The sequence below is a fragment of the Kitasatospora sp. NPDC050463 genome (assembly GCF_040655255.1).
Classification (GTDB): domain Bacteria; phylum Actinomycetota; class Actinomycetes; order Streptomycetales; family Streptomycetaceae; genus Kitasatospora.
In genome coordinates this window covers 1-44,205 of sequence record NZ_JBFAJO010000071.1, presented here as the reverse complement: position 1 = coordinate 44,205, position 44,205 = coordinate 1, and the positions used below count along the sequence as shown (strand labels likewise).

Sequence of the window (44,205 nt, the reverse complement as noted above, 5' to 3'; positions counted from 1 at the left end):
GAAGATCACGCAGATCTACGAGGGGACCAACCAGGTCCAGCGCATCGTGATGGCCCGCAACCTGCCGTAGCGGGTACCGGCGGGGTACCCCGGCATCCCGGCGCACGTCCCGGCCGAGGCGTTCGGCCGGGACGTCTGCCTGTTGTGAAAACTCCATAAAGACCGTGCGGTCGAATCGGTTGCGTTGCGCACCTGAACGACCGTCAATGCCCTGGCAATGTGGCAGATGAGTCCACGACGCCCCGCACTCGCCCGTGCGGGGAGTTGTGTCTCTCTCACAATCTCCACAACAAGCAGGGGGTTCGGCCGATGAGTCATGACAACGACCGCGTGGTGGTCACCGGGCTCGGCGCGACGACGCCGCTCGGCGGGGACGTCGCCTCGACCTGGGCCGGGATGCTGGCCGGGCGGTCAGGCATCCGGGCGATCGAGGACGAGTGGGCGGCCGGGCTGCCGGTGCGGATCGCCGGGCGGCTGAAGGTCGAGCCCTCCGAGGTGCTGGACCGGGTGCAGGCCCGGCGGATGGACCGCTGCGAGCAGGTGGCGCTGATCGCCGCCCGGCAGGCCTGGGCCGACGCGGGCAGGCCCGAGGTGGATCCGGAGCGGTTGGCCGTGGTGATCGGCACCGGTACCGGCGGGGCACTCACCATGCTCGGGCAGGACGACGTCCTGGAGGCGTCCGGGGTGCGGAAGGTCTCCCCACACACCGTGCCGATGCTGATGGCCAACGGCCCGGCGGCCTGGGTGAGCATCGAACTTGGCGCGCGGGCCGGTGCGCACACCCCGGTGAGTGCGTGCGCGTCCGGGGCGGAGGCGATCGCGATGGGCCTGGACCTCATCCGGCTCGGCCGGGCGGACGTGGTGGTCGCGGGCGGCGCCGAGGCCTGCATCTGCCCGCTTCCGCTGGCCGGGTTCGCCCAGGCCAGGGCTCACTCCACCCGCAACGACGAGCCCGAGCTGGCCTCCCGTCCGTTCGACGTCGGCCGGGACGGCTTCGTGATCGGGGAGGGCTCGGTGGTGGTCGTCCTGGAGCGGGCCGCCTTCGCCGCGGCCCGGGCGGCCCGGGCGCACGCCACGCTCGCCGGGGCGGCGGTCACCTCGGACGCGCACCACATCACCGCGGCCGCGGCCGAGGGCCAGGTCCGCGCGATGCGCCGGGCGGTGGCCGAGGCGGGCCTGGTCCCGGGCGACATCTCCCACGTCCACGCCCACGCCACCTCGACCCCGTCGGGCGATCTGGTCGAGGCCGAGTCGGTGGCCGAGGCGATCGGGCTCCACCCGGCCGTCACCGCGACCAAGTCGATGACCGGCCACCTCTTCGGCGCGGCCGGCGCGATCGGCGCCCTGGCCGCCGTGCTCGCCCTGCGTGACGGCGTCATCCCGGCCACCCGCAACCTCGACACCCTGGACCCGGCCGTGAAGCTGGACGTGGTGACCGGTGCCCCGCGCCGGGGTGCGCTGACCGCCGCACTCACCAACTCCTTCGGCTTCGGCGGGCACAACGCGACGCTGGTCTTCACCCCGGCACCGTGAGCCCCGGCACCGTGAGGGCCGGCGTCCTGAGCCCGGCACCGTGAGCCCCGGCGCCCGGCCGGGGAAAACCGTGCGACCGGCTCGGCCGCCGCTGGCTAGGGTCAGCGGCATGTCTACGTCATCACCGGCCCTGAGGCTGGAACCGGTCACCCCCCACACCGTCGACGCCGCACTCGCGCTGAAGGTGCGGCCGGACCAGGACCGGCTGGTCTCCCCGGTGGTCAAGTCGCTGGCCGAGGCGTACGTCCACGGCGAGCAGGCCTGGCCCCGGCTGGTCTTCGACGGTGACCGGCTGGTCGGGTTCGTGATGGCGTTCTTCGACTTCACGTTCTACCCCGACCGGCCGGGTGACCTGCCGCGCTCCGGCCTCTGGCGCCTCAACATCGCCGCCGACGCCCAGGGCGGCGGCTACGGGCGCTTCGCGGTCGAGCAGGTCTGCGCCGAGATCCGCCGCCGTGGCGGGCGCCGGGTGACGGTCACCTACGTACCGGGCGACGACGGGCCGGCCGGCTTCTACGCCCGGCTCGGGTTCCGCCCCACCGGCGAGTTCAGCGGCGACCAGGAGGTGGCGGAGCTCGAACTGCCGCAGGCCTGACCCCCGGGGTGGGCGAACGGAGCAGGAAGTCGGCCCGGCCGACCTCCTGCTCCTGCGCTGTGCGGGGCCTCAGCCGAGCAGCAGGTACTTGGTGGACGGGACGCCCTGCGTGTAGCTGCAGTCCGTGTTCCGGGTGCTCGTGCTGTACGTGAAGCCGGAAGGCACGGTGCAGGCCCAGAGGCCGTTGGCCGGCTTGCGGAGGTGGAAGGTCGTGGCCTGGACGCCGGGCTGCAGACTGCACGCGCTCGTGTAGGTGATGCGGTCGTAGGTGAACGCGGGGGTGCCCATGCAGGCGGTGAGGCCGTCGACGGGCGTCCGCAGATGGTAGGCGTTGGCCGACACGCCGGGCTGCTGGCTGCAGGCGCTGCCCCAGGTGATGGCGTCGTGGACGAAGCCGGGTGCGCCGGTGCACGCCGTCAGCCCGTCGAGGGGGGTCCGTAGGTGGAACTGCGGCGCGTCCCAACTGCCGGAGCTACAGGTCCGGTTCATGGACACCTGGTCGTAGACGTACCCGGCGGGGACGGTGCAGGCCCAGGCGCCGTCCAGCCCGTCGAGGGTGGCGGTGCTGGTGGTCGTGGCACCGGCGCCGGTCGCGGTGACGCCGCCGGACAGCAGCAGCGCCACCGCCGCGAGGGCGGTCAGGAGCAGGCGGGCGCGGCCGGAGCGGGCGGGGCGGGCGGTGCGTGCGGTGGACATGGGACTCCCCGGAGGTGGTCGGTGACATGGGATCGCACGGTGGTGCGGGCGTACGTGCGCACCCGCTGCCGCCGCCGGTTCTAGCACGGGCCTCCGGGCCGCCACCCGGCATGGCGCCGCGGTCGGTCGCGGCGACGACCGCCGTCCACTCCCGCCCGTGCCGAACCTCCGCCCCGTCTCAGCCGATCAGCGCTGCCGCCTGCTGCCGCGCCTGGCGCAGCCACTGCGCGCGGACGGCGTCGGCGGAGTCCGTCACCGTACGGAAGACGATCCGCCGTACGTCCGTCACCCCGACGTACGGCAGCACGCAGGCGGCCCAGATCCGTTCCAGCGGATCGCCGAACTCGTCCCGCTCGCGCTCCTCCGGGGTGTCGGAGGTGTTCAGCACCAGCGCCCGCCCCGCGCGGAGCAGGCCGGCCGGCTCGCCGTCCGCCGTCCCGAGCTTGTACGCCACGCCGGGCACGAGCACCCGCTGCACCCACCCGGTCAGGACGGCCGGCGGCATGCCCCACCAGTTCGGGTGGACCAGGACGAGCGCGTCCAGCGTGGCCACCTCCGCCCGGTGCAGCGCCAGTTGGGCATCGTCCGTGCCGGCGGTGGCGGCGACGGTGCCGGTCTCCTCGGCGGTCAGCGCGGGCGGGAACCCCTCCGCGCAGAGATCGTGCGCGAGCACCTCGCAGCCGCGTCCGCGCAGTTCGTCCACGACGGCCTCGAACAGCGCGTGGTTGAAGCTGCCCGGCCGCGGGTGCGCCAGATAGACGCCGATCCGCCTGGTGTCCGTCGGTCCGCTCATGTCCCGTTCCCCCCTCGTCTGTTGCTTCGGGGCGATGCTAGGCCCGCCGGCCCGCCTGAGGCAGGCACCGGCCCGGCTTCCCGCCCGACCCCCCGGCCCGTCTCCCCGCCACCGGCCCGCCTGCCCCCGGCCCGTTCGCCCACGCCCGTTCGCCCGCGCCGGCCGAGGCCGAACACCGCGGGCCCGCACGGACCCGAGCACGCCGCACACGGGCTGTCGCACCCCGTCACCGCAGATGGGGCCGTCGCGCGTGAGGGGGGGCGGCATGCCATGATCGCTGTATGGGTTCCAACGTTTATTTCGACATTGCCATCAACGACGAGCCGGCCGGCCGTATCGTCTTCAAGCTGTTCGACGACATCGTTCCGAAGACCGCCAAGAACTTCCGTGAGCTGGCCACGGGCGAGCACGGCTTCGGTTACAAGGGTTCTTCGTTCCACCGCGTCATCCCGGGCTTCATGCTGCAGGGCGGCGACTTCACCCGCGGTGACGGCACCGGCGGCAAGAGCATTTACGGCGAGAAGTTCGCGGACGAGAACTTCACGCTGAAGCACACCAAGCCGGGCCAGCTTTCGATGGCCAACGCGGGCAAGAACACCAACGGCTCGCAGTTCTTCATCACCACGATCGTGACCGACTGGCTGGACGGCAAGCACGTCGTCTTCGGCGAGGTCGTCGAGAACCTCGACCTCGTGTCGAAGATCGAGTCCTACGGCTCGCAGAGCGGCCGCACCTCGGCGAAGATCACCATCACCGACTCGGGCGTCGTGGCCTGAGCCCGATCCCCTGACGGTCCGAGGAGCAGGAAGTCGGCCCGGCCGGCTTCCTGCGCCCCAGGCCCCGACCGTGCGTCGCCCGGCCGGTCGCACGTCCCGCGCCCTACGTCCAACGGCCGATGGCCCGGCGACCGCCGACACGCTGGAATGGGCGGCGTGGATCACCCTCCGGCCCTCGACGGCCTCACCGACACCCAGGTGGACGCCTACCTGGCCCGGATCGGCGTGCTGCGCCCCGACCGGCCCTCCCCGGTCGCCCTGGCCGAGCTGCACCGCGCGCACCTGGGCACCGTGCCGTTCGAGACGCTGGGCATCGGGCTCGGGGAGCCCGTCCTCCTCGACACCCCCGCGCTGTTCGAGAAGCTCGTCACCCGCCGCCGCGGCGGCTTCTGCTACGAACTCAACGGCCTCTTCGCCGAGCTGCTGCGCGCGCTCGGCCACCGGGTGGAGCTGCTCGGCGCCCGGGTCTTCGACGGCGACCGGACCGGCCCGCCGTTCGACCACCTCGCACTGCGGGTGGACCTGGACGAGCCGTGGCTGGCCGATGTCGGCTTCGGCCGGTTCAGCCACCTCCCGCTGCGGCTGGACGAGCGCGGCCCGCAGCGCGACCCCGGTGGCGAGTTCACCCTGGTGCCGCACGGCGGCGACGAGCTCGACGTGCTGATGGACGGCCGGCCGGAGTACCGGCTCGGCCTGCGCCCCCACCGGCTGGCCGACTTCGTGCCGACCTGCTGGTGGCAGACCACCTCGCCCGACTCGCACTTCACCCGATCGTCGACCTGCTCGCGGCTCACCGGGGACGGTGGCCGGATCACCCTCGGCGGTGGCCGGCTGATCCGCACCGGCCCCGACGGCACGCGCACCGAGGAGCTCCTCGACGAGGCCGATGCCCTGGTCGCCTACCGCGAGCTCTTCGGCATCACCCTCGACCGGCTGCCCCCGGTCCGCGCCGCCTGAGCGGCGCGGGACTCAGGCGTTCCCCGGCGCGGGCACGTAGGAGCGGGCGGCGGCCGGCACCCAGGAGTCCTCCCGCAGCCCCACCTTGCGGGCCGGGGCGCCGGCCCAGATCTCACCGGGCCCGGTGGACCGGGTGAGGACGGCGTTGGCTCCCACGACGGTGCCGGCGCCGACGGTCAGCACGCCCTCCTTGCAGACCACCTTGGCGCCCGCGCAGAGCACCGCGCCGTCCTCCACCACCACCCGCCGCATGGCGCTGCGCTCCTGCGGCACCCACGGGTCGGCCCGCCCGATCGTCACGCCGTTGTAGAGCGTCACGTCCGCGCCGAGTGTCGTGCAGGGGTGCAGCACGGTGCCGAAGCCGCGGTGGAACACCGTCAGCCCCGGCCCGACCTCGGCCGCCGCGGGGACCTCCATCCCGTACAGCGCGAGCGCCTCCTGGACCAGGCGGCCCAGGAGGCGGTGACGGCGGCGGTAGATCAGCGCGGTGACGAGAGACATCCACCCATTGTGTCGAGTATGTTACGCGGCGTCACGCAGTGGCGGGGGTGTCACTTCAGGTCCGGTACGGCGGTGTCGTTCTTGAAGGCGTCGAAGACCTGCTTGGCCTTGGCGGTGTCCCACTTGACCGCCGATTCGCCGGTGTTGGTCCTGAAGTCCGGGTTGGCGATCGGGACGGTGATGCTCTTGCCGCCGCCGCCGTTGACGTCCTTCATGGCGAGGAAGAGCGAGCCGAGGTCGGTCAGGCCGGCGTCCTCGTCGACGATCAGCGTGCCGAGGCCGGAGTCCACCAGCGGGTAGAAGGTGAACGGGTTCAGCACGGTGGCGGGGGAGGCGGCCTGCTTGGCCAGGGCGCCGAGGAACTTCTGCTGGTTGCGCATCCGGCCGAGGTCCTGGTCGGCCATCTGGTGGCGCTGGCGGACGAAGGCGAGGGCCTGGGTGCCGGTCAGGGTCTGGCAGCCGGCCTTGAGGTCGAGTCCGGAGTCCTTGTCCTTGACGTCCTGGTCGATGCACATGTCCACGCCGCCGACCGAGTCGACGATGCCGACGAAGCCGGCGAAGCCGATCTCGGCGTAGTGGTCGATGCGCAGGCCGGTGTTGAGCTCGACGGTCTGCGCGAGCAGCTTGCCGCCACCCGACGCGAAGGCCGAGTTGATCTTCGAGGTGGTCGCCTTGACCGTCTTCCCGTTCTCGCCGGCGTGCTCCGGGATCGGCACCCAGGAGTCGCGCGGGATGCTCATCAGGGTGTTCCCGCCGTCCCCGACGTGCAGGATCATCATCGAGTCGCTGCGCTTGCCGCCCGCGTGACCGGTGTGCAGGTCCTCCTCCTGGGAGTCGGACAGGCCGTTGCGGCTGTCCGAGCCGACGATCAGCCAGTTGGTGCCCTTCCCGGCGGCGGGGCGGCCGGGGTAGTCGGCGAGCACGTTCTCGTGGTTCAGCTTGGAGTCGGCCCAGAACCAGGTGGAGACGGCGGTGGCCAGCATGACGATCAGGAGGCCGAACACCGACCACTTGATGATCCGGCGCCGGGGCCAGCGCGAGGGCCGGGCGGAGGGCGGCCGACTGTCGCCCGGGGCTATCGGCCCGCCGGGTCCGCCGGGTCCGCCGGGCGCCCCCGGGCCCTGCGCGGGCACGCCGGGACGGCTGCCCGGCTGCCCGTACGGCTGGGGCTGCCCGGGCGGCTGCGGCTGCCCGTAGCCCTCGGCCGGGCCGTACCCGGGCGGCTGGGCCCGGTCCCGGGCCGGCGGCTGCGCCTGGCCGTACTCCTGCGGCTGGCGAGGCGCCGGGGCCCCGGGGCCGCGGGGGTTCAACGAAGCCGGCAGCGGCGGCTCGGCCGCCGCGCCACCACCGCCGCGCCCGTATGCGCCGCCGCCGTTGCCGCCGCCGCCCGGGCGGCCCTCCTGCCACGTGTTCATGTGGGAGAGGATGCCCGACGCCGGGTGCGGTGACTCCCTCCGGGGCCCCCGCCGGGGCCCTTGTAGCAGTTTTGATGCACGTGGCGGAACGTTCCGCGGCAAGTTCTCGTGCCGGTCCACGGGCGGGCGCACGGAGGGTCGCGAAGCGGTCGCGGACGGCACCGGGGCGGGCACCGCCCCGCTCCGCCCGGCCGGCGCCCGTCTCACCATCCGTCTCACCCTGTGTTCGCCGACCGGAACGATCCTTGACCGGTTCGAACAGTGCGTGTTTGCATGACTGCCATGGATCAGCGATGGACCCTCACGCGTCGGCGGCACGTCGACCTTCAGCGTGTGTCCTGTTCGCTCTGTCGTGGCTGACGCGCGCCCGTCGAACCCTCTCCTCTCCGCGCACCCTTCCCCAGCGTTTCCCGCCGCCGCCCGCGCGGCGTGCCCTCCGCTGCCGTAGCGCCGTCCCGCTTCCTGCCCCGAGGTGAACCCATGGCCACCGTCCTGTCCGTTTCCGGCTCCCCGTCCGCGACCTCCCGCACCACCCGCCTGCTGCGCCACGTCGACGCGCAGCTCGAGTCCCGCGGTCACCACGTCGTCCCGTTCGAGGTGCGCAGCCTGCCCGCGCACGCCCTGCTCTCGGCGGACTTCTCCCACCCGGAGATCGTCGCGGCGCTGGAGCTGTTCGCCCGGGCGGACGGCGTCGTGATCGGCACCCCGGTCTACAAGGCGGCCTACTCGGGGCTGCTGAAGACCCTGCTGGACGTGCTGCCGCAGTACGCGCTGACCGGCAAGGCCGTCCTGCCGCTGGCCACCGGCGGCTCCACCGCGCACGTGCTCGCGGTCGACTACGCGCTGCGCCCGGTGCTCAGCTCGATGGGCGCCGGCCACATCACCCAGGGCTGGTTCGTGCTCGACCGCCACATCACCGTCCGGGAGGACGGCGCGACCGTGATCGAGCGCGAGACGGACGTGTTGCTGACGCCCGTGGTCGAGGCCTTCGCGACGGCGCTGGAGCGGCTCGCGACGCCGGCCCTCACCGGCTGACGGTCCGTCAGGAGCCGTCCCGTACGGGCCGACCCTGAGGAGGGCGGCGGCGACCCCTAGGGGGAGGGGCGCCGCGCCCCGTACAACTACGGTTGGGCTGCTTCATACCGGCGGATGACGAGCGGTTCGCTCGCCGCTCCTAACGTGGATCACATCCCCGCTCGTGCGGATCAGGACCGAGGTTCCGGCGAACCCGGGTCCTGGGCGCACCTGGTGGGTGGGGCTGACTCCCGGTCGAGGACTATCTCCTGCACCCTTTCGCGGGCCAGGTGGGGGCGACGAGGCTGGAGTCAACGGGTGGGCCCACTTCTGAGGAGAATCCAGTGACGACGGCAGCAGCAGCCGTGTACGACCCCCAGCTTCCCGGCGCCGCCGCCGCGGTGGCCGCCTCGGCGCGTCAGGTGACCAAGGCCTACGGCACGGGCGAGACCAGGGTCACCGCGCTCGACGCGGTGGACGTCGACATCCAGCGGGGCCGGTTCACCGCGATCATGGGCCCGTCCGGTTCCGGCAAGTCGACCCTGATGCACTGCCTGGCCGGCCTGGACACCGTCACCGAGGGGCGGATCTGGATCGGTGACACCGAGATCACCGGCCTGAAGGACAAGCAGCTCACCAGGCTGCGCCGGGACAAGATCGGCTTCATCTTCCAGGCGTTCAACCTGCTCCCGACGCTGAACGCGCTGGAGAACATCACGCTCCCGATGGACATCGCCGGCCGCAAGCCGGACACCGCCTGGCTGGACCAGGTCGTCGAGACCGTCGGCCTGGCGGGCCGCCTCAAGCACCGGCCGACGCAGCTCTCCGGTGGTCAGCAGCAGCGCGTCGCGGTGGCCCGGGCGCTGGCCGCCCGTCCCGAGATCATCTTCGGTGACGAGCCCACCGGGAACCTCGACTCCAGGGCCGGCGCCGAGGTGCTGACCTTCCTGCGCCGCTCGGTGGACGAACTGGGCCAGACCATCGTCATGGTCACCCACGACCCGGTCGCCGCCGGCTACGCGGACCGCGTGCTCTTCCTCGCCGACGGCGTCATCGTCGACGAGATGCACGCCCCGACCGCCGACTCCGTCCTCGAACGCATGCGCCGTTTCGACGGCAAGCGCACCAGCTGAGCGGGGACCGGGACATGCTGCTCAAGACCTCACTGAGGACCGTCTTCGCCCACAAGGGGCGGATGGTGCTCTCGCTTCTCGCGATCGTCCTCTCGGTCGCGTTCGTCTCCGGCACGCTGGTGTTCTCCAACACCGCCACCAGCACCTTCGACCGCCTCTTCGCCTCCACCGCCTCCGACATCTCCGTCCAGCCCGCCAAGAACGACGTCGAGGGCGACGACGGCGCGCCCCTGGGCAAGGTGTCGACCCTCCCGGTCGAGACCGTGCAGAAGATCGCCGCCACGCCGGGCGTGAAGACCGCGGTCGGCCAGGTGTTCACCCAGGACGCCATCCTGGTGGACCCGGTCACCAACAAGGCGATCGGCCCGACCAGCGGCGCGCCCACCCTGACGGGCAACTGGACGGACACCCCGCGCAACTCGGTGGAGATCACCTCGGGGCACACCCCGCAGGGCGGCGACCAGGTCGTGCTCGACGCGGACACCGCCAAGAAGGCCGGTCTCGGCCTGGGCGGCAAGCTCCGGGTGATAGCCGGCAGTGGCAAGTACGACTTCACCATCGCCGGCATCGCGACCTTCAAGACCACCAACCCGGGTGCGGCCCTCGCCTTCGTGGACACCCCCACCGCCCAGCGGGTGCTGCTCGGCGCCACCGCTTACACCTCGGTTGAGGCCTTCGGCGACGGCAGCCGTTCCGACGAGCAGCTGAAGGCCGACGCGCTCGGCGCGCTGGGCGCCGGCTACCAGGTGAAGACCGCGGCGCAGCAGAAGGAGGAGAACAACAAGGACGTCGGCTCCTTCCTCGGCTTCATGAAGAACGCGATGCTCGGCTTCGCCCTGATCTCCGCCCTGGTCGGCGGCTTCCTGATCATCAACACCTTCTCCATGCTGGTCGCCCAGCGCACCCGGGAGATCGGGCTGCTGCGCGCCCTCGGCGGCAGCCGCAAGCAGGTGAACCGCTCGGTGCTGATCGAGGCGCTGATCCTCGCCGTGCTCGGCTCGACCGTCGGGCTCGGCGCGGGCCTGGGCCTGGCGGCCGGCCTGATCCAGCTGATGAAGGCCGTCGGCATGAACCTCAGTGCCGCGGACCTCCAGATCACCGCGGACGTGCCGATCGCCGGCTACGGCCTCGGCATCGTGGTGACGCTGGTGGCGGCCTGGTTCCCGGCCCGCCGGGCCGCCCGGATCGCCCCGATGGCGGCCCTGCGCGACCACGGCACCCCGGCCGAAGGCCACTCCAACGTCGTGCGGACGGTGATCGGTCTGGCGCTGACCGCCGGCGGCGGCGGCCTGCTGGTCCTGGCCGCCGGGGCGGAGAAGGCGGCCACTGGCGGGCAGTACCTGGGCCTGGGGGTGCTGCTCACCCTGATCGGCTTCGTCGTCCTCGGTCCGCTGCTGGCCACCAGCGTGGTCCGGGTGCTCGGCGCGGTGCTGCCGGCCCTGTTCGGCCCGTCGGGCCGGCTCGCCCAGCGCAACGCGATGCGCAACCCGCGTCGGACGGGTGCCACGGCCGGCGCCCTGATGATCGGCCTGGCGCTCGTGATCGGGGCCTCGGTCTTCACCTCCTCGGTGATCAAGTCCACCAACGAGCAGATCGACAAGTCGGTCGGCGCGGACTACATCGTCTCCGGTGGCCGTACCGGTCTCACCGCCGAGATGGTGAAGGCGGCCGAGAACACGCCGGGCATCGAGCACGTCACCCGCCAGCAGTTCGTGCCGGCCGTCTTCACCACCCCGGACGGCAAGGCGACCACGGAGGGCGTCTCGGCGGTCTCGCCGACCTTCACCGCCGACTTCAGGCTGCCGGTCAAGTCCGGCAGCGCGGATTCGCTCGGCCAGGGCGCGATCGTGGTCGGGGAGACCTTCGCCCAGGAGCACAACCTCAGGATCGGCGACCGGATCGGCGTCGACTACGGCAAGGGCCGCACCCAGACCCTGCCGGTCGGTGTGATCATGACCAAGGGCAACTCGCTCTTCGACGGCAACTACTTCATCGGCCTGGACACCCTCGGCAAGGCCGTCCCGGTCGCCGACCAGGGCAATGACGCGGTCGTCTTCGGCAAGGCCAGGGCCGGCTCGGACGTCGCCGCGACGCTCACCGCGCTGGAGGCCTCCTTCAAGGAGTACCCGCAGGTCAACGTGCGGGACCAGGCCGGCTACAAGGACCTCGTCCAGGAGCAGGTCAACTCCCTGCTCTACATCATCTACGGCATGCTCGGCCTCGCGATCGTGGTCGCGGTGCTCGGCGTCGTCAACACCCTGGCGCTCTCGGTGGTGGAGCGGACCCGCGAGATCGGCCTGCTGCGGGCGATCGGGCTCTCCCGCCGCCAGCTGCGCCGGATGATCCGGCTGGAGTCCGTGGTGATCGCCCTGTTCGGCGCGATCCTCGGCACCGGTCTCGGCCTGGCCTGGGGCATCACCGGTCAGCAGGTTCTCAGGGACCAGGGCCTGGCCACGCTGGCCGTCCCGACCGGCACGATCGTCGCCACGCTGATCGCCTCGGTGGTCATCGGCCTGGTCGCGGCGCTCGTCCCGGCCTTCCGGGCCGGTCGGATGAACGTCCTCGCGGCGATCGCGACGGACTGACCCCCGGATCGGGGGACCGGGGGACGGCGGGGGCCGGGTGCGCGACAGCGCCCCGGCCCCCGCCGCATGTCCTCCCCGCCCTGGACGGGGGGCTTACGGGCAGATGATGTCCGACGCCTTGTCGGCCGCCACCGGGGCCGAAGGAGCCGCCGGGGCGGGGGCCGTCGTCGCGGCGGGTGCCGGCGGCGGGGGCAGGGGCGGGGCGGCGGCCGCGGACGGGCTCGGACCGGGCGAGGCCGGGTAGTCCGCGCCCGCGTACAGCTGGAGGGTGGGCCCCAGCCCGGGGACGGCGGCCGACTCGGCGCCCGGCAGCGCGGCGGCGAGCGTCCGGGCCGACTCGGCCCAGCGCGGGTCGTAGCGGATCACCGTCCGGCCGGCCGCCGTCCCCGTCGGGGCGTTGGACGGCGAGCCGGTGGTCGAGAAGCCCGCCCGCCGCAGGTCGCCGTCGACCCGGGCGCCGAGCCCGGGGACCCCGGCCGCGTTGAACACCTGGACGTGCACCTGCTCGGGCGCGACGGTGGCCCCGACCGCCGACGCCACGGCGGTCGGTGCGGCGGACGTGGCGACGGCGGACGCGGCGACGGGGGAGGCGGTCGCGGAGGCCGTGGCCCCGCCCGGGTAGGCCCCGGCGTCCGGCGCGCCGCCCGGGCCCGTCTGCGCCGCGCCGCCCGGGCCCGTCTGCGCCGCGCCGCCCGGGCCCGTCTGCGCCGCGCCGCCCAGGCCGGTCTGCGCCGCTCCGCCCAGCGGCCGCCCCGCCCGCACCGCGTCGAACAGGGCCTTCGCCCCCGCCTGGTCCCAGAGCACGGTCGAACCCCACCCGGGCACCTGGTGGTCCACATTCGCCAGCGGCACGGTCGCGAAGTCCGCCCGGCCGGCGGAGAGTTCCCTCAGCCTGGTCGCCAGGGTGATCAGATCGTCCGCGGTGAGGTCCTTGTCCGCCTTCACCGAGCCGAGCAGGCTGTCCGTGAGCCTGGCCAGCCGGACGGGGTTGAGCAGGGTCCCGCTGTCGGCCACCTGGTGCAGCAGCTGGGCGACGACCTTCTGCTGGCGGTGCATCCGCCCCAGGTCGGAGCTGCCGTCGACGTGCCGGGCGCGGACGTACTTGAGCGCGCCGGCGCCGTCCAGGGTGCTGGTGCCGGCCGGCAGGTCGAGGCCGGAGTACTCGTCCTTGAGCGGCTTGGCGGTGCAGACCCGCACTCCGCCGACGGCGTCCACGGCGGAGACGAACCCGGCGAAGTTCACCTGGAGGTAGTGGTCGATCCGCAGCCCGGTGTTCTGCTCCACGGTGGCGACGGTGAGTTGCGGCCCGCCCATCCCGAACGCGGCGTTGACCTTGCCCCGGCCGGCCGGGACCTCCTTGCGGGTGACCTGGTCCCGGTGGGCGGGGATGTCCACGTACGAGTCACGCGGGATGCTGATCACGCTGGCCCGGGAGCCGTCCCCGGCGACCTGGACGATCATCATGGTGTCGGTGCAGTGGCAGGCCTCGCCCCCGGCGTGCAGCAGGTTCTTGAGGGTCTTCTCCGGGATGCCGTCCCGTTCGTCGGTGCCGACCACCAGGAAGGTGGTGGAGCTGTCGTCGCCGGGCCGGGCGACGTCGCCGCTGAAGGCGTCCACCCGGTCGATCGAGCCGAGGCCGTGCAGGACCGCCCAGCCGCCGCCGGAGGTGGCGAGGACGCCGAAGGCGATGCCGGCGGCCAGTCGGCGGGGCCAGCGGCGGCGCCGTCCGGGCAGGGCGGAGAGGGGGGAGACGGGCATCTCTCGGATGGTAGGGGTGGCCCGCTCCGGGGTGGGTGAGGGCGCGCCGGGGGCGGGGAGTACGGTGGGCCCGATCGGCGAAACGTTCCTTCAGCGCCGGGTCCGTGGAGTCGCCCAGACCGGGGCAAGACGGAGACCCGCCCGCACCGGTACGGTTGGCCCCGATGAACACCAAGGCTGCTGAGGAGCTGCCGGCGGTCTCCGTGATCATGCCGGTGCTCAACGAGGAACGACACCTGCGCACGGCCGTCCGGCACATCCTGGAACAGGACTACGCCGGGCCGATGGAGGTGGTGATCGCCCTCGGTCCGTCCTCCGACCGGACCGCGCAGATCGCCGCCGAGCTGACCGCCGAGGACGCACGGGTCAGGACGGTGGAGAACCCCACCGGTCGCACCCCCGCCGGGCTGAACGCCGCGATCCGCGGCTCCAGCCATCCGATAGTGGTCCGCGTCGACGGCCACGGACTGCTGACCCCCGGCTACATCACCACGGCGGTCCGGCTGCTCGGCGAGATGGAGGCCGCCAACGTCGGCGGCATCATGCACGCCGAGGGCGAGACCGAGTGGGAGAACGCGGTCGCCGCCGCGATGACCTCCAAGATCGGCGTCGGCAACGCCGCCTTCCACACGGGCGGCCTGGCCGGCGCGGCGGACACCGTCTACCTCGGGGTGTTCCGGCGCGAGGTGCTGGAGCGGCTCGGCGGCTACAACGAGGAGTTCGTCCGCGCCCAGGACTGGGAGCTCAACTACCGCATCCGGCAGGACGGCGGGCTGGTCTGGTTCACCCCGCAGCTGCGCGTCACCTACCGGCCCCGGCCCAACGTGCGGGCGCTGGCCAAGCAGTACAAGGACTACGGCCGCTGGCGCCGGGTCGTCACCCGCTATCACAAGGGCTCGGTCAACCTCCGCTACCTCGCCCCGCCGGCCGCCTTCCTGGGGGTGACGCTCGGCCTGGTGCTCGGCGCCGCCGTCCATCCGGCCTTCCTCGCGGTGCCCGGCGCCTACCTGCTCGGCATCGTCGGCGGCGCACTGGTCGAGGGCCGCGGCCTCTCGGCGAAGGCCAGGGCGATGCTGCCGGTGGCCTTCGCGACCATGCACCTCAGCTGGGGCTTCGGCTTCCTCACCTCGCCGCGTTCGCTGGCCCGCCGGGTGATCGCCAGCCGGGCGCCCTCGGCCGCCGACGTGGTCACCGAGGCCCGCTGACCCGATCCGGCCAATCCCCCCGACCCGCCCTCACCGCCCCCGCCCCGCCGCTATCGTCGGGCGCCATGGGGACAGTTGAGGGCGGGTTCGTCGTCGGTGCCCGCGTCGAGCCGAGCGCGGACGTGGACGGGCGGGCGGTGCTCGGCGCCGGGACGACCGTCTGGCACCTCGCCCAGGTGCGCGAGGACGCGGTGATCGGCGCCGACTGCGTCATCGGACGCGGCTCCTACGTCGGTCCGGGCGTGCGGATCGGGAACCGCGTCAAACTGCAGAACCACGCGCTGGTGTACGAGCCCGCGGTGGTCGAGGACGGGGTGTTCGTCGGCCCGGCGGCCGTGCTCACCAACGACCTCTACCCGCGCTCCGTCGACGTCGACGGCCGGCTGAAGCGCGGTGACGACTGGCACGCCCGTGGGGTGACCCTCCGGGAGGGCTGCTCGATCGGCGGCCGCGCGGTCCTGGTCGCCGGGGTGACGGTCGGCCGCTGGGCGCTGGTCGCGGCCGGCGCCGTGGTGCACCGGGACGTCCCGGACTTCGCCCTGGTGGTCGGTGTGCCGGCCCGCCGGATCAAGTGGGTCGGACGGGCCGGTGAACCGCTGGAGCCGGAGGGCGGGGACCGGTGGCGCTGCCCGCGCACCGGCGAGCGGTACCGCGAGACGGACGGCCTGCTCGCCCCGCTCTGAGGTTCACTTCGCGCAGACGTCGGTGTCGTCCGCCTGGACGCGCTGGAGGTCCTTGGGCGCCTCGGTCGGCGCGGCGGCGGCGCTCGCGCTCGCGGCGGCCAGCACGTCCTTGCCGAGCACCACGGCCAGGCCGTCCCTGCCGCCCGCCTTCGGGTCCTCCTTGACCGCGTCGGCCGGCAGTCCGAGGGAGGCGGCCAGCGCGGCCGCCTCGGCGGCCTTCCCGGCCGGGTAGGACACCGAACTGATGGGCGTGGCGGCCGCGTTGGGGGCGGTCGTGGCTTTGGTGAAGCCCTTCGCCCGGAGCTTGTCGACGGCCTGCTGGGCCTGCCCGGGTGTTCCGCTGCCGTTGCGCACCGCCACCCGGACGTCCTTGGCGTCCACCGGCGGGGTGGTGGCCGTCGGGGAGGGAGCGGCCGGCGTCGCTTCGGCGGCGGCGGCGTCGGGCGCGGCGGTCCCGGTCAACGAGCGGTCGTCGGCGACCAGCGAGAACACCTGGGCGGCGTCCGGCTGCTTGAGAACCAGCCGGTTCTCGTCCTTCGGGTCGTCCAGCACCGGCACGGTGGTGAAGGTGATGTTCTTGGTGTCGACCTTGCTGATGTCCAGCGCCAGGTCCTTCAGCTTGTCGACGCTGCCGATCCCGTCGTCCACGGTGAGCGCCTTGGTGGCGGCGTCGGCGAGCTTCCACAGTTTGGTGGGGCTGGTCAGGGTGTCGCTGCTCTTGATCGAGCGGATCATCGAGCTGATGAACTGCTGCTGCAGCGGGATCCGGGTGAGGTCCCCGCCGAGGCCGACGGCGTGCCGGGTGCGGACGAAGGCCAGGGCCTCGTCGCCCTGGACGACGTGCCGGCCCTTGGTCATCCTGAGGTGCGAGTCCGGGTCGTTGATGTCCTTGCCCGCGCACACCTCGACCCCGCCGACGGCGGTGGAGAGCGACTTCACGGCGTCGAAGTCGACCATCACGAAGTGGTCGACCCGGATTCCCGTCATCTTCTCGACGGTCTTCCAGGTGCAGCCCGGATCGCGGCCCTCCTGCCCGAGGCTCTCGTTGAACATGGTCCGCGCCGAGCCGGGGATCTTTTTGCCGCCGGTGATCTCGCACTCGGGGATCGGCACCATCAGATCGCGCGGAATGCTGATCACGGTCGCATTGCTGCGGTCCTTGGCGACGTGGAACAGCAGCGTGGTGTCCGCGTGCCCGGTGCTGCCCTCGTCGCCGTACTCGCGGCCCAGGCCCTCGCGGCTGTCGGTGCCGATGACCAGGATGTTGAGCGCGTCGCCGGCCGCCTTGGGCCGCTCCGCCTCGCTGCCCAGCTGCACCTTGACGGCGGTGAGGTTGTTGTTGAAGTGCTGGTACGCGTAGTACGCCCCGCCGCAGCCGGCCGCCAGTACCAGCGCGCCGACACCGGCCGTCCACTTCAGCGCCCGCCGGCGGGGGCGTTCGGCGGCGGCCTGGCGGCGCCGGGCGGCCCGGCCGGCGGTGGGGCCGGGTGCCCGGCGGCGCTGGACCGGAATGCCCGCGGCCCGGTCCTGCCCGCCGTCCGGGCCGGGCATCCTGCCGAGGCCCCCGGCCGGGGGGAACTGCTGGTCGGCGGGGTCGACCTCCTGCCGGTCCTGCTGCACGGGGCTTCCCTCCCTCCGACCGTCCACGGGTGACGCGTCTGCGCGCCGACCCGGACACACTAGACGAGTCGCGTGCGGGAATTGTTCCTGATGTGATCTCCGCCATGGTCGGGAAGAGCAATTCGCCAGGTGCGTCGCGGTTCCGGGAATTCCCCGGGAAAGCCTTTGAAGACCATGATCTGTACACAAAAGGGTGACCCCGTACGGCGGTCAACGGATCGTGCAGGCATCCACGTCCGCGGTGCGTCCCTCGAAGGAGGGCGGCGCGGTCGCGCCGGGTGACGCGCCGGCGGCCCGGTCCGATCCGGTCGTCGCCGCGCCCGACGGCCCCGGGCTCGCGCCCGCCACCGCGGCGGGATCGGGGGAGCCCGGCGGGCGGACGGTGATCGACCGGTCGTCACGCAATGCCGCGAACAGCTGGGTGGTCTGCGGTTGCACGAACTCGTCCCGGTCCGAGTCGAAGCGGTACGGCCGGCGCGGCGCCGTCAGGAACACCACGTTCGCGGACGGGATGCCGCGCAGGTCCTGGGTCAGGTCGTAGAGCGCGCCCAGCGAGGAGAGGCCGCCGTCGGCCCTGACCGAGGAGGTCGCCGCGTCCAGGACCGGCCAGAGCCGGGCCGGGTTCAGAAGGACGCCCTGGGACTCCACCTTGCGGATCAGGGCGGACAGGAACTGCTGCTGACGGCCCATCCGCTGGGTGTCGCTGCCGTCGCCGAGGGTCTCCCGGGCCCGGACGTAGCCGAGCGCCTGCTCGCCGTGCAGGGTCTGTCGGCCGGCCGGCAGGTCCAGCTTGGCGTCCTTGTCGTGGATCGCCTGCGGGACGCACACCTCGACCCCGCCCACGGCGTCCACCATCGCCTTGAAGCCGCTGAAGTCGAGGATCACGTAGTGGTCCACCCGGATGCCGCTCAGCTGTTCGACGGTCCGGATCGAGCAGGCCGGACCGCCGGTCTCGAAGGCCGAGTTGAACTGGGCCAGCCCCGGCTTGCTCCGGGTGCCGTCCGGCTTCTCGCAGGCCGGCACGGTGACCATGACGTCGCGGGGGATGGAGACCGCGGTCGCGCGCTTCCGGTCCGCCGCCAGGTGCAGCAGGATCGTGGTGTCCGAGCGCTGCCCGCCGGCCTCGCCGTACGAGGCGTTGGCGCCGGTGCGGTCGTCGCTGCCGATCAGCAGGATGTTCTCGGCGCCCCTGGCCCCGGCGGTGCGGCTGGGCCGTTCGGCCTCCAGCCGGGCCAGCAACTGGTCGGTGGTCGAGTCGGTCCGGATGTTGCCGTCCAGCTTGCGGTAGGCGATCCAGAGCAGGGCGCCGCAGGCGACCAACAGGAAGGCGAGGGCGCCGGCGGTGATCATCAGCCACCGCCGGCGCCTGCGCCGGGGCTTGGTCGGGGAGTCCGGAATCGCGTGGGCGTCCCCGGACGGGGGGTTCTCGGTCGGGGGGTGCTCGGTGTCGTCCTCGGCCATGGCAGGGATACCTACCCGCCCGGCCGGACCCGGAGGTTACCCGAGGCGCAGTGTCACCCGTTCGGACTCGGTCCGCTTCTCCCACTGCTCGGCGCTCAGACCCTGCGAGTTGCGGCAGAGCACCACCGAGGCGCCAGCCGCGAGCGGGGCCAGCAGGCCGGCCTCCAGGCCCGCCCAGTCCTCGTACGAGTGGGTGGAGAGCACCCGGTCGCCGGCCGTGATGCCGAGCCGGGCCGCGCCCTCCCGGGCCAGCTGGACGGTCTGGTCGCCGGTCAGCTTCAGCGGCAGGCCGTCGATGCCGGTCTCCAGCGCGGGCGTGTCCGGGGTGACGGGGGAGTACGGCGCGAAGCGGTCGCCCTGGCCCGGCACCTCGGCGGCGTAGTCGAGGAAGCCGTCCGGGCGCTGCGGGAAACGGCCGCCGAGCGGGCGCAGGGCGAGGGCCACCCGCTCGCCCTCGCAGGCCTGGGCGGCCTCCAGGCCGTCCGGACCGCTGACCACCAGGTCGGCGGCGGCCGGGTCGCCGCCCGGCACCGCCGTCACCCCGACCGACCAGCAGGCCAGCAGCCAGACGGCGCTCTGCCAGTGGGCGGGCAGCAGGAGGGCGGCGCGGTCACCCGGACCGGCGTTCAGCTCGTCCTGGAGCAGGTTGGCGGTCTTGGCGACCCAGTTGTCGAAGGTCCGGGCGGAGAGCTCCACCCGTTCGCCGGTGGCGTCGTCGTAGAAGGTGACCAGCGGAGCCGCGGGGTCGACTGAGGGAGTGCCACCTCGCAGGAATGCGTGCAGCAGCTCGACGGGGGTTCGGGCATCGGCAGCGAAAAGCGCAGTCATGGTGCGCCCCAGCCTACGGCCTTCGGGTGGCCGACCGGGAGGGGTGGCGGACCCCGCGCGGGGCGGCACGGCCCACGCGGCGTTTTGCGGTGAACATCCCTTTATGGGTATCTCTTTGCCGGTCGCCGCACTCGCCGGCTGCACCGCCGTCCTGCTCCTCCAGCCGGTCACCGCCGCAGCCGTGACCGATCCCGCCCCGCAGCGCCGGACGTCGGCCGGCGGCGGCTCGGTCACCTCGCTGCCGCTGACGGCCGGCCGCGCCCCGGCGCCTCGCCCCACCGAGCCGTTCGAACTGCTCGGGGTCGGCTGGGACGGCCCCGCCCGCTCGCTCGCGGGCGGCTCCGTCCGGGTCCGTACGAGGGACGCCGTCACCCACGTCTGGAGCGGCTGGCACGAGTTGGAGGCGGACGGCGAGGACGGACCGGACACCGCCGCCGGCGGGGCGACGGCGCCGCTCTGGACCGGGCCGAGCGACGGCGTGGCGGTGCGGGTCACCCCCGGTCCCGCCGGGTTGCCGGCCGGCCTGCGGCTCGAACTGGTCGACCCCGGGCGCGGCGCCACCCCGGCCTCCGGCCGGACGCTGCCCGCCGAGCCGCCGGACGGGCACCGGGCCCCCCGGCCCGCCATCGTCACCCGGGCCGGCTGGGGCGCCGACGAGTCCCTCCGGGACCCGGAGGTCGAGTACACCGGCCCGGTCCGCGCGGTCTTCGTCCACCACACCGCCACCGCCACCGAGTACGCCTGCGCCGACGCACCCCGGGTGATCCGGGCGATCTACCAGTACCACGTGCAGGGCAACGGCTGGCGGGACATCGGCTACAACTTCCTGGTCGACCGCTGCGGCACCGTCTACGAGGGCCGGGCCGGCGGCGCCGAGCTCCCGGTGCACGGCGCGCACACCCTGGGCTTCAACACCGACTCGGCGGGTGTCGCGGCGCTCGGCACCTTCGTCACCGACGCCCCGCCGCCGCCCGTGCCGGACGGGCTGGCCCGGCTCGCCGCCTGGAAGCTCGGCCTGGCCGGCCAGGACGCCGCCGGCCGCACCCAGCTGGTCTCCTCCTCCGACGGCAGTCTTTTCCCCAAGGGCACCACCGCCACCTTCGACGCCGTCTCCGGCCACCGCGACGCCTTCAGCACCGAGTGCCCCGGTGCCACGCTCTACCCGCTGCTCCCGGCCGTCCGCACCCAGGCCGCCCTGCTCCAGGGCGGCGCCCGGTGGCCGGTCCCCGGGTGGTGAGTCCCGGATTTCTGGTCTAGACCGGTCCGGGTCCCTGGGGGACCAGCGCCCGCAGCTCGGCGGTCAGCGCCCGCGCGAGGTCCGGCCGCAGGTCGTACCGGGCCGGGGTGTTCTGCAGCAGGGCGATCCGCCAGCCCGCGCCCGCGTTGACGGCGATCACCGTCTGTAGGGCGTTGAGCTCCGGATCGAGGTCCTCGGCGTCGTCCGGCACCAGGCCCGCCACGGCGTCCAGCTCGGCCACCCCCGGGCCGAGCGCCCGGACCCGCCGAACCCTGGCGACGTACTCCGGGGTGGCGTGGTGAGTGAAGATCCGCCCCAGTTCGGCGGCGATCACCGACCGCCCGGCGTACCTGGTCCCGTCGAATCCGATCATCTCCCCGTCCTCGGCGAACGGCCCGGCGCACGCCGCACCGTCCCGCAGGTTCCAGCCGTCCAGTGCCCGGTGGTAGAGCGCCCGCACCGCGCCCTCGTCCGAGGAGGACAGCTCCGGCTGCCGCGTATCGTTCATACCCCCATGGTCGGCGAAGGCGGTGGAGCCGGACAGCGGAGGAGGCGCACGACGGTGACGGACGAGGCTGGGGGCGCGCAGGAGCGCCGCTGGCGCCCGGGCTACCCGCTCGACGTGCCCCGCACCCTGCTGCCCCTGCGGCGCGGCCCGGCCGACCCGGCCTACCGGACCACCGGCGACGGCGGGGTCTGGCGGGCCTCCCGCACCCCGGCCGGCGTCGGCACGCTGCGGGTGCTGGCCCGACCGGCCGACGGCGAGGTCGAGGCACGCGCCTGGGGGCCCGGGGCGGGCTGGCTGCTGGAGCGGCTGCCCGCGCTGCTCGGCGCCGGCGACGACCCGGCCGGCCTGGTGCTGCCGCCCGGCCCGCTGCGGGAGGCCCAGCGGCAGGCGGCCGGCGTCCGGCTCACCCGGACCGGGCTGGTGCTGGAGTCGCTGGTGCCCGCGATCCTGGAGCAGAAGGTCACCACCGACGAGGCGTACCGGGCCTGGCGGATCCTGCTGCGCGACTTCGGCACCCCGGCACCCGGCCCGGCCGAGGGCATGCGGGTGGCGCCGTCGGCCCGTGAGTGGGCGCTGCTCCCCGGCTGGGAGTGGCACCGCGCGGGCGTGGACCCGAAGCGCTCCGCCACCGTGGTGCGTGCCGTCCGGCTGGCCGCCCGGCTGGAGGAGGCCTCGGCGATGGACCACGCCGACGCGTTCGCCCGCCTCACCGCCGTCCCCGGCATCGGGGTCTGGACGGCCGCCGAGACCCTTCAGCGCAGCAACGGCGACCCGGACGCGGTCTCGGTCGGCGACTACCACCTCCCCAACCTGGTCGGCTGGGCCCTGGCCGGCCGCCCCCGCAGCGACGACGCGCAGATGCTGGACCTCCTGGAGCCCTACCGCCCGCACCGGTACCGGCTCTGCCGCCTGCTGCTGGCGGCCGGCGCCCGGGCCCCGCGCTACGGCCCCCGCCTGACCCCCAACGACCACCGGGGGCGGTGAGGAAGGGTGCCGACGGTGTACACGTCGAGGTGGACGCCCGTCGGCGACCGTCGTGACCTGTGCCGCCGGTAGACCCCTACCGCACCTCGACGAAGGCGGCCGCGCTGCGGGCCGGGCGTTCGCGAGGCGGTTCGGCCGGGCGGCCGACCGCGACGGCGCCCATCGGGTCCCAGCCGGCCGGCAGGTCCAGTGCCGCGCGGACGGTGTCGCGGCAGAACATCGTGGAGGAGACCCAGGCCGTGCCGTAGCCCTCGCCGGCCAGGGTGACCAGCAGGTTCTGTACGGCGGCGCCGATGGCGACGGTGAACATCTCGCGCTCGGCGGCGGCGCGGCGCGCGTCCGGGTAGTCGTGCGAGCCGTCCGTCACCAGGCACGGGACGACCAGGTAGGGCGCGTCGCGCAGGACGTCGCCGCGGGCGGTCCGCCGGGCGATCCGCGCGTCGTCCCAGCCGTCGAGCTCGCGCAGGTCGCGCTGCCAGGCGGCGAGCATCGCGTCCAGCAGCCGGGTGCGGACCTCGGCCGACTCCAGCAGGACGAACCGCCAGGGGGTGGTGTGGTGCGGGGCGGGCGCGGTGACGGCGGCGTCGACGGCGCGGCGGACGGCGCCCGGGTCGACCGGTTCGGGGGTGAACGCGCGGATGGTGCGCCGCAGGGTGACGGCCTGTCGGAGCGCCTCGGAGGTGCCCAGCCGGAACATGTCGTCGGCGGAGGCGCGCACCAGCGGCCGGGCGCCCTCGCCGTCCTCGGCGGTGACCAGGTGGCCGAGGCCGCGGACCACGGCGACCGGGGTGCCGGTGGCCTTGCCCTTGACCAGGTCGGCGGCGGCGGCGAGTTCGTCGGCGGTGGCGGTGACGGTCATCGCCAGCTCGTTGCCGTGGCTGTCCGTGCGACCGCGGTGGTCCTCCAGCGCGGGCAGTCCGGCGGCGCCGATCGCGACGTCGGTGAGGCCGTTGCGCCAGGGCCGGCCGAAGGTGTCGGTGAGGACGACGGCCAGCCGGAGCCCGGTGAGCTGCTGGAGGCGGACCCGCAGCGCGCGGGCGGAGGCGTCCGGGTCCTCGGGCAGCAGCAGCACGGTGCCGGGGGCGGTGTTGGAGGCGTCCACCCCGGCGGCGGCCATCACCAGGCCGTTGCGGTTCTCGACGATCCGGACCGGGCCGCGCCGGGCGACCACCCGGACGGTCTCGGCGTCGATCGCGGCCTCGCGGTCGGTGGCCCGCAGCACCCGCCCCTCCGCCTTGCTGACGATCTTCGAGGTGACGACCAGGACGTCGCCGTCCCGGTAGGTCGCGGCCTTGGCGATCAGCGCGGCGAGGTCGGAGTCGGCGTCGATCTCCGGCAGGCCCGTGACGGGCAGGATCTGCAGGGTCACGCCCGCACCCGCTCGGCGAGCTCCAGTGCGGCCCGGGCCATCTCGGCGGTGGCGGCGACGTCCGTCATCAGCAGCGGTACGGCCCGGCAGGCGATGCCGCCGGCCTCGACCGCGGCGACCGAGGCCTCGTCGGCGGTGTCCACCAGCCAGCCGTCGAGGAGGTCGGCGCCGTAGTTCAGGGCGACCGCCTCCGCGGTCGCCTCGACGCCGACGGCGGCCAGCACCTTGTCGGCCATGCCGCGCACCGGCGCCCCGCCGATGATCGGGGAGAGCCCGACCACCGGCGCCTGGGCGGCTGCCACCGCGGCCCGGATGCCGGGCACGGCGAGGATGGTGCCGATCGAGACCACCGGGTTGGACGGCGGGAACAGGATGACGTCGGCGGCCGCGAGGGCCTCCAGCACGCCGGGCGCGGGCTTGGCGGTGTCCGCACCGACCGGGACGATCGCCTCGGCGTCGACGGCGGCGTGCAGCCGGACCCAGTACTCCTGGAAGTGGATCGCCCGGGTGCCGTCCCCGTCCGTGATCCGCACGTGCGTCTCGACCCGGTCGTCACTCATCGGCAGCAGCCGTACGCCCGGCTGCCAGCGCACGCAGAGCGCCTCGGTGACCTGGCTGAGGGTGTACCCCGCGATGAGCATCTGGCTGCGGACGAGGTGGGTGGCGAAGTCGCGGTCGCCGAGCCCGAACCACTCGGGCCCGACGCCGTACTCCTTCATCTCGGCCTTGATCGACCAGGTCTCGTCGGTCCGGCCCCAGCCCTGCTCCTCGTGGATGCCGCCGCCGAGGGTGTACATCACCGTGTCGAGGTCGGGGCAGACCTTCAGGCCGTAGAGGTGGATGTCGTCACCGGTGTTGCCGATGACGGTGATCTCGTCCTGCGGGCCGAGGGCCTCCTTGAGTCCGCGCAGGAAGCGCGCTCCGCCGATTCCGCCTGCCAGTGCCACGATGCGCATGCGCCCATCCTGCCACGGCCCGACTGGCCGTCAGCCCGCTTCGCCGGGCCCGCCGCCGCCTGTCGTCAGTGGGCCTCGGCCTGCTCCTGCGGGTGCTGCTCGGGGACGGTGGTGCTGCCGTACTGGTTCATCTCGGTCAGGCCCGGCGTGTACAGGTGGATGGAGACGGCGGGTTCCAGCGCGCCGTTGACCACCTCGTGCAGGTAGCCGGAGGAGAACACCCGCTGCCGGCCCGGGCGCAGCGTGCGGGCGCTCTCACCGGTCTGCGTGAGGGAGCGCTCGATCAGTTCGCCCTCGACGACGGTCATCACCCCGGAGGAGACGCCGTGGTCGTGGAAGCCGCTGCTCTGGCCGGGCAGCCAGCTGAGCAGCCAGACCTCGTAGCCGGGGCCGGTCTCCAGTCGCGCGTACCAGCGGGTGAGCGCGTCGTAGCGGACCAGCGGCTCCCAGCGGGCCCGGTCGGCGGCGATCTCGCGGACCAGCCGGGCGTGGCCTGCGACGGTGGTGGGGTGGCCAGGCAGGTCGGTGCGGGCCAGGTGCGGGAAGGCCAGCGGGTCGCCGGCGATGGAGACGTCGCTCAGGCCGTCGGCCCAGCGGCGGGCGGGGTGGGCGGGTGCCGGGGGAGGGGCGGTGGGCGTCAGGCCACGGCGGGCGAGCTTGTTGCGGTCGCGGTTCCGCTTGCGGATGCGGTTCATGCGCACGGGAGTCGTCCTCGGAGTACGGCTGGTTCGACAGGGATCAGCCGGATCCGGGATGTCCTGGGGCGGGAATCGCGGGCGGCCTCTGTGCTTCCTGGGCGGCGCGCGGTGGGACTGCGGGCGCCTAGATACAGGAACAGAGGCGACAACAAGAGTTCACGGCACGGCGGAGCGTGGAACCGCTCCGGGGGCTGGTGAACTCTGACATGAGGGAAAGGAGACCGCATCCGGCGGTGCGGTGTCAACTCCAGAGCCGGGGCATTCGGGCGGGATAGGCCATGAACTACCCGATGGGGTGATAAATCACCCTCTATGTTTCGATGGGAAGATCGCCGGGAAGGCAGGCCGATGACCGACCTGTGACGATGACTGCGCGTCACACGGTGGCTGGTTGCGAAGGGTTCGACGGGATCCGGACTATTAGTCCGATGTGTCCGAATATGTACACTATTCGTAACGGCTTGGTGCCGGGGAGTGAATCCTGGCCCCAATACCAGAGCTCGGCTTGACTGGGCCAGAGTGACGCAACTGTAATTTCACTCGTGTCGTCAGCCGCACGAGGCCACGGCAACCACGGGGACGCCAAATAGGGGCAGAGGAGGCGCGCCACATGAGCGAGCTCTTTGAGCTGTTGATCGGTGACGGCATCGAGGAGGAGGAAGAAGAACTCGGTTGGCAGGAGCGCGCGCTGTGCGCCCAGACCGACCCCGAGTCCTTCTTCCCCGAGAAGGGCGGCTCCACCCGCGAGGCCAAGAAGGTCTGCCTCGCCTGCGAGGTCCGCTCCGAGTGCCTGGAGTACGCCCTCGCCAACGACGAGCGGTTCGGCATCTGGGGCGGTCTCTCCGAGCGCGAGCGCCGTCGACTCAAGAAGAGCGCGGTCTGACCGGGTCGGCCCCTGACCCTGCTGACCGTTCGACAATCGCACAGCTCGACGGGCGCCTCACCGCGATGGTGGGGCGCTTCCGTGTTCCCGGGCCCTTGCGCCGCCCGGTGCGCACGGCCTCTCCACGGCCCGCGGACGGCGGCGCCACCTGGAGCCGTTAGTGTGGTGCGCCATCCGGTTGCCGTTCACCGGCTGTGTCCACCGAGAACTGGGGCCCGCGCACTCGATGACCGTCTACAGCCACCAGAGCGGCTTCACCGCTGCCAGGCCGCCCGCCTATCCGCGCCACCTGGTCACCGCCGTGATCGTCTCGCACGACGGGGCCCGCTGGCTGCCGCAGGCCCTCGCCGGCCTGCTCGGCCAGGACCGCCAGGTCCAGCGGGTGCTCGCCGTCGACACCGGCTCGACCGACAGCTCCCCGCAGCTGCTCGCCGACACCCTCGCCGACTGGCTCCCCGAGAGCGGCCCGATCGTCCTCGGCCGCCGGACCGGCTTCGGCACCGCCGTCGGCGAGGCGGTCTTCAACAGCCCGCAGCTGCGCCCCGAGGACCTCCCCTACCGGCTCGACCCGTCCGGCTACGACCCGGTCACCGGCGGCTGGGACGACTTCGGCGACCCGCTCGGCCACGAGGACGACCTCGGTCGCGACGGCCCCCGCGAGACCCAGCCGGTCGAGTGGATCTGGCTGCTGCACGACGACTGCGAGCCGCAGACCGACGCGCTGCGCCGCCTGCTCCAGGTCGCCGACTCGACCCCCAGCGCCGCCGTCGTCGGCCCCAAGCTGCGCAGCTGGTACGACCGTCGCCAGCTGCTGGAGGTGGGCGTCAGCATCGCCCGCTCCGGCCGCCGCTGGACCGGCCTCGACCGCCGCGAGCAGGACCAGGGCCAGCACGACCAGGTCCGCCCGGTGCTGGCCGTCTCCACCGCCGGCATGCTGGTCCGCCGCGACGTCTTCGAGGAGCTCGGCGGCTTCGACCGGGCGCTGCCGCTGATGCGCGACGACACCGACTTCTGCTGGCGGGTCAACGCCGCCGGCCACCGCGTCGTGGTCGCACCCGACGCCGTGCTGCGGCACGCCGAGGCGGCCAGCCGCGAGCGCCGCGCGATCGACTGCGGCCCCTCCCACCCGCACCGGCTGGACAAGGCCGGCGCCGTCTACACCCTGCTCGCCAACTCCAAGGGCGTGCTCTTCCCGTACGTCCTGCTGCGGCTGGTGCTCGGCACCCTGCTGCGGGTGGTCACCAACCTGCTCGGCAAGGACCCGAAGCAGGCCTTCGACGAACTCGCCGGCCTCGGCCACGAGCTGGTCCGGCTGCCCCGGCTGCTGGCCGCCCGCAAACGCCGGGCCCGCCGGCGCGCCGCCGACGCCCTGGACGACCGCACGCTCTTCCCGGCGCCCGGAGCGACCGCCCGGCTCGCCGTCGAAGGCGTGATCGGCTCGCTCGGCATAGGGGGCGGCGACGACTCCGGGGCCGGCCGGCACGGCTCGGTCGAGGCCGGCCCGGGCGACGAGGACTCCGAGGACCTGGTCGTCGAGCAGTTCGCGCTGATCAAGAAGCTGGCCCGGCGCCCCGCGCCGGTCCTGTTCGCCGCCCTGCTGGTCTTCGCCCTGGCCGCCTGTCGCAGCCTGTTCGGCGCCGGCGACCTCTTCGGCGGCGCCCTGCTGCCCGCCGCCGACGGCGCCGGCGGCCTCTGGTCGATGTACGCGGACGCCTGGCACCCCGTCGGCACCGGCTCCACCGCGGCCGCGCCGCCCTACCTCGCCGTGCTGTCGGTGTTCTCCTGGGCGCTGTTCGACCACGCCGACCTCGCGGTCACCCTGCTGGTCGTCCTCGCGGTGCCGCTCGCCGCCGTCAGCGCCTACCTGGTCTCCCGGCCGCTGCTCGACTCCAAGCTGGTCCGCGCCTGGGCCAGCGCCACCTACGCCCTGCTGCCCGCGGCCACCGGCGCGCTCGCCCAGGGCCGGATCGGCACCGCCGTCCTGGCGGTCCTGCTGCCGCCGCTGGCCCGCGCGGCCGCGATCTCCGCCGGCCTCGGCATCCGCGCCGAGAGCGCCGCCAAGGGCGCCCGACCGGGTTGGCGCCCGGTCTGGATGACGGTTCTGCTGCTCACCCTCGCCACCGCCTTCGTGCCGCTGGCGTGGGCACTGGCGGTACCGCTCTGCCTGGCCGTGCTCGCCGCGGCCGTGGTGCGCGGCGGGGCGTTCGGCTCCGGCGGCGCCGCGCTGCGCCTGCTCGGGCTGCGCGTGCTGGTGATCCTCGCCGCCCCCGTGCTGGTGCTCGCGCCCTGGTCGCTGCAGGTGCTCTCGCACCCCCAGCGGCTGCTGCTGGAGGCCGGCCTGCCCGGCCTGCACGGTGGCGGCGCGAGCGGGTTCGGACTGCTCCTGGTCAACCCGGGCGGCGCCGGAGTGCCGCCGGTCTGGCTGTCGGCGGGCGTGGTGCTCGCCGCGCTGGCCGCCCTGCTGCGCGCCGACCGCCGCCGCGCGGTGCTCGCCGCCTGGGGCGCCGCCGGCGCCGGCCTGGTCTTCGCGGTCGTGGTCGCGGGCATCTCGGTGACCCCCGCCTCCGGCGGCCCGGCCGTTCCCGCGTGGGCCGGCCCGGCCTCCCTGCTCGCCGGCATCGCCCTGCTGGCCGCCGCCGCGATCGGCGCCGACGGCGCCAACGCCCGCGTCGCCGGCATCGCCTTCGGCTGGCGCCAGCCGGTCGCCGCCCTGGTGGTGGCCGCCGCGGTGCTCGCCCCGCTGGGCACCGGCGTCTGGTGGGCCGTCACCGGCGCCGACGGCCCGCTGCACCGGGCCCCGGCCGCCCAGGTGCCCGCCTTCATCGCCGAGGAGGCCGGTACCACCGACCGCGCCCGCACCCTGGTCGTCACCGGCGACCCGAAGGGCGGATCGGTCCGCTACACCCTCGTGCGCGGCGCCGGTCTGACGCTCGGGCAGGCCGAGTCCACCGTCGACCCGGCCACCGGCACCACCGACGGCCTGAACCGGGTGGTCGGCAGCCTGCTGGCCGGCTCCGGCGCCGACCAGGCCGCGGCCCTGTCCGGCTACGGCATCGCCTACGTACTGGTCGATCGGCCGCTGATCGGCGTCTTCAAGGACGTCCTGGACACCACCCCCGGCCTGGTCAAGGCCAACCAGGACGGCGGCGCCGCGCTCTGGCAGGTCAACGGCACCCCGGCGACCCGCGCCCTGATCACCGCCCCCGGCACCACCCCGGTGGTGGTCCCGGCCGGTGAGCGCGACATCGACACCACCGTCGCGGCCGGCTCCGAGGGCCGGGTGCTGCGTCTCGCCGAGGCCGCCGCCCCCGAGTGGAAGGCCACCCTGGACGGCGCCGCGCTGGAGGCCACCACCGTCGACGGCTGGGCGCAGGGCTTCAAGCTCCCGGCCGGCGCAGGCAAGCTGGTGGTCACCCGGGAGGGCAGTCCGCTGCACACCGGGTGGATCTGGGCCCAGCTGCTGCTCGGCCTGACCGTCCTGGTGCTGGCCCTGCCCGGCCGCCGCAGCCACAAGGACGACGACCTGCCCGAGGAGGTGGTCGCCGCCGCCGCGCTGGCCGCCGCCGCCCAGGCGCAGGCGCCCGCCCCCGGCAGCCGCCGGGCCCGCCGGATGGCCGAACGCGGCGAGGGCGGCGAGGGCGGTGACGGGGACGGCGGCGGCGGCGTGTACGAGGGCCGCCCGGGCGCGGTCCCGCAGCAGCCCGTCGGCGAGCAGCCGGTCGAGGCGGTCCGGGCGGCCGCGGCCGTCCAGGAGGCCGAGCCGTACGCCGACCCGTACCAGACCTACCAGCAGGCCGACCCGTACAGCTACGGCTCCTACCCGGCCCAGCAGCCGGTCGCCGCGCCGTACGGCGGCCAGGAGTACGGCTCCGACGGGTACCAGCCGCCGGCCTACCCGCAGGGCGGCCAGCCGGGCTACGAGCAGTACCAGCAGGACCAGCAGTACGGCTACGACCCCTACCAACAGGACGGGCAGCAGCCGTGGGTGCCGGGGCAGCCGCAGGGCGAGCCCCAGTACGACCCGAACGATCCCAACAACCCCAACGGGCCGAGCCGGTACCCGCACCACCACGGATCGGGGAGCTGACCCGCGATGAAGAAGCCCGCTTTCTCGAAGAAGCCCGAGGTCCGGCCCGGCGCCGGTGCGCCGGACGAGACCGCGTCCGGCCCGACCGGCCCCACGGGGTCGTCCGGAGGGACGAAGACGACCCAGTCGCTGCTGGCCGCGGCCGCGGTGCTCGCCGTGGTGTTCGGGGTCGCCGAGCTGCGCCCGCCGGCCGCCCCGGCCGGCGCGGACCAGGGCGGCGCGGCGGCCTCGGCGCAGGTCGAGCGGACCGCCGCGGTCTGCCCGCAGCCGCTGCAGGGCCTGACCGGCTCGACCACCGTCACCGCCTACACCCCGCCCGGCACCGGTGCTGACGCCGCCGGCGGGGCCGGCTGGGTGGCCGACGCCGCGGCGCCCGCCACCGCGCCGGCCGCGGCCCCGGCAGCGCCCGCACCGCCGGCCCCGGCACCCGCCGCCTCCGGCGCGCCCGCCGCGGACAAGGGCGGCGCGCCCTCCGACGCCCGGCTGAACCTGACCAAGCCCGGCACCCCCGTGGTCGCCCCCGCCGCCAACGGGGACACCGCCCCCGGCACCGGGGCCGTCGCCACCGGTGCCCTCGCGCCCGGCTTCACCGTCACCCAGACCACCACCGTCACCGAACAGCGCGGTCAGGGCCTCTCCGGCCTCACCTGCACCCCGGCCGGTACCAGCTTCTGGTTCGCCGGCGCCGGCACCGCGGGCGACCGCGCCGACTACGTCAGCCTGGTCAACACCGAAGCCACCGCCGCCGTGGTCGACATCAAGCTGTACGGCGACAAGGGCCTGATCGAGAACGACGCCGCCAACGGCATCACCGTCGCTCCCGGCAGTTCGCAGTCCGTCCTGCTGCCCACCATCAGCAAGGGCCCGGTCGCCGACCTCGCCGTGCACGTCGTCGCCCGTACCGGCCGGGTGGGTGCCGCCGTGCACGCCGCCGACGGCGCCAAGGGCGCCGACTGGGTGCCCGCCTCGGCCGACCCGGCACCCACCCAGGTGCTCCCCGGTCTGCCCGCCGACACCGCGGCCGCCCACCTGGTGGTCTGGGCCCCGCCGGAGGACGACGCCGACCTCAAGATCGAGCTCTCCGGCAAGAACGGCTGGTTCACCCCGGCGGGCAACGAGTCCATCCACGTCAAGGCCGGTCTGGTGGCCGCCGTCGACCTCGGCAAGGTCACCCGCGACGAGGTGGCCGGCCTGCGGCTCTCGCCCAGCGACGACAAGCACCCCACCCCGGTGGTGGTCGGCCTGCGGGTCGACCGCGTCGGCCCGAACGGCAAGTCCGACGCGGCATGGCTGGCGGGTGCCGCCCCGGTCGGTGCCCGCGCCACCGTGGCCGACAACCGCGGCGGCGGCCCGTCCACGCTCTTCCTCACCTCCACCGGTGAGGCCGCCACGGTCAGGGTCACCGCCTCGGCCGGCAGCGGCGGCGGAACCCCGGCCACCAAGGACGTCCAGCTGCCGGCCGGCGGCACGGTCGCGTTCCCGGCCCCCGAGCCCACCGGGCTGAACGGAAGCTTCGCGCTGACCGTGGAGACCGTCTCGGGCGGCCCGGTGGTGGCCGCCCGGATGCTGGCGATCACGAGCAAGGACGTGCCGATGTTCACCGTCCAGGCGCTGCGCGACGACCGCAGCAGCGTCAAGGTCCCGCGGGCCGCCCAGGACCCGGAGGTCGTGCTCCGCTGACGCCGTGCCGGAGGGGCGGTACCCGGGTACCGCCCCTCCGGCGTCGCGTCATTCCTCGTCGTAGCGCGGATCGATGGCGTCCGGGGACAGCCCCAGCAGCTCCGCCACCTGCTCGATCAGGATCTCGTGCACCAGGGCCGCGCGGTCCTCCCGCGACTTCGCCCGGATCTCCACCGGCCGGCGGTACACGACGATCTGGCTCTTGCGCCCCTGCCGGCCCGGCGACACCTGCCCCAGCGGCACCCCGCCGTCCGCGTCCGGGCCCTGCGCCTCGTGCAGCGGGACCTCCTGGACGGCGAACTCCACTTCGATCAACTGCGGCCAACGCCGTTCAAGACGCTCCACCGACTCGCGCACGTAGTCGTCGAACAACTCGGAGCGGGTGAGCGAGATCGGCACCTGCGGAGGCGCCAGCGGGCCGCGCAGACCCCTGCCGTGCCGGTCGCGGTGGCGCGGGCGGCGCGAAGGTCCCGTCGATGACTGCGGTGCAGAGCTGTCCATATCACTGCCGAGGGTAGTCCTTGGACGGTCGGAAGTGGACCACCCCGTCGGCGAATCGCCCGGGGCGGCGGGTGCACGCACGAGCGGGCGGGTCGGCGCGGGGGGCGCGTCGCGCGGAGCGCCCGCCGAGCGTGGCGAGGGGGCGTTCGAGGCGCGCGGACCGCGACACGGCACGCCCTGCGGACAGGCGGTCTTCGCTCCCCGGCGAGGAGTGCGGTACCGTCCACCCTCGTGAGCTCTGTACGTCGTTGTTCGCGGACCGCGTGCGGCCGACCGGCCGTCGCGACGCTGACGTACGTCTACGCGGACTCCACCGCCGTCCTCGGCCCGCTCGCGACCTACGCCGAGCCGCACTGCTACGACCTGTGCGCCGAGCACGCCGAGCGCCTCACCGCCCCGCGCGGCTGGGAGGTCGTCCGACTCGCCGCCGAGGCCGGCCCGCTGCGCCGCAGCAGTGACGACCTCGAAGCGCTCGCCAACGCCGTCCGCGAGGCCGCCCGCCCGCAGACCCCCCGTCAGGGCCGCGGCCCCGAGGGCGAGTCCACCGAGGCGGGCCGCCGCGGCCATCTGCGCGTGCTGCGCTCGCCCGACAACTGACGGTCGGTCCCGCCCGCACCGCGCTCGGAGCGTTCGTCCGACCCCGGTACGCTGCCCGTCTACCGCCTGCCCAACGGCGCGGTGCCCCGACATATCGTGACCCGGGGGTGGCCAGCCGCCCCCGGAAGCACATCGATCAGACAGAGACCAGGGTGGAGCCGCAGTGCGCGACCTCAAGCAGCTCGTGAAGGCGTACGACGTTCGAGGCGTCGTCCCGGACCAGTGGGACGAGAGCCTCGCGCGCGCCTTCGGCGCCGCGTTCGTGCAGGTCACCGGAGCGTCCGCGATCGTGATCGGCCACGACATGCGGCCGTCCTCCCCGTCGCTGAGCCGGGCCTTCGCCGAGGGCGCCGCGGCGTACGGCGCCGACGTGGTCGAGATCGGCCTCTGCTCGACCGACCAGCTGTACTACGCCAGTGGCCGGCTCGACCTGCCCGGCGCGATGTTCACCGCCAGCCACAACCCGGCGCAGTACAACGGCATCAAGCTCTGCCGCGCCGGCGCCGCCCCGGTCGGCCAGGACACCGGCCTCGCGGACATCCGCGAGCTGGTCGAGTCCTGGACCGGCGAGGACGACACCGTCACCGTGCCCGTGCGGGAGGTCGAGCCCGGCTCGCTGTCCGCCCAGGACACCCTGCGCGGCTACGCCGACCACCTGCTCGGCCTGGTCGACCTGACCGCGATCCGCCCGCTCAAGGTCGCCGTCGACGCCGGCAACGGGATGGGCGGCCACACCGTGCCGACCGTCTTCGACGGCCTGCCGATCGAGCTCGTCCCGATGTACTTCGAGCTGGACGGCACCTTCCCCAACCACGAGGCAAACCCGCTCGACCCGAAGAACATCGTCGACCTGCAGGCCAAGGTCCGCGAGGTCGGCGCCGACCTCGGCCTCGCCTTCGACGGCGACGCCGACCGCTGCTTCGTCGTCGACGAGCGCGGCGAGCCGGTCTCGCCGTCCGCCATCACCGCCCTGGTCGCGGCCCGCGAGATCGCCCGGGCCAGGGCCGCCGGCGAGGACGAGCCGACCGTCATCCACAACCTGATCACCTCCTGGACCGTCCCCGAGGTGGTCCGGGAGCTCGGCGGCAAGCCGGTCCGCACCCGGGTCGGCCACTCCTTCATCAAGCAGGAGATGGCCGTCACCGACGCGATCTTCGGCGGCGAGCACTCCGCGCACTACTACTTCCGCGACTTCTGGCGCGCCGACACCGGCATGCTGGCCGCGCTGCACGTGCTGGCCGCCCTCGGCGGGCAGGACGGCACGCTCTCCGCGCTCACCGCCGAGTACGACCGCTACGCCGCCTCCGGCGAGATCAACAGCACCGTCGCCGACCAGGCCGACCGCTCCGCCGCCGTCCGCGCCGCGTACGCCGGCCTGGAGGGCACCACCGTGGACGAGCTGGACGGCCTCACCGTGGCCGGGCCCGACTGGTGGTTCAACCTGCGGGCCTCCAACACCGAGCCGCTGCTGCGCCTCAACGTCGAGGCCAAGGACCCGGCGCGGATGGCGGAGCTGCGCGACGGCGTGCTCGCCATCGTCCGCGGCTGACCCGCCCGGAGGTACGCCCCCCGCGGGCGCCCCGAGGCACGCGCCTGACGCACGCCGCCTGTGCCCCGGCCGGTAGGGTTTCCTCCTGGCCGGGGCACCGCCGTGCCACCCCCGAGATCTGGAGCCCGACACCCCATGAAGCTCGAATCCTTCCTGCTGGAGATCCTGGTCTGCCCGCAGTGCCGGGCCGCGCTCACCGAAGGCGGCAGCGAGGAGCACCCCGAGCTGCTCTGCACCGGTGAGGGCTGCGGCCTCGCCTACCCCGTCCGCGACGGTATTCCGGTCCTGCTGGTGGACGAGGCCCGCCGCCCGGCCTGATCCTTGGGGCCAAGACCCGCACGGGCGCGGACCCGCACCCGCCCTCGCAGCCCGCAGCGCCCAGCCAGCAGCCGGAGGCCCGCCGCATGCTCGACGACACCCTGCTCGACGACCCGGCCGCCCTCCAGCGCGCCGACCACGACCGTGCCCTGCTGGCCCTGGCCGGCGCCGGCGCCCGGGTCCGCACCGCGCTGCGGCTCGCCGACGCGGCCGGCCTCGACCGGCTGCGCCCCGACGGCCGCCCGCGCGCCGTCCTGGTGGCCGGCCACGGCAGCGCGCTGACGGCGGGCGAGATCCTCGCCGCCCTGGCCGGCACCGCCAGCCTGATCGCGGTGCTGCCGCCCACCGACGCGGTGCCCGTGCCGCGCACCGACCGGGCCGTCGCGCCGCCGGTCTTCACCGCCGGGCTGGCCTGGCAGCTGCCCGGCTGGGCCGGCCCGCTCGACCTGTTGGTGATCAGCTCCGCGGACGGCGGCGAGCAGGGCCTGATCGCCCTCGCCGAACAGGCCTACGCGCGCGGCTGCGCCATCGTCGTCACCGCCCCCGCCGGCAGCCGGCTGGCCGAGGCCGCCCTCCAGGTGCGCGCGCTGCCGCTGCCGTACGTGCCGTCGAACCTGCCCGACGACGGCACGCCCCCGGCCGGGCCGGCCGCCGAGCCGGACCTCCCGGCCGAGGACCCGGCCGCGCTCTGGGCCCACCTCGCCCCGCTGCTCGCACTGGCCCAGAAGCTCGGGGTCACCCAGCTGCCGTACGACGCGCCGGTCACCACCGCCGACCTGCTGGACGCGGCCGCCGTGCGCTGCCGGCCGGACGCCGCCGCCTACACCAACCCCGCCAAGAGCCTGGCCGCCCGGCTGGCCGGCACCGTGCCGCTGCTCTGGGCCGAGGGACCGGTGGCGGGGGCGGCCGCGGCCCGGTTCACCGCCCAGCTCGCCGAGCGGGCCGGCCGGCCGGCGCCGGCCGGGCTGCTGCCGCACGTCCTGACCGCGCACCGCGGCATGTTCGCCGGTCAGCTCGGCGCGGGCGCCGACCCCGACGACTTCTTCCGCGACCGGGTCGACGAGCCGGACCCGCTGCACCTCCAGGTGCTGGTGCTGCGGCACCTCCCGGGCGGCGCCGCCGCCGGCGAGGACGACCCGGGGCCGGTCGAGGTGCAGGCCGACGACGAGCGCCCGCGCGGCTACCCGGCCACCCGGGCGCACCGGCTGGCGGCCGCCCACGACGTCCGGCTCACCGAGTACGCCAGCACCCGGTCCGACCCGCTGCACGCCCTGGCCGACCTGATCGCGCTGACCGACTTCGCCGCCGTCTACCTGGGGCTCGCCGCGCAGTCCTGAGTCGCGGCGCGGCGGCCCGGTACCGTATGCGCTCGACGGCACTCGACCGAGGCAGAACTCGACAGAGCAGAGCGCGGGCTGCGTGAACGGCCCCCGGCGGAGGGATCCATCCGAGCATGAGCACCGAAGGCGGTACCAAGGCCCTGGTCGCGGCGCTGGCCGCGAACCTGGGCATCGCGGTCGGCAAGTTCGTGGCCTTCGCGTTCTCCGGCTCCTCCTCCATGCTGGCCGAGGGCGTCCACTCGCTGGCCGACTCCGGCAACCAGGTGCTGCTGCTGGTCGGCGGCAAGCGCTCACAGCGCGCGGCCACCGCCGAGCACCCGTTCGGCTACGGGCGCGAGCGCTACATCTACGCCTTCCTGGTCTCCATCGTGCTGTTCAGCGTCGGTGGCATGTTCGCCCTCTACGAGGGCTACGAGAAGATCGCCCACCCGCACGAGCTGGACAACTGGTACTGGCCGATCGGCGTGCTGGTCCTGGCCATCGGGCTGGAGGCCTGGTCCTTCCACACCGCCTACGGCGAGGCCGTCAAGGACAAGGGCGGGCACGGCTGGCCCGCCTACATCCGCCGGGCCAAGGCGCCGGAGCTCCCGGTCGTCCTGCTGGAGGACACCGGCGCGCTGATCGGACTGGTGCTGGCACTGTTCGGCGTCGGCCTGACCGCGATCACCGGGGACGGCGTCTGGGACGGCATCGGCACCCTGTCGATCGGCGTGCTGCTGATCGCCATCGCGATCGTGCTGGTCCTGGAGACCCGGTCGCTGCTGATCGGCGAGTCCGCGCACGAGGAGGTGGTGGCCGAGATCCGCGACGCCCTGGTCGACCACGACTCCGTCACCCGCGTGATCCACATGCGGACCCTGCACCTCGGCCCGGAGGAGTTGCTGGTGGCCGCCAAGATCGCGGTCAACGCGGAGGACACCGCGGCGCAGGTGGCGCAGGCCATCGACAACGCCGAGACCCGCGTCCGCCGGGCCGTCCCGATCGCCCGCGCCATCTACCTGGAGCCCGACGTGTACAGCGCCGAGAAGGAGGCGCAGGGCGACGACCCGTACGCCACGCCCGGCGGACCGGCCCCGGCCGCGCACTGAGCGCCGCCGCCCCCAGGCCGGTGCTCACCCGTTCGGCGGTTCACCCGTGCGGGACCGAAGGCAGCCGCCGGGCCGTCGGATCCGGCGGCCGCAGGCCGAAAAACGGTCATACCGAGCCGCCCTCCGGGGCCGCCGGTGTAGATTCGTCCCCAGAGCCAGAACGTCGCTGCTGATGGCGGTCGATCGGTGGCCCGTCCCCTGCGGGCGTGTGCCGGTCGAGGGAGAGAGGTCCTCCGACGGTTTGTGCTGAGCAGCAGGGAGCCGGCCCCCGGTGGGTCCGGTGGCCCCGGCGTTGCCGCGCACCCGTGCGGCCTCCGCCGTGCCGCGACGCACACCCAGGACCTTGGCCATGCCCCACCCCATCAGCGAGGAGCAGACGCATGTCGACCGACATCACCGGTGACTTCAAGGTCGCCGACCTTTCCCTGGCGCCGTTCGGGCGCAAGGAGATCCAGCTGGCCGAGCACGAGATGCCCGGCCTGATGTCCATCCGTGCGGAGTACGCCGCGTCGCAGCCGCTGGCCGGTGCGCGGATCACCGGCTCGCTGCACATGACCGTGCAGACCGCCGTGCTGATCGAGACCCTCACCGCCCTCGGTGCCGAGGTCCGCTGGTGCTCCTGCAACATCTTCTCCACCCAGGACCACGCCGCCGCCGCCATCGCGGTCGGCCCGGAGGGCACCCCGGAGAACCCGCAGGGCGTGCCGGTCTTCGCCTGGAAGGGCGAGACGCTGGACGAGTACTGGTGGTGCACCGAGCAGGCGCTGACCTGGCCGAACGGCCAGACCCCCAACATGATCCTGGACGACGGCGGTGACGCCACCCTGCTGATCCACAAGGGCGTCGAGTTCGAGAAGGCCGGCGCCGCGCCGGACCCGTCGACCGCGGACAACGACGAGTTCCGGATCATCCTGGAGCTGCTCAACCGCACCCTGGTCGAGACCCCGAACAAGTGGACCGAGGTCGCCGCCACCATCAAGGGCGTGACCGAGGAGACCACCACCGGTGTCCACCGTCTGTACGAGATGCACCGCGACGGCACCCTGCTGTTCCCGGCGATCAACGTCAACGACTCGGTCACCAAGTCGAAGTTCGACAACAAGTACGGCTGCCGCCACTCGCTGATCGACGGCATCAACCGTGCCACCGACGTACTGATCGGCGGCAAGGTCGCCGTCGTCGCCGGCTACGGCGACGTGGGCAAGGGCTGCGCCGAGTCGCTGCGCGGCCAGGGCGCCCGCGTCATCGTCACCGAGATCGACCCGATCTGCGCGCTGCAGGCGGCGATGGACGGCTACCAGGTCGCGACCCTGGACGATGTCGTCGAGACGGCCGACATCTTCATCACGACGACCGGCAACAAGGACATCATCATGGCCTCGCACATGGCCCGGATGAAGCACCAGGCCATCGTCGGCAACATCGGCCACTTCGACAACGAGATCGACATGGCCGGCCTGGCCCAGCTGCCGGGTGTCGTGAAGACCGAGGTCAAGCCGCAGGTCCACGAGTGGCGCAAGGAGGACGGCCGCACCATCATCGTCCTCTCCGAGGGCCGCCTGCTGAACCTGGGCAACGCGACCGGCCACCCGTCGTTCGTGATGTCCAACTCCTTCGCCAACCAGACGATCGCGCAGATCGAGCTGTTCACGAAGACCGAGCAGTACCCGATCGGCGTCTACGTGCTGCCGAAGCACCTGGACGAGAAGGTCGCCCGCCTGCACCTCGACGCGCTGGGCGTGAAGCTGACCACCCTGACCAAGGACCAGGCCGACTACATCGGCGTCCCGGTCGAGGGCCCGTACAAGGCGGACCAGTACCGCTACTGATCCGGTGACACGGCCGTGGCCGGCACCCCGTCACGGGGTGCCGGCCACGGCCGTCCCAGGGCGCGGTCAGCGCAGGACGTCGGTCGTCCAGGTGCTCTCGTCCGCGCCCACGGCCCCGGTCATCGACAGCACCCCGGGGAGCCCGCCGATCGCCTCCAGCGCCGGGTTCGGCCCGGGAGCGGTCGACGCGCAGATCCGCACGCCCTTCTCGACCTCGCACGCGCGTGGGTCGGTGCCCGGTGGAGCGATCGCGGGCTCGGCGCCCTCCGGCTGGACCATGAGGTGGACCTGCCGCTTCTCGGCGGTGAGCACCAGGCTGACACGCCAGGGCTCGTCGATGACGGCCGACGGGCGCAGCAACGACACGGCCGTCACCTTGAACGCGGCCGGCAGCCCCGTCAGGCGGACCGGCAACGGGAGGTCCGTCCGCCCGAACCGGGCGTCGGCCGCGACCCGCAGCAGCATCTCCTCGGGCTTCGCCTCCTTCGGCGAGTAGGCGTCCAGCTGCGCCCACCGGCCCGAGGCCGTCAGCCAGCGCAGGCTCAGCGGGTCGACCGGCAGCGGGTTGTCGGAGACCAGCCAGTAGGCAGAACGCCCGTCGACCGCGGGGGCCGGCACCGTGTGCTGCCCGACGTGCGGGGGCTCGGCGGTCCCCGGGGCGAGCGCCAGCGAGAGGTTCGCCGTCGACTGTCCCCTGGTCCACACCTTGGCGGACGTGTGGTCCGACCCCAGCGCGTCGGCGTAGCCGTAGCCGATGCCGCCCTCGCCCCTCGCCCACTCCGGCAGCCAGCCGAACCGCGCCTCGGTGAAGAACGGGTCCGTGCCCGCGGACGGGGCGGACGAGGCGGACGAGGACGGGGCGGAGCTCGCGGCGACGGGTGCGGCCGGTGCCCCGGGCGTGGCGGTGTCGCCGGACGGCTGGATCAGCAGCGAACCGGTCAGGACCGCCGCCGTCACCGCTGCCGCCGCTCCGAACGCGGCCCGGCGACGGCGGCGCAGCCGCACCCGGCCGCGGACGACGGCCCAGCCGGTGTCGACGGCGGACGGCGGAGCGGGTTCGTCGGCGAGTGAGTTCAGCCGCCCCGTGAGGTTGCGGTGCTCGTTGTTCGTCATGACGTCCTCTCTGCGGTGGTGGGGCGGACGGCGAGGGTGGTGCGGAGCGCCTCCAGGCCGCGCGAGGTCTGGCTCTTGACGTTGCCGGACGAGCAGCCCAGCGCCTCGGCGGCCTGGTCGATCGTCAGATCGCAGTAGTAACGGAGCACCACGGTGGCCCGCTGGCGCGGCGGCAGGGCGGCCAGCGCCTTCCGCAGGTCGAGGGAGGCGTCGAGGTCGACGCTCACGCTCTCCGTGTCCGGCTCGACGCCGGTGCGCGTCGTCCGGCGCCACCAGGATGATCGCTGCTCGGCGAGGAACGTGTTGACCAGCACCTTGCGGGCGTAGCCGTCGACGTTCTCGACCCGTCCGGCCCGTGGCCAGTTCACGTAGAGCTTGGTGATGCTCTCCTGGACCAGGTCGTCCGCACGGTGCCAGTCCCCGCACAGCAAGTAGGCGACCTTGCGCAGCCAGCCGCTCCTGGAGGCCACGTACGCGGTGAACTCCGCTTCGCGTGCCGTCTTCGCCATCCCTGCCCCCCTTCCCTCGTACCGGCGGCGCCGATCGGCGCCGTCCACCCTCCTAATGCGGGCCCCCGGGCCGAACGTTGCATGCCGGACGGCCGTGATCGTCCACGTAGGCTTTCGGGCATGCCCAACGGCCGGTATTCGCTCCACGACACCCACCACCACCTCCTGCTCGGCGAGGAGCGGTTCAGCTGCGCGCCCGGCCCGGCCGGCTGGCGGTACGTCTCCAAGACGTACGGGCCCGAGGGGCAGGTGCTCGGCACCGTCGACCTGACGCTGGACTCGCGGGCGCGGCCGCTTCGGGCGGAGCTGCGGGCGGGCGGCTGGCAGGTCCGGGGTGGGGCGGTCGACGGGGTGGCCTGGGTGCGCACCGACGCGGCAGATCCGGCGGGGGAGCACGCGGTGGAGGGCCACGACCGGGCCCACGGCTTCGCCGGACGCTCGCCGGCCTTCCTGGTCGCCACCGCCCGGCTGCTGCGGCTGCGGGAGGGGGCGAGTGCCAAGGTGCGGCTGGTCGCGTTCACCGAGCCGGTGCTGGCGCCGCGCACCTTCGACCAGGGCTGGCTGCTGGAGGGCGTGGAGACGCACGCGACGGACTCGGGGCCGCTGCTTGTCGAGCGCTACCAGGTGGCCGACCTGGAGACGGGCGAGCAGCAGGTGGTGCACCTGGCCGGGGACGTGGTGCTGGCCGCCGCCGGGGTGGAGCTGGAGGAGCTGGAGTCGCCGCCGAACGCCTGGCCCGTCGAGTTCGACGGCCGGTAGCGGGCCTCCCGGCCGGGCCGCGGCGCGCCGGTGGGTGCCGGGGCGCCGGGGGCGGGATCAGGCGGGTGGGGCGAATCCGGTGCCGGGGGCCGGCTGTGGGGCGGGAGGAGCCGGCTGCGCCGGAGCGGTGGGTGCCGCCGGCGGTGCCGGCGTCGGTGCGGCGGGTGCCGGCGTTGCCGGGGTCGGCGCGCCCGGGACCGGTGGCAGGGGCTGGGCCTGGAGGTGGGGGTGCGGCTGGAACTGCTGACCGTAGCCCTGGGCCCTGGTCCACTCCCGCCGCTGGCGCTCGGTCAGCACCGCGCCGAGGTACGCCGCCGGGTGCAGCCCGTACGGGACGGCATGGCCGGTGCGGGCGGCGAGGTCGTCGGCGAGCCGGGCGGACATCTGGTGCGCCACCGCCGGGTCCAGCTGGCCGATCCGGCCGAGCAGCTGGCGGATCGCCAGCCAGAGCGGCTCCGGTACGGCGGAGAGGTCCAGCGCGACCAGCTCGCCGCCGATCGTCCGCAGCAGCTGCGGGTGGACCGGCGGCAGCGCGTTGGCCGCGCCACCGGCGCCCGGCACGCGCTCGCGGACCACCAGGGTCCCCGCGAAGACGTCACCCAGCCGCTTGCCGTCCGACGACACCGCCGAGCAGATCGCCGCCGGCACGCCGCTCAGCACGATGATCTCGAAGAAGCCGACCAGCCCGCGCACCAGCGAGTGCCGGAACCGCACCGGCCCGCCGTCGCTGCGCACCACCCGCAGGCCGAGTGCGGCCTTCCCGAGCGAGCGCCCGCGGGTGAGGGTCTCGACCATGACGGGCAGGGCCACCAGGAAGAACACCACAAGCCCGAGCATGAGGGCGGCGAGGGCCGCACCGTCGAGGTCGACGAGGGCGAAGCTCAGCACCAGGGACGTCACCCCCAGCGCGGCGCCCTGCACGAGCAGGTCCAGCCCGGTGGCCAGCGCCCGGCTCGGAAGCTTCGCCGCCCGCAGGCCGAGGACGACCGCCTCACCCGTCACCAGGTCGCTCAAGACACCCGTCCGTTCCCGTCGGTGGTTCATGGTCCGCGGTCCGCGGGGAGTGGCGTCCGTCGGATCGGCCCCCACGACCCCGTGATCTGCAGTCGTCAACATACGGGGCCGCCGACCCGCTCGGGAAGGGAGGTCCCGGCGGCCCACGTGCCGTCTCCCCCTGGCATGCTGGGCCCACTTGTCCGCACCCGCCTGCCCGCGCCCCGCGCCGACCATGGAGCTGCCGCATGGACCTGGACGTCTTCGTCGCCACCCACCAGGGGGAGTGGGCACGGCTGGACGCCCTCGCCAGGAACCGCCGGCTCACCGGCGAGGAGGCGGACGAGCTGGTCACCCTCTACCAGCGCGTCACCGGTCACCTGGCCAAGGTCCAGGCCGCCGCGCCCGACCCCACGCTGGAGGGCCGCCTCACCAGCCTGGTCTCCCGGGCCCGCGACGCGGTCACGGGCACCCGCACCAGCGGCTGGCGGGACGTCGCGCGCTACTACACCGTGAGCTTCCCGGCCGCGCTGTACCGCTCGCGCCGCTGGTGGCTGCCGGTCGCCGTCCTCTCCCTGCTGGCCACCGCCGTGATCGCCTGGTGGGTGGCCACCCACCCGGAGGTCCGGAACAGCCTGGCCACACCGGAGACGCTCCGCGAGATGACCCGGCCCGGTGGTGAGTACGAGGCCTACTACTCCGACCGTCCCGCGAGCTCGTTCGCGGCCCAGGTCTGGACGAACAACGCCTGGATCGCCGTGCAGTGCCTGCTGTTCGGTATCGCGCTGGGCATCCCCGTGCTCTTCGTGATGTGGAGCAACGTCCTCAACCTCGGCCTCGGGGTCGGGCTGATGGCCTCGGCCGGCCGGCTCGACGTCTTCCTCGGTCTGCTCATTCCGCACGGTCTGCTGGAACTGACCGCCGTCTTCGTGGCCGGCGGTCTGGGTCTGCGCCTGGGGTGGACGATCATCGACCCCGGTCCGCGGACCCGGGGGACGGCCCTCGCCGAACAGGGCCGGAGCATCATCGGCATGGCCATCGGCCTGGCGACGGTGCTGGCGGTCTCGGGGGTTCTGGAGGCCTTCGTGACCCCCTCCGGTCTGCCCACCTGGGCCCGCATCGCGATCGGCGTGGTGGCCGAGGTCGCGTTCCTGCTCTACGCCCTCGTCCTGGGCCGGAAGGCCGCCGCGGGCGGGGAGACCGGCGACCTGGACGCCGCCGATCGGGCGGACCTCCAGCCGGTCGCGGCCTGAGCCGATGTGATCGACAGCCTTCTGACCTGCTAGTCTTCTCGCATCCCGGTCAACCCATTGACGTGGCAAGAACGGGCTAGTAGGTTTCAACGGTTGGGACCGGTTGGACAACATCCGGTCCGAGGCGTTAGTGTCTACGACACCGCCGAATTAGGGCGATCGCATTTCACGAAGTGCGCGCCCTTGACGAGGTAAACCCCCGGAACTGAGCACACCGAAAGCTTTGATAAGCTTCGGAGCGAAGTCGAAGGAAATCCCCCCAGCGGGAATTCGGAGAAACAAGCGCCGGTAAGAACGGCCGCGAGGATCTGATAAGCTGGGAACACGAAAGAACGAAGCGCCCGGAGGGCCCGCTGGAAGGCGGTCCGAAGGAAGTGTCCGTTCCTTGAGAACTCAACAGC

General features: G+C 73.8%; 39 protein-coding genes. 23 read left to right on the top strand and 16 right to left on the bottom strand.

Annotated features, from left to right (window positions below; translation table 11 throughout):
• Positions 1-309: 309 nt before the first annotated feature.
• Together AB0J08_RS32490 and AB0J08_RS32485 are read left to right on the top strand one after the other, a co-directional pair.
• Complete coding sequence (locus AB0J08_RS32490) at positions 310-1,533, top strand: beta-ketoacyl-ACP synthase II (RefSeq protein ID WP_360641445.1); 1,224 nt, start codon at positions 310-312, stop codon at positions 1,531-1,533.
• 109 nt (positions 1,534-1,642) lie between these two features.
• Positions 1,643-2,128, top strand: coding sequence for a GNAT family N-acetyltransferase (locus AB0J08_RS32485; RefSeq protein ID WP_360641444.1), 486 nt, complete (start codon positions 1,643-1,645; stop codon positions 2,126-2,128).
• Between the two features lie 69 nt (positions 2,129-2,197).
• Here the strand turns inward: AB0J08_RS32485 and AB0J08_RS32480 are convergent, their stop codons facing one another.
• Positions 2,198-2,824, bottom strand: a complete 627-nt coding sequence (locus AB0J08_RS32480) for a hypothetical protein (RefSeq protein WP_360641443.1) — start codon at positions 2,822-2,824, stop codon at positions 2,198-2,200.
• A 178-nt stretch (positions 2,825-3,002) separates the two neighbouring features.
• Positions 3,003-3,617, bottom strand: a complete 615-nt coding sequence (locus tag AB0J08_RS32475) for an NAD(P)H-dependent oxidoreductase (RefSeq protein ID WP_360641442.1) — start codon at positions 3,615-3,617, stop codon at positions 3,003-3,005.
• A gap of 281 nt (positions 3,618-3,898) precedes the next feature.
• Between AB0J08_RS32475 and AB0J08_RS32470 the strand changes: the two genes are divergently transcribed.
• Together AB0J08_RS32470 and AB0J08_RS32465 are read left to right on the top strand one after the other, a co-directional pair.
• On the top strand, positions 3,899-4,393 hold the full coding sequence (locus tag AB0J08_RS32470) for a peptidylprolyl isomerase (RefSeq protein ID WP_360641441.1): 495 nt from the start codon (positions 3,899-3,901) through the stop codon (positions 4,391-4,393).
• A 156-nt stretch (positions 4,394-4,549) separates the two neighbouring features.
• Positions 4,550-5,350 (top strand): arylamine N-acetyltransferase, encoded by an 801-nt coding sequence (locus tag AB0J08_RS32465; RefSeq protein ID WP_360641440.1) that lies wholly within the window; start codon positions 4,550-4,552, stop codon positions 5,348-5,350.
• A gap of 12 nt (positions 5,351-5,362) precedes the next feature.
• Here the strand turns inward: AB0J08_RS32465 and AB0J08_RS32460 are convergent, their stop codons facing one another.
• Positions 5,363-5,851 (bottom strand): hypothetical protein, encoded by a 489-nt coding sequence (locus AB0J08_RS32460; protein ID WP_360641439.1) that lies wholly within the window; start codon positions 5,849-5,851, stop codon positions 5,363-5,365.
• A 50-nt stretch (positions 5,852-5,901) separates the two neighbouring features.
• Complete coding sequence (locus AB0J08_RS32455) at positions 5,902-7,266, bottom strand: LCP family protein (protein WP_360641438.1); 1,365 nt, start codon at positions 7,264-7,266, stop codon at positions 5,902-5,904.
• Positions 7,267-7,539: 273 nt separating this feature from the next.
• Here AB0J08_RS32455 and AB0J08_RS32450 point away from each other — a divergent pair, with 273 nt between their 5' ends.
• The 4 genes from AB0J08_RS32450 to AB0J08_RS32435 all read left to right on the top strand — a co-directional run bounded on the left by AB0J08_RS32450 (position 7,540) and on the right by AB0J08_RS32435 (position 11,998).
• Positions 7,540-7,626 carry a putative leader peptide gene (locus AB0J08_RS32450; protein ID WP_352297720.1) on the top strand — a complete coding sequence of 29 codons (87 nt, stop codon included), beginning with the start codon at positions 7,540-7,542 and terminating at the stop codon, positions 7,624-7,626.
• 120 nt (positions 7,627-7,746) lie between these two features.
• Entirely contained in the window at positions 7,747-8,301 is a 555-nt protein-coding gene (gene ssuE / locus AB0J08_RS32445) for an NADPH-dependent FMN reductase (protein ID WP_360641437.1), read from the top strand.
• 344 nt (positions 8,302-8,645) lie between these two features.
• On the top strand, positions 8,646-9,413 hold the full coding sequence (locus tag AB0J08_RS32440; RefSeq protein WP_360641447.1) for an ABC transporter ATP-binding protein: 768 nt from the start codon (positions 8,646-8,648) through the stop codon (positions 9,411-9,413).
• A gap of 14 nt (positions 9,414-9,427) precedes the next feature.
• Positions 9,428-11,998, top strand: a complete 2,571-nt coding sequence (locus AB0J08_RS32435; RefSeq protein ID WP_360641436.1) for an FtsX-like permease family protein — start codon at positions 9,428-9,430, stop codon at positions 11,996-11,998.
• 93 nt (positions 11,999-12,091) lie between these two features.
• On the opposite strand, the gene AB0J08_RS32430 is transcribed toward AB0J08_RS32435, so the two are convergent.
• On the bottom strand, positions 12,092-13,756 hold the full coding sequence (locus tag AB0J08_RS32430) for an LCP family protein (protein WP_360641435.1): 1,665 nt from the start codon (positions 13,754-13,756) through the stop codon (positions 12,092-12,094).
• Between the two features lie 164 nt (positions 13,757-13,920).
• Between AB0J08_RS32430 and AB0J08_RS32425 the strand changes: the two genes are divergently transcribed.
• Together AB0J08_RS32425 and AB0J08_RS32420 are read left to right on the top strand one after the other, a co-directional pair.
• A complete protein-coding gene (locus tag AB0J08_RS32425; protein WP_360641434.1) occupies positions 13,921-14,961 on the top strand; it encodes a glycosyltransferase in 1,041 nt (346 codons plus the stop codon).
• Positions 14,962-15,026: 65 nt separating this feature from the next.
• Positions 15,027-15,644 carry an acyltransferase gene (locus tag AB0J08_RS32420; protein ID WP_360641433.1) on the top strand — a complete coding sequence of 206 codons (618 nt, stop codon included), beginning with the start codon at positions 15,027-15,029 and terminating at the stop codon, positions 15,642-15,644.
• Between the two features lie 3 nt (positions 15,645-15,647).
• Here the strand turns inward: AB0J08_RS32420 and AB0J08_RS32415 are convergent, their stop codons facing one another.
• The 3 genes from AB0J08_RS32415 to AB0J08_RS32405 all read right to left on the bottom strand — a co-directional run bounded on the left by AB0J08_RS32415 (position 15,648) and on the right by AB0J08_RS32405 (position 19,553).
• On the bottom strand, positions 15,648-17,264 hold the full coding sequence (locus tag AB0J08_RS32415; protein ID WP_360641432.1) for an LCP family protein: 1,617 nt from the start codon (positions 17,262-17,264) through the stop codon (positions 15,648-15,650).
• Between the two features lie 210 nt (positions 17,265-17,474).
• Positions 17,475-18,725 carry an LCP family protein gene (locus AB0J08_RS32410; RefSeq protein WP_360641431.1) on the bottom strand — a complete coding sequence of 417 codons (1,251 nt, stop codon included), beginning with the start codon at positions 18,723-18,725 and terminating at the stop codon, positions 17,475-17,477.
• A 36-nt stretch (positions 18,726-18,761) separates the two neighbouring features.
• Positions 18,762-19,553, bottom strand: coding sequence for a TIGR03089 family protein (locus AB0J08_RS32405; RefSeq protein WP_360641430.1), 792 nt, complete (start codon positions 19,551-19,553; stop codon positions 18,762-18,764).
• A 103-nt stretch (positions 19,554-19,656) separates the two neighbouring features.
• Between AB0J08_RS32405 and AB0J08_RS32400 the strand changes: the two genes are divergently transcribed.
• The gene (locus tag AB0J08_RS32400) at positions 19,657-20,790 is read left to right on the top strand and encodes a peptidoglycan recognition protein (RefSeq protein WP_360641429.1); all 1,134 of its coding nucleotides are present in this window, start codon (positions 19,657-19,659) and stop codon (positions 20,788-20,790) included.
• A gap of 16 nt (positions 20,791-20,806) precedes the next feature.
• Here the strand turns inward: AB0J08_RS32400 and AB0J08_RS32395 are convergent, their stop codons facing one another.
• Entirely contained in the window at positions 20,807-21,298 is a 492-nt protein-coding gene (locus AB0J08_RS32395) for an SgcJ/EcaC family oxidoreductase (RefSeq protein ID WP_360641428.1), read from the bottom strand.
• Positions 21,299-21,352: 54 nt separating this feature from the next.
• On the opposite strand from AB0J08_RS32395, the gene AB0J08_RS32390 reads away from it, so the two are divergent.
• On the top strand, positions 21,353-22,282 hold the full coding sequence (locus tag AB0J08_RS32390) for a DNA-3-methyladenine glycosylase 2 family protein (RefSeq protein ID WP_360641427.1): 930 nt from the start codon (positions 21,353-21,355) through the stop codon (positions 22,280-22,282).
• Positions 22,283-22,358: 76 nt separating this feature from the next.
• On the opposite strand, the gene AB0J08_RS32385 is transcribed toward AB0J08_RS32390, so the two are convergent.
• The 3 genes from AB0J08_RS32385 to AB0J08_RS32375 all read right to left on the bottom strand — a co-directional run bounded on the left by AB0J08_RS32385 (position 22,359) and on the right by AB0J08_RS32375 (position 25,308).
• Positions 22,359-23,651, bottom strand: coding sequence for a coenzyme F420-0:L-glutamate ligase (locus tag AB0J08_RS32385; protein WP_360641426.1), 1,293 nt, complete (start codon positions 23,649-23,651; stop codon positions 22,359-22,361).
• Positions 23,648-24,607 (bottom strand): 2-phospho-L-lactate transferase, encoded by a 960-nt coding sequence (cofD, locus tag AB0J08_RS32380; RefSeq protein WP_360641425.1) that lies wholly within the window; start codon positions 24,605-24,607, stop codon positions 23,648-23,650. Before cofD ends, AB0J08_RS32385 begins: the two co-directional genes overlap by 4 nt.
• A 65-nt stretch (positions 24,608-24,672) precedes the next feature.
• On the bottom strand, positions 24,673-25,308 hold the full coding sequence (locus AB0J08_RS32375) for a cysteine dioxygenase family protein (protein ID WP_360641424.1): 636 nt from the start codon (positions 25,306-25,308) through the stop codon (positions 24,673-24,675).
• Between the two features lie 607 nt (positions 25,309-25,915).
• Here AB0J08_RS32375 and AB0J08_RS32370 point away from each other — a divergent pair.
• The 3 genes from AB0J08_RS32370 (at position 25,916) to AB0J08_RS32360 (ending at position 31,955) form a co-directional block, all read left to right on the top strand.
• Entirely contained in the window at positions 25,916-26,188 is a 273-nt protein-coding gene (locus AB0J08_RS32370) for a WhiB family transcriptional regulator (RefSeq protein WP_148644569.1), read from the top strand.
• 226 nt (positions 26,189-26,414) lie between these two features.
• Positions 26,415-30,275 carry a glycosyltransferase family 2 protein gene (locus AB0J08_RS32365; RefSeq protein ID WP_360641423.1) on the top strand — a complete coding sequence of 1,287 codons (3,861 nt, stop codon included), beginning with the start codon at positions 26,415-26,417 and terminating at the stop codon, positions 30,273-30,275.
• A gap of 6 nt (positions 30,276-30,281) precedes the next feature.
• Complete coding sequence (locus AB0J08_RS32360) at positions 30,282-31,955, top strand: DUF5719 family protein (protein WP_360641422.1); 1,674 nt, start codon at positions 30,282-30,284, stop codon at positions 31,953-31,955.
• Between the two features lie 48 nt (positions 31,956-32,003).
• Here the strand turns inward: AB0J08_RS32360 and AB0J08_RS32355 are convergent, their stop codons facing one another.
• The gene (locus AB0J08_RS32355; protein ID WP_360641421.1) at positions 32,004-32,456 is read right to left on the bottom strand and encodes a metallopeptidase family protein; all 453 of its coding nucleotides are present in this window, start codon (positions 32,454-32,456) and stop codon (positions 32,004-32,006) included.
• 177 nt (positions 32,457-32,633) lie between these two features.
• On the opposite strand from AB0J08_RS32355, the gene AB0J08_RS32350 reads away from it, so the two are divergent.
• The 6 genes from AB0J08_RS32350 (at position 32,634) to ahcY (ending at position 39,177) form a co-directional block, all read left to right on the top strand.
• Positions 32,634-33,053, top strand: a complete 420-nt coding sequence (locus AB0J08_RS32350; protein WP_360641446.1) for a DUF3499 domain-containing protein — start codon at positions 32,634-32,636, stop codon at positions 33,051-33,053.
• Positions 33,054-33,216: 163 nt separating this feature from the next.
• Positions 33,217-34,602 carry a phosphomannomutase/phosphoglucomutase gene (locus AB0J08_RS32345; RefSeq protein WP_360641420.1) on the top strand — a complete coding sequence of 462 codons (1,386 nt, stop codon included), beginning with the start codon at positions 33,217-33,219 and terminating at the stop codon, positions 34,600-34,602.
• A 135-nt stretch (positions 34,603-34,737) separates the two neighbouring features.
• Positions 34,738-34,920, top strand: coding sequence for a Trm112 family protein (locus AB0J08_RS32340; RefSeq protein WP_329487918.1), 183 nt, complete (start codon positions 34,738-34,740; stop codon positions 34,918-34,920).
• Positions 34,921-35,006: 86 nt separating this feature from the next.
• Complete coding sequence (locus AB0J08_RS32335; RefSeq protein ID WP_360641419.1) at positions 35,007-36,257, top strand: SIS domain-containing protein; 1,251 nt, start codon at positions 35,007-35,009, stop codon at positions 36,255-36,257.
• A gap of 116 nt (positions 36,258-36,373) precedes the next feature.
• Positions 36,374-37,348, top strand: coding sequence for a cation diffusion facilitator family transporter (locus tag AB0J08_RS32330; protein ID WP_360641418.1), 975 nt, complete (start codon positions 36,374-36,376; stop codon positions 37,346-37,348).
• 380 nt (positions 37,349-37,728) lie between these two features.
• A complete protein-coding gene (gene ahcY, locus AB0J08_RS32325; RefSeq protein WP_360641417.1) occupies positions 37,729-39,177 on the top strand; it encodes an adenosylhomocysteinase in 1,449 nt (482 codons plus the stop codon).
• 66 nt (positions 39,178-39,243) lie between these two features.
• On the opposite strand, the gene AB0J08_RS32320 is transcribed toward ahcY, so the two are convergent.
• Together AB0J08_RS32320 and AB0J08_RS32315 are read right to left on the bottom strand one after the other, a co-directional pair.
• Positions 39,244-40,290: a hypothetical protein gene (locus tag AB0J08_RS32320; protein ID WP_360641416.1), complete on the bottom strand. Its 1,047-nt coding sequence runs from the start codon at positions 40,288-40,290 to the stop codon at positions 39,244-39,246.
• Positions 40,287-40,799 (bottom strand): SigE family RNA polymerase sigma factor, encoded by a 513-nt coding sequence (locus tag AB0J08_RS32315; RefSeq protein WP_360641415.1) that lies wholly within the window; start codon positions 40,797-40,799, stop codon positions 40,287-40,289. Before AB0J08_RS32315 ends, AB0J08_RS32320 begins: the two co-directional genes overlap by 4 nt.
• A gap of 120 nt (positions 40,800-40,919) precedes the next feature.
• Between AB0J08_RS32315 and AB0J08_RS32310 the strand changes: the two genes are divergently transcribed.
• A complete protein-coding gene (locus AB0J08_RS32310) occupies positions 40,920-41,558 on the top strand; it encodes a hypothetical protein (protein WP_360641414.1) in 639 nt (212 codons plus the stop codon).
• Between the two features lie 57 nt (positions 41,559-41,615).
• Here AB0J08_RS32310 and AB0J08_RS32305 read toward each other — a convergent pair whose 3' ends face one another.
• Positions 41,616-42,572: an RDD family protein gene (locus tag AB0J08_RS32305; protein ID WP_360641413.1), complete on the bottom strand. Its 957-nt coding sequence runs from the start codon at positions 42,570-42,572 to the stop codon at positions 41,616-41,618.
• 227 nt (positions 42,573-42,799) lie between these two features.
• Between AB0J08_RS32305 and AB0J08_RS32300 the strand changes: the two genes are divergently transcribed.
• On the top strand, positions 42,800-43,804 hold the full coding sequence (locus AB0J08_RS32300) for a stage II sporulation protein M (RefSeq protein ID WP_360641412.1): 1,005 nt from the start codon (positions 42,800-42,802) through the stop codon (positions 43,802-43,804).
• The last annotated feature ends 401 nt before the right edge of the window (positions 43,805-44,205 follow it).

Excerpts from the sequence above, each read along its gene's own strand:
- AB0J08_RS32460 (WP_360641439.1), bottom strand. The coding sequence starts at position 5,851 with ATGTCTCTCGTCACCGCGCTGATCTACCGCCGCCGTCACCGCCTCCTG.
- AB0J08_RS32410 (WP_360641431.1), bottom strand. The coding sequence starts at position 18,725 with ATGGCCGAGGACGACACCGAGCACCCCCCGACCGAGAACCCCCCGTCC.
- AB0J08_RS32455 (WP_360641438.1), bottom strand. The coding sequence starts at position 7,266 with ATGAACACGTGGCAGGAGGGCCGCCCGGGCGGCGGCGGCAACGGCGGC.
- AB0J08_RS32425 (WP_360641434.1), top strand. The coding sequence starts at position 13,921 with ATGAACACCAAGGCTGCTGAGGAGCTGCCGGCGGTCTCCGTGATCATG.
- AB0J08_RS32430 (WP_360641435.1), bottom strand. The coding sequence starts at position 13,756 with ATGCCCGTCTCCCCCCTCTCCGCCCTGCCCGGACGGCGCCGCCGCTGG.
- AB0J08_RS32490 (WP_360641445.1), top strand. The coding sequence starts at position 310 with ATGAGTCATGACAACGACCGCGTGGTGGTCACCGGGCTCGGCGCGACG.
- AB0J08_RS32315 (WP_360641415.1), bottom strand. The coding sequence starts at position 40,799 with ATGGCGAAGACGGCACGCGAAGCGGAGTTCACCGCGTACGTGGCCTCC.
- AB0J08_RS32320 (WP_360641416.1), bottom strand. The coding sequence starts at position 40,290 with ATGACGAACAACGAGCACCGCAACCTCACGGGGCGGCTGAACTCACTC.
- ahcY (WP_360641417.1), top strand. The coding sequence starts at position 37,729 with ATGTCGACCGACATCACCGGTGACTTCAAGGTCGCCGACCTTTCCCTG.
- AB0J08_RS32470 (WP_360641441.1), top strand. The coding sequence starts at position 3,899 with ATGGGTTCCAACGTTTATTTCGACATTGCCATCAACGACGAGCCGGCC.
- cofD (WP_360641425.1), bottom strand. The coding sequence starts at position 24,607 with ATGCGCATCGTGGCACTGGCAGGCGGAATCGGCGGAGCGCGCTTCCTG.
- AB0J08_RS32310 (WP_360641414.1), top strand. The coding sequence starts at position 40,920 with ATGCCCAACGGCCGGTATTCGCTCCACGACACCCACCACCACCTCCTG.
- ssuE (WP_360641437.1), top strand. The coding sequence starts at position 7,747 with ATGGCCACCGTCCTGTCCGTTTCCGGCTCCCCGTCCGCGACCTCCCGC.
- AB0J08_RS32335 (WP_360641419.1), top strand. The coding sequence starts at position 35,007 with ATGCTCGACGACACCCTGCTCGACGACCCGGCCGCCCTCCAGCGCGCC.
- AB0J08_RS32355 (WP_360641421.1), bottom strand. The coding sequence starts at position 32,456 with ATGGACAGCTCTGCACCGCAGTCATCGACGGGACCTTCGCGCCGCCCG.
- AB0J08_RS32405 (WP_360641430.1), bottom strand. The coding sequence starts at position 19,553 with ATGACTGCGCTTTTCGCTGCCGATGCCCGAACCCCCGTCGAGCTGCTG.
- AB0J08_RS32480 (WP_360641443.1), bottom strand. The coding sequence starts at position 2,824 with ATGTCCACCGCACGCACCGCCCGCCCCGCCCGCTCCGGCCGCGCCCGC.
- AB0J08_RS32365 (WP_360641423.1), top strand. The coding sequence starts at position 26,415 with ATGACCGTCTACAGCCACCAGAGCGGCTTCACCGCTGCCAGGCCGCCC.
- AB0J08_RS32475 (WP_360641442.1), bottom strand. The coding sequence starts at position 3,617 with ATGAGCGGACCGACGGACACCAGGCGGATCGGCGTCTATCTGGCGCAC.
- AB0J08_RS32360 (WP_360641422.1), top strand. The coding sequence starts at position 30,282 with ATGAAGAAGCCCGCTTTCTCGAAGAAGCCCGAGGTCCGGCCCGGCGCC.
- AB0J08_RS32395 (WP_360641428.1), bottom strand. The coding sequence starts at position 21,298 with ATGAACGATACGCGGCAGCCGGAGCTGTCCTCCTCGGACGAGGGCGCG.
- AB0J08_RS32450 (WP_352297720.1), top strand. The coding sequence starts at position 7,540 with ATGACTGCCATGGATCAGCGATGGACCCTCACGCGTCGGCGGCACGTC.
- AB0J08_RS32330 (WP_360641418.1), top strand. The coding sequence starts at position 36,374 with ATGAGCACCGAAGGCGGTACCAAGGCCCTGGTCGCGGCGCTGGCCGCG.
- AB0J08_RS32420 (WP_360641433.1), top strand. The coding sequence starts at position 15,027 with ATGGGGACAGTTGAGGGCGGGTTCGTCGTCGGTGCCCGCGTCGAGCCG.
- AB0J08_RS32435 (WP_360641436.1), top strand. The coding sequence starts at position 9,428 with ATGCTGCTCAAGACCTCACTGAGGACCGTCTTCGCCCACAAGGGGCGG.
- AB0J08_RS32370 (WP_148644569.1), top strand. The coding sequence starts at position 25,916 with ATGAGCGAGCTCTTTGAGCTGTTGATCGGTGACGGCATCGAGGAGGAG.
- AB0J08_RS32400 (WP_360641429.1), top strand. The coding sequence starts at position 19,657 with ATGGGTATCTCTTTGCCGGTCGCCGCACTCGCCGGCTGCACCGCCGTC.
- AB0J08_RS32485 (WP_360641444.1), top strand. The coding sequence starts at position 1,643 with ATGTCTACGTCATCACCGGCCCTGAGGCTGGAACCGGTCACCCCCCAC.
- AB0J08_RS32300 (WP_360641412.1), top strand. The coding sequence starts at position 42,800 with ATGGACCTGGACGTCTTCGTCGCCACCCACCAGGGGGAGTGGGCACGG.
- AB0J08_RS32340 (WP_329487918.1), top strand. The coding sequence starts at position 34,738 with ATGAAGCTCGAATCCTTCCTGCTGGAGATCCTGGTCTGCCCGCAGTGC.